At 63.6% G+C, this 55,449-nt stretch carries 56 protein-coding genes and 1 pseudogene (2 of these 57 running past the window's edge); 26 read left to right on the top strand and 31 right to left on the bottom strand.

What is annotated here, in order from left to right; all coding sequences use genetic code 11:
* Nucleotides 1-798 carry the 5' portion of a deoxyribose-phosphate aldolase gene (deoC, locus tag QCE58_RS20730; protein WP_250436587.1) on the bottom strand. 210 nt of this gene lie to the left of the window's left edge, so only the first 798 of its 1,008 coding nucleotides appear in the window; it begins with the start codon at nt 796-798; its stop codon lies beyond the left edge, outside the window.
* A gap of 290 nt (nt 799-1,088) precedes the next feature.
* Here deoC and QCE58_RS20735 point away from each other — a divergent pair, with 290 nt between their 5' ends.
* The 11 genes from QCE58_RS20735 (at nt 1,089) to QCE58_RS20785 (ending at nt 11,081) form a co-directional block, all read left to right on the top strand.
* A complete protein-coding gene (locus QCE58_RS20735) occupies nt 1,089-2,306 on the top strand; it encodes an ABC transporter substrate-binding protein (RefSeq protein WP_175980990.1) in 1,218 nt (405 codons plus the stop codon).
* An 83-nt stretch (nt 2,307-2,389) separates the two neighbouring features.
* On the top strand, nt 2,390-3,262 hold the full coding sequence (locus QCE58_RS20740; RefSeq protein WP_250521951.1) for a branched-chain amino acid ABC transporter permease: 873 nt from the start codon (nt 2,390-2,392) through the stop codon (nt 3,260-3,262).
* Nucleotides 3,263-3,280: 18 nt separating this feature from the next.
* The gene (locus tag QCE58_RS20745) at nt 3,281-5,065 is read left to right on the top strand and encodes a branched-chain amino acid ABC transporter ATP-binding protein/permease (RefSeq protein ID WP_250521952.1); all 1,785 of its coding nucleotides are present in this window, start codon (nt 3,281-3,283) and stop codon (nt 5,063-5,065) included.
* Complete coding sequence (locus QCE58_RS20750; RefSeq protein WP_008348196.1) at nt 5,049-5,753, top strand: ABC transporter ATP-binding protein; 705 nt, start codon at nt 5,049-5,051, stop codon at nt 5,751-5,753. The genes QCE58_RS20745 and QCE58_RS20750 overlap by 17 nt, the downstream gene beginning before the upstream one ends.
* A gap of 48 nt (nt 5,754-5,801) precedes the next feature.
* The gene (locus QCE58_RS20755) at nt 5,802-6,338 is read left to right on the top strand and encodes a 2,4'-dihydroxyacetophenone dioxygenase family protein (RefSeq protein WP_008348198.1); all 537 of its coding nucleotides are present in this window, start codon (nt 5,802-5,804) and stop codon (nt 6,336-6,338) included.
* Nucleotides 6,335-7,354, top strand: a complete 1,020-nt coding sequence (locus tag QCE58_RS20760; RefSeq protein ID WP_175980994.1) for an NAD(P)H-quinone oxidoreductase — start codon at nt 6,335-6,337, stop codon at nt 7,352-7,354. The genes QCE58_RS20755 and QCE58_RS20760 overlap by 4 nt, the downstream gene beginning before the upstream one ends.
* 1 nt (nt 7,355) lies before the next feature.
* Nucleotides 7,356-8,117 (top strand): SDR family NAD(P)-dependent oxidoreductase, encoded by a 762-nt coding sequence (locus QCE58_RS20765; RefSeq protein WP_239294834.1) that lies wholly within the window; start codon nt 7,356-7,358, stop codon nt 8,115-8,117.
* On the top strand, nt 8,114-9,217 hold the full coding sequence (locus tag QCE58_RS20770; RefSeq protein WP_250521953.1) for a glycerol dehydrogenase: 1,104 nt from the start codon (nt 8,114-8,116) through the stop codon (nt 9,215-9,217). Before QCE58_RS20765 ends, QCE58_RS20770 begins: the two co-directional genes overlap by 4 nt.
* Entirely contained in the window at nt 9,214-10,230 is a 1,017-nt protein-coding gene (locus QCE58_RS20775; RefSeq protein ID WP_033536211.1) for a LacI family DNA-binding transcriptional regulator, read from the top strand. Before QCE58_RS20770 ends, QCE58_RS20775 begins: the two co-directional genes overlap by 4 nt.
* Nucleotides 10,231-10,329: 99 nt before the next feature.
* Nucleotides 10,330-10,872 carry a hemerythrin domain-containing protein gene (locus QCE58_RS20780; RefSeq protein WP_250521954.1) on the top strand — a complete coding sequence of 181 codons (543 nt, stop codon included), beginning with the start codon at nt 10,330-10,332 and terminating at the stop codon, nt 10,870-10,872.
* A 29-nt stretch (nt 10,873-10,901) separates the two neighbouring features.
* A complete protein-coding gene (locus tag QCE58_RS20785; protein WP_250457387.1) occupies nt 10,902-11,081 on the top strand; it encodes a hypothetical protein in 180 nt (59 codons plus the stop codon).
* A 21-nt stretch (nt 11,082-11,102) separates the two neighbouring features.
* Here QCE58_RS20785 and QCE58_RS20790 read toward each other — a convergent pair whose 3' ends face one another.
* From QCE58_RS20790 to QCE58_RS20805, 4 genes are all read right to left on the bottom strand, one after another.
* Nucleotides 11,103-11,408 carry a hypothetical protein gene (locus QCE58_RS20790; protein WP_008348212.1) on the bottom strand — a complete coding sequence of 102 codons (306 nt, stop codon included), beginning with the start codon at nt 11,406-11,408 and terminating at the stop codon, nt 11,103-11,105.
* On the bottom strand, nt 11,405-11,779 hold the full coding sequence (locus QCE58_RS20795) for a phage holin family protein (protein ID WP_008348214.1): 375 nt from the start codon (nt 11,777-11,779) through the stop codon (nt 11,405-11,407). Before QCE58_RS20795 ends, QCE58_RS20790 begins: the two co-directional genes overlap by 4 nt.
* 81 nt (nt 11,780-11,860) lie before the next feature.
* Nucleotides 11,861-12,406: a low affinity iron permease family protein gene (locus tag QCE58_RS20800; protein WP_008348216.1), complete on the bottom strand. Its 546-nt coding sequence runs from the start codon at nt 12,404-12,406 to the stop codon at nt 11,861-11,863.
* A gap of 181 nt (nt 12,407-12,587) precedes the next feature.
* Nucleotides 12,588-13,028 (bottom strand): DUF3597 domain-containing protein, encoded by a 441-nt coding sequence (locus QCE58_RS20805; protein ID WP_034470889.1) that lies wholly within the window; start codon nt 13,026-13,028, stop codon nt 12,588-12,590.
* Nucleotides 13,029-13,202: 174 nt separating this feature from the next.
* On the opposite strand from QCE58_RS20805, the gene QCE58_RS20810 reads away from it, so the two are divergent.
* Nucleotides 13,203-13,787, top strand: coding sequence for a hemerythrin domain-containing protein (locus QCE58_RS20810; RefSeq protein WP_250441004.1), 585 nt, complete (start codon nt 13,203-13,205; stop codon nt 13,785-13,787).
* Between the two features lies 1 nt (nt 13,788).
* Here the strand turns inward: QCE58_RS20810 and QCE58_RS20815 are convergent, their stop codons facing one another.
* The 4 genes and pseudogenes from QCE58_RS20815 to QCE58_RS20830 all read right to left on the bottom strand — a co-directional run bounded on the left by QCE58_RS20815 (nt 13,789) and on the right by QCE58_RS20830 (nt 20,135).
* Nucleotides 13,789-16,107, bottom strand: a complete 2,319-nt coding sequence (locus QCE58_RS20815; RefSeq protein WP_250521955.1) for an FdhF/YdeP family oxidoreductase — start codon at nt 16,105-16,107, stop codon at nt 13,789-13,791.
* A 107-nt stretch (nt 16,108-16,214) separates the two neighbouring features.
* Nucleotides 16,215-17,447 (bottom strand): annotated as a pseudogene (locus QCE58_RS20820) (phosphatidylserine decarboxylase family protein).
* Between the two features lie 55 nt (nt 17,448-17,502).
* Entirely contained in the window at nt 17,503-18,819 is a 1,317-nt protein-coding gene (locus tag QCE58_RS20825; RefSeq protein WP_250436614.1) for an MFS transporter, read from the bottom strand.
* Nucleotides 18,820-18,860: 41 nt separating this feature from the next.
* Nucleotides 18,861-20,135, bottom strand: coding sequence for a glucarate dehydratase family protein (locus QCE58_RS20830; protein ID WP_008348230.1), 1,275 nt, complete (start codon nt 20,133-20,135; stop codon nt 18,861-18,863).
* Nucleotides 20,136-20,290: 155 nt separating this feature from the next.
* Between QCE58_RS20830 and QCE58_RS20835 the strand changes: the two genes are divergently transcribed.
* On the top strand, nt 20,291-20,986 hold the full coding sequence (locus QCE58_RS20835) for a GntR family transcriptional regulator (protein ID WP_033536277.1): 696 nt from the start codon (nt 20,291-20,293) through the stop codon (nt 20,984-20,986).
* Nucleotides 20,987-20,989: 3 nt separating this feature from the next.
* On the opposite strand, the gene QCE58_RS20840 is transcribed toward QCE58_RS20835, so the two are convergent.
* From QCE58_RS20840 to QCE58_RS20890, 11 genes are all read right to left on the bottom strand, one after another.
* Nucleotides 20,990-22,246 carry an SRPBCC family protein gene (locus QCE58_RS20840; RefSeq protein ID WP_008348234.1) on the bottom strand — a complete coding sequence of 419 codons (1,257 nt, stop codon included), beginning with the start codon at nt 22,244-22,246 and terminating at the stop codon, nt 20,990-20,992.
* Nucleotides 22,247-22,363: 117 nt separating this feature from the next.
* Nucleotides 22,364-23,290: a LysR substrate-binding domain-containing protein gene (locus tag QCE58_RS20845; RefSeq protein ID WP_250521956.1), complete on the bottom strand. Its 927-nt coding sequence runs from the start codon at nt 23,288-23,290 to the stop codon at nt 22,364-22,366.
* A 7-nt stretch (nt 23,291-23,297) separates the two neighbouring features.
* The gene (locus QCE58_RS20850; RefSeq protein ID WP_008348237.1) at nt 23,298-24,299 is read right to left on the bottom strand and encodes a LysR family transcriptional regulator; all 1,002 of its coding nucleotides are present in this window, start codon (nt 24,297-24,299) and stop codon (nt 23,298-23,300) included.
* Between the two features lie 45 nt (nt 24,300-24,344).
* The gene (locus QCE58_RS20855; protein ID WP_250521957.1) at nt 24,345-25,115 is read right to left on the bottom strand and encodes a pyrroline-5-carboxylate reductase; all 771 of its coding nucleotides are present in this window, start codon (nt 25,113-25,115) and stop codon (nt 24,345-24,347) included.
* A gap of 17 nt (nt 25,116-25,132) precedes the next feature.
* Nucleotides 25,133-26,626: an aldehyde dehydrogenase gene (locus QCE58_RS20860; protein ID WP_250457374.1), complete on the bottom strand. Its 1,494-nt coding sequence runs from the start codon at nt 26,624-26,626 to the stop codon at nt 25,133-25,135.
* Nucleotides 26,627-26,643: 17 nt separating this feature from the next.
* The gene (locus QCE58_RS20865; protein WP_250521958.1) at nt 26,644-27,975 is read right to left on the bottom strand and encodes an FAD-binding oxidoreductase; all 1,332 of its coding nucleotides are present in this window, start codon (nt 27,973-27,975) and stop codon (nt 26,644-26,646) included.
* A gap of 12 nt (nt 27,976-27,987) precedes the next feature.
* Nucleotides 27,988-28,875, bottom strand: coding sequence for a dihydrodipicolinate synthase family protein (locus tag QCE58_RS20870; RefSeq protein WP_250521959.1), 888 nt, complete (start codon nt 28,873-28,875; stop codon nt 27,988-27,990).
* A gap of 85 nt (nt 28,876-28,960) precedes the next feature.
* Entirely contained in the window at nt 28,961-29,842 is an 882-nt protein-coding gene (locus QCE58_RS20875; RefSeq protein WP_008348248.1) for a glycine betaine ABC transporter substrate-binding protein, read from the bottom strand.
* A 55-nt stretch (nt 29,843-29,897) separates the two neighbouring features.
* Nucleotides 29,898-30,785, bottom strand: coding sequence for a proline/glycine betaine ABC transporter permease (locus tag QCE58_RS20880; protein WP_250457370.1), 888 nt, complete (start codon nt 30,783-30,785; stop codon nt 29,898-29,900).
* Nucleotides 30,782-32,068, bottom strand: coding sequence for a glycine betaine/L-proline ABC transporter ATP-binding protein (locus QCE58_RS20885; protein WP_008348251.1), 1,287 nt, complete (start codon nt 32,066-32,068; stop codon nt 30,782-30,784). Before QCE58_RS20885 ends, QCE58_RS20880 begins: the two co-directional genes overlap by 4 nt.
* Nucleotides 32,069-32,422: 354 nt before the next feature.
* Nucleotides 32,423-33,715: an NRAMP family divalent metal transporter gene (locus tag QCE58_RS20890; protein ID WP_250521960.1), complete on the bottom strand. Its 1,293-nt coding sequence runs from the start codon at nt 33,713-33,715 to the stop codon at nt 32,423-32,425.
* Nucleotides 33,716-33,948: 233 nt separating this feature from the next.
* Between QCE58_RS20890 and QCE58_RS20895 the strand changes: the two genes are divergently transcribed.
* Nucleotides 33,949-34,152: a cold-shock protein gene (locus QCE58_RS20895; protein ID WP_008348254.1), complete on the top strand. Its 204-nt coding sequence runs from the start codon at nt 33,949-33,951 to the stop codon at nt 34,150-34,152.
* 194 nt (nt 34,153-34,346) lie between these two features.
* Nucleotides 34,347-34,565: a hypothetical protein gene (locus QCE58_RS20900; protein ID WP_008348256.1), complete on the top strand. Its 219-nt coding sequence runs from the start codon at nt 34,347-34,349 to the stop codon at nt 34,563-34,565.
* 91 nt (nt 34,566-34,656) lie between these two features.
* Here the strand turns inward: QCE58_RS20900 and QCE58_RS20905 are convergent, their stop codons facing one another.
* From QCE58_RS20905 to QCE58_RS20920, 4 genes are all read right to left on the bottom strand, one after another.
* Nucleotides 34,657-35,073 carry an organic hydroperoxide resistance protein gene (locus QCE58_RS20905; protein WP_008348258.1) on the bottom strand — a complete coding sequence of 139 codons (417 nt, stop codon included), beginning with the start codon at nt 35,071-35,073 and terminating at the stop codon, nt 34,657-34,659.
* 36 nt (nt 35,074-35,109) lie between these two features.
* Nucleotides 35,110-35,382, bottom strand: a complete 273-nt coding sequence (locus QCE58_RS20910) for a hypothetical protein (protein WP_250441014.1) — start codon at nt 35,380-35,382, stop codon at nt 35,110-35,112.
* A gap of 35 nt (nt 35,383-35,417) precedes the next feature.
* Nucleotides 35,418-35,636 carry a DUF4148 domain-containing protein gene (locus QCE58_RS20915; protein WP_008348262.1) on the bottom strand — a complete coding sequence of 73 codons (219 nt, stop codon included), beginning with the start codon at nt 35,634-35,636 and terminating at the stop codon, nt 35,418-35,420.
* Between the two features lie 207 nt (nt 35,637-35,843).
* Nucleotides 35,844-36,383, bottom strand: coding sequence for a thioredoxin family protein (locus tag QCE58_RS20920; protein WP_008348264.1), 540 nt, complete (start codon nt 36,381-36,383; stop codon nt 35,844-35,846).
* A 250-nt stretch (nt 36,384-36,633) separates the two neighbouring features.
* Between QCE58_RS20920 and QCE58_RS20925 the strand changes: the two genes are divergently transcribed.
* The 4 genes from QCE58_RS20925 (at nt 36,634) to QCE58_RS20940 (ending at nt 40,977) form a co-directional block, all read left to right on the top strand.
* Nucleotides 36,634-36,777 (top strand): hypothetical protein, encoded by a 144-nt coding sequence (locus QCE58_RS20925; RefSeq protein WP_167561844.1) that lies wholly within the window; start codon nt 36,634-36,636, stop codon nt 36,775-36,777.
* Nucleotides 36,764-37,507 carry a response regulator gene (locus QCE58_RS20930; protein WP_250521961.1) on the top strand — a complete coding sequence of 248 codons (744 nt, stop codon included), beginning with the start codon at nt 36,764-36,766 and terminating at the stop codon, nt 37,505-37,507. Before QCE58_RS20925 ends, QCE58_RS20930 begins: the two co-directional genes overlap by 14 nt.
* Nucleotides 37,504-38,835, top strand: a complete 1,332-nt coding sequence (locus tag QCE58_RS20935; RefSeq protein WP_250457365.1) for an ATP-binding protein — start codon at nt 37,504-37,506, stop codon at nt 38,833-38,835. Before QCE58_RS20930 ends, QCE58_RS20935 begins: the two co-directional genes overlap by 4 nt.
* Nucleotides 38,836-38,982: 147 nt before the next feature.
* Nucleotides 38,983-40,977 (top strand): glycoside hydrolase family 28 protein, encoded by a 1,995-nt coding sequence (locus QCE58_RS20940; RefSeq protein ID WP_250436645.1) that lies wholly within the window; start codon nt 38,983-38,985, stop codon nt 40,975-40,977.
* Here QCE58_RS20940 and QCE58_RS20945 read toward each other — a convergent pair.
* The 5 genes from QCE58_RS20945 to QCE58_RS20965 are packed head-to-tail and all read right to left on the bottom strand — an operon-like array spanning nt 40,961 to nt 44,953.
* The gene (locus QCE58_RS20945) at nt 40,961-41,731 is read right to left on the bottom strand and encodes a glycosyltransferase family 2 protein (protein WP_250521962.1); all 771 of its coding nucleotides are present in this window, start codon (nt 41,729-41,731) and stop codon (nt 40,961-40,963) included. The genes QCE58_RS20940 and QCE58_RS20945 overlap by 17 nt on opposite strands.
* A gap of 58 nt (nt 41,732-41,789) precedes the next feature.
* A complete protein-coding gene (locus QCE58_RS20950; RefSeq protein ID WP_250521963.1) occupies nt 41,790-42,599 on the bottom strand; it encodes a 1-acyl-sn-glycerol-3-phosphate acyltransferase in 810 nt (269 codons plus the stop codon).
* Between the two features lie 22 nt (nt 42,600-42,621).
* Complete coding sequence (locus tag QCE58_RS20955) at nt 42,622-43,950, bottom strand: NAD(P)/FAD-dependent oxidoreductase (RefSeq protein ID WP_250521964.1); 1,329 nt, start codon at nt 43,948-43,950, stop codon at nt 42,622-42,624.
* Between the two features lie 21 nt (nt 43,951-43,971).
* Nucleotides 43,972-44,688, bottom strand: a complete 717-nt coding sequence (gene fabG, locus QCE58_RS20960) for a 3-oxoacyl-ACP reductase FabG (RefSeq protein ID WP_175981033.1) — start codon at nt 44,686-44,688, stop codon at nt 43,972-43,974.
* 4 nt (nt 44,689-44,692) lie between these two features.
* On the bottom strand, nt 44,693-44,953 hold the full coding sequence (locus QCE58_RS20965; protein WP_008348277.1) for a phosphopantetheine-binding protein: 261 nt from the start codon (nt 44,951-44,953) through the stop codon (nt 44,693-44,695).
* Between the two features lie 454 nt (nt 44,954-45,407).
* On the opposite strand from QCE58_RS20965, the gene QCE58_RS20970 reads away from it, so the two are divergent.
* From QCE58_RS20970 to QCE58_RS21000, 7 genes are all read left to right on the top strand, one after another.
* A complete protein-coding gene (locus QCE58_RS20970) occupies nt 45,408-46,061 on the top strand; it encodes a hypothetical protein (RefSeq protein ID WP_250521965.1) in 654 nt (217 codons plus the stop codon).
* Between the two features lie 20 nt (nt 46,062-46,081).
* Nucleotides 46,082-47,764, top strand: coding sequence for an AMP-binding protein (locus tag QCE58_RS20975; RefSeq protein WP_250522020.1), 1,683 nt, complete (start codon nt 46,082-46,084; stop codon nt 47,762-47,764).
* Between the two features lie 68 nt (nt 47,765-47,832).
* Nucleotides 47,833-48,735, top strand: coding sequence for an acyl-CoA synthetase (locus QCE58_RS20980; protein WP_250522021.1), 903 nt, complete (start codon nt 47,833-47,835; stop codon nt 48,733-48,735).
* A gap of 4 nt (nt 48,736-48,739) precedes the next feature.
* A complete protein-coding gene (locus QCE58_RS20985) occupies nt 48,740-49,324 on the top strand; it encodes an outer membrane lipoprotein carrier protein LolA (RefSeq protein ID WP_250441020.1) in 585 nt (194 codons plus the stop codon).
* 7 nt (nt 49,325-49,331) lie between these two features.
* Entirely contained in the window at nt 49,332-51,704 is a 2,373-nt protein-coding gene (locus QCE58_RS20990) for an MMPL family transporter (protein ID WP_250521966.1), read from the top strand.
* Entirely contained in the window at nt 51,701-52,513 is an 813-nt protein-coding gene (locus tag QCE58_RS20995) for a polysaccharide deacetylase family protein (protein ID WP_250521967.1), read from the top strand. The genes QCE58_RS20990 and QCE58_RS20995 overlap by 4 nt, the downstream gene beginning before the upstream one ends.
* 183 nt (nt 52,514-52,696) lie before the next feature.
* Entirely contained in the window at nt 52,697-53,383 is a 687-nt protein-coding gene (locus QCE58_RS21000) for a GntR family transcriptional regulator (protein ID WP_175981043.1), read from the top strand.
* A gap of 19 nt (nt 53,384-53,402) precedes the next feature.
* Here QCE58_RS21000 and QCE58_RS21005 read toward each other — a convergent pair whose 3' ends face one another.
* A complete protein-coding gene (locus QCE58_RS21005; protein ID WP_309780215.1) occupies nt 53,403-54,548 on the bottom strand; it encodes a mandelate racemase/muconate lactonizing enzyme family protein in 1,146 nt (381 codons plus the stop codon).
* Between the two features lie 103 nt (nt 54,549-54,651).
* A protein-coding gene (locus QCE58_RS21010; RefSeq protein ID WP_008348295.1) for an MFS transporter crosses the window boundary here: on the bottom strand, nt 54,652-55,449 show its 3' portion. The gene runs 474 nt beyond the window's last position; 798 of the gene's 1,272 nt are visible here — the last part of the coding sequence; its start codon lies off the right edge, out of view — the gene reads right to left on this strand; the stop codon is at nt 54,652-54,654.

A 55,449-nucleotide genomic window follows, 5' to 3' on the forward strand; every position in this document is an offset into this window, starting at 1 on the left:
GACGCCCGTGCGCGCGAGATAGTCGCGGATCATCCGCACCATCACGAGCGACACGTCGAGCGTCGCGTTGACGCTTTCCTTGCCCGTCGATGTCTTGATGAAATCGGCGCCGGCCATCATGCAGATCATCGATGCCTTCGCGACATTCGACAGCGTGCGGATATCGCCGGTCGCGAGAATCGCCTTGACGTGCGCGTCGCCGCATGCCGCGCGGAAATCGCGCATCTCGTCGTAGAGCGCTTTCCAGTTACCCGTCAGCACATGCTCGCGCGTGACGACGATATCGATCTCGGACGCGCCATCTCTCACCGATGCCTCGATCTCGCGCAACTTCAGTTCGTGCGGATTGAGGCCAGCGGGAAAGCCCGTCGATACGGCCGCGACCGGAATGCCGCTGCCCTCGAGCGCGTTCACTGCCGTCCTGACGTAACGGTGATAGACGCACACCGCGCCGGTCTTGATCGACAGAGGCGGCATGCCGAGCGCGTCGAGCAGATCGTCGCGCAATGGACGGCGCGCCTTCGCACAGAGACGTTCGACGCGGCCATGCGTGTCGTCGCCGGAAAGCGTCGTGAGATCGATGCAGGTGATGGCCTTGAGCAGCCACGCCGCCTGCGCGTCTTTCTTGACCGCGCGGCGCGTGCCGAGCGTCGACGCGCGGCGCGTCACCGCCGACTGATTCACGCGCAGGCCGTCGAGCCAGGCGAGATCGAACGGCACGCCGGGATTGCGCGCGCTGGCGTGAACCTGGGCCTTGCCGGGCCACGCGACGATGGACTTCGATGCAGTTTCCAGCATGAGATCGGTATGCCGGCGTCTTGTGCGACGCACAACAGTTTTTGATAGATTGATCTCAGTTTATAGCATTCTTGTTAGGATCGTGACATAGGGAAAGTTCGGAGACGACCGCGCCGAGTCTCACTCTTCCGTGCAAACCCTCGGTTGACGTCTTTGCGTTCATCGACGCAAACTTGAAGCGCTTCAAATCCAATCGATCAACCCAAACAGAGCAAATTCGGCAACGCGACCGAACTTTCTTGCTTTCGATTTGAAGCGCTTCAATTTCGAACGATACAAGGAGACACCGCATGTCCTCGCACTTTCCCCGCACTGTCCTGCGCGCGCTCGCCGCCGCGTGCGTCGCAGCATCGAGTCTCACTGCCGCGCACGCCGCCGACATCAAGATCGGCGCGCTCTTCCCCTTCAGCGGCGGACTCGCGCTGCTCGGCGACGAAAGCTATCGCGGCGTGCAACTCGCCGTCGACGAGCGCAACGCGGCGGGCGGCATCAACGGCGAGAAAGTGGTGCTCGTCAAGGCCGATGCCGTCGATGCCAATCAGGCCGTCGGCGAAGCGCGGCGTCTGACGTCGGTGGAAAACGTGTCGGCGGTGTTCGGAAGTTATTCGTCGGCGGTGTCGTCGGCGGCGACGCAAGTGACCGAGCTCGCGGGCGTGCCGTTCTTCGAACTCGGCGCGACGGCGGACACCATCACGAGCCGCGGCTTCAAGTATCTGTATCGCAGCAACTCGACCACGAAGACCTTCGCGGACGGCACGCTCGAAGCGCTGACCAAGGTCGTCGCGCCGCAACTCAAGGCGGATCCGAAGACGCTGAAGATCGCGATCATCGCGGAAGACGGGCCGTACGGCACGCTCGTCTCCGGCTTTCAGAAGGAAGGCGCGAAGAAGCTCGGTCTGAACGTCGTGCAGGTGCTGCCGTATTCGGCGAAGAGCGTCGATCTGTCGTCGCTGATTCTGCGTCTGAAGGGCGCGGACGTCGATATCGTGCTGCAGACCTCGTATCAGAACGACTCGATCCTGTTCTTCCGCCAGGCCGCGCAGGCCGGCTTCAAGCCGAAGGCGGTCATCGGCGCGGGCGGCGGCTACTCGCTGTCGGATACGGCCAAGGCCGTCGGCGCGCAAATGAACGGCGTGTACGACATCGACTTCCCGCAAGTCGCGATGAACGAGAAAGGCGCACCCGGCCTCGAAACATTCACCGCCGAATATCAGAAGCACTTCGGCATGGCGCCGCGATCGGGCCATAGCCTCGTGAACTATGTCGGCGCGAAAGCGTTCCTCGATGTGCTCGCCAACGCGAAATCCACCGACAAGGACAAGATCCGCGCCGCCGTGCTCGCCTACAAGAAGCCGACGGGCACGACCGCCGCTGGCTGGGGCTTCCAGTTCGCCGACAACGGCCAGAACCAGCTCGCGACCACCAACGTGATGCAGTGGCAAGGCGGCAAGCTCGTCACCGTCTATCCGGAAGCGGTCGCGATCGCGAAGCCCGTCGCGGCGCAGTAAAACCGCCGCTGTCGACCCGCATTTCTCTTTCACTCGAACCGTGCGGCGCGTGACACGCGCTGCGCGGTGTCCAGGAAACGAGCATGTCCATTCTTCTGCAACTTCTGGTCAACGGCCTGTTGCTGGGCGGCGCGTACGCGATCATCAGCATCGGCCTCACGCTGATCTTCGGCGTCGTGCGCGTGGTCAACTTCGCGCACGGCGAGCTGCTGATGGTCGGCATGTACGCCGTCTGGCTGCTCGCCGCGAAGCTCGGCTGGCATCCGTATGTGTCGGCGGTGCCGGTCGCGCTGCTGCTCTTCGCATTCGGCGTGCTGATCCAGCGCTTCATCATCCAGCCGCTGCTTTCCGCCGACGCGCACATTCAGATTTTCGCGACCGTCGGCGTGTCGACCGCGCTCGTGAATCTCGCGCTGATGATCTTCGGCGCGGACGTGCATCCCGTCGATGTGAGCTTCGGCACCGAGCATCTGCAGTTCGGCGACATCAACATCGTGAGCGGGCAAGTGATCACGTTTGCCGCCGCGCTCGCGGTCGCGGGCGGGCTGCATCTGTTCCTGCAACGCACCTACACCGGTCGCGCGTTTCGCGCGGTGGCGCAACATCGCTACGCGGCCTCGCTGATGGGCGTCAACGTGAAGACGACGTACGTGCTCGCGTTCGGCATCGGCGCGGCGCTGGTCGGGCTCGCGTCGGGCTTGCTGGTCGCGCAGTATCCGGTGTTCCCGACCGTCGGCCAGTACTTCGTGCTGACCGCGTTCGTCATCGTCGTGCTGGGCGGTCTCGGCAGCTTGCCGGGCGCGCTCGTCGGCTCGATCGTGATCGGGCTCATCGACAGTCTCGCGGGCTACTACATCTCGCCCGACATGAAGGAAGTCGTCTACTTCGCGATCTTCCTCGTGATTCTCGTGGTGCGCCCGACCGGTCTCTTCGGTCTCGGACGCGGCTCCGAATAACGTTCAGCGAGGCATTCGATGTTTCCCAATCTCCTGCATCCGCGCGGCTACATGGGCGCGCTGGCGCTCGTCGCGCTGCTCGCCGTGCCGTTCGCGCTGCAATCGCCGTTCGCGTTTCACCTGGCCGTGCTCGTGTGCATCTTCGGCGCGCTCGCGACGGCGTGGAATATCGTCGGCGGATTCGCCGGACAGTTGTCGCTCGGACACGCGGTGTTCTACGGCATCGGCTCGTACGCGGCGACGCTGCTCGTCATCAACTTCGGCATCACGCCGTGGCTCGGCATGTTCGCGGGCGCGGTGAGCTCGGCGATGGCGGCGATCGTCATCGCGTATCCGACGCTGCGTCTGCGCGGACCGTTCTTCGCGCTCGCCACGATCGCGTTCCTCGAAGTGTGCCGCCTGCTCACGGTGCACGAGGAAAGCTGGACGGGCGGCTCGGCGGGCCTGAACGTGCCGCTCAACATCGGCCTGCAATGGATGGTGTTCCGCGAAAAGTGGGCGTATCTGCTGATCGCGTTCGGCTTTCTTCTGGTGACGTTGTGGGCCGCGTGGCTCATCCGCCGCTCGCGCTTCGGCTTCTATCTGATCGCCGTGCGCGAACGTGAAGATGCGGCGCGCGCGGTCGGCGTGAACGCGGTGAAGGTGAAGATCGGCGCGGCGGTGATCTCGGCGGTGCTGACGAGTCTCATCGGCTCTTTCCACGCGATGTATCTCACCTTCATCGATCCGTCCGCGGCGTTCTCGCTGGAACTGTCGGTGCAGATCGCGATGTTCGCGCTGATCGGCGGACTCGGCAGCGTCGCCGGGCCGCTCGCGGGCACCGTCCTCGTGCTGCCGATCGCCGAGCTTGCGCGCGGCTGGCTCAGCTCGTTCGGCAGCGGCACGCACGGCTTCGTCTACGGTGTCGTGTTGGTGCTCGTCGTGCTGTTCATTCCGCGCGGACTCGTCGGGCATCTGGGCGGCTTCGTGCTGCGCTTCATCGACCGTCTGCCCGGCGCGCGCACGCCGCCGCCCGCACCGGCGAAGTCGATCGCGCCCGCCGATGCGTTGCCGCTCGGCACGCCGCTGCTCGTCGCGGAGCATCTGAAGAAGCGCTTCGGCGGACTCGTCGCGACCGACGATGTTTCCCTCACGCTGCACGCCGGCGAGATTCTCGGTGTGATCGGCCCGAACGGCGCGGGCAAGACGACGGTCTTCAATCAGCTTTCGGGCTTCATCCGGCCGAACGAAGGCATCGTGAAGATTCGCCTCGCCGATGGCACCTGGGCCGAACCGCGCACGCCCGATGCGTTCGCGAAGGACGGCGTCGGCCGTACTTTCCAGATCGCGCAGCCGTTCGCGGGTCTCTCGGTGCTGGAGAACATCATGCTCGGCGCGTTCATGCATACGCGGGTCCGCGTCGAAGCGGAATCGATCGCACGCGAAGTCGCGGAGATCACCGATCTCACGTCCTTGCTCGATACCGAAGCGCGCAGTCTCACGGTCGGCGGCATGAAGCGTCTCGAAGTGGCGCGCGCGCTCGCCACGCGCCCGCGCGCGCTTCTGCTCGACGAAGTGATGGCCGGTCTCAATCCCGCCGACATCGCGCGCGCGATCAACATGGTGCGGCGCATCCGCGATTCAGGAATCGCCGTGCTGATGATCGAGCACATGATGCAGGCGACGATGGCGCTGTCGGACCGCATCATCGTCATCAATGCCGGGCGCATGCTGAAGGAAGGCAAGCCGTCCGATGTCGTCAACGATCCTGAGGTGATTCAGGCCTATCTCGGCAAGGGGTATCTCGATGCTCAAGCTGCATAACGTCTCGGCCGGCTACGGCAAGAGCGAAGTTCTGCGCGGCGTCTCGCTCGATGTGCAGGAAGGCGAGATCGTCACGCTCGTCGGCGCGAACGGCGCGGGCAAGACCACGACGCTGAAGACGCTATGCGGAATCGTCGCGGCGCGCGGCGGCAGCATCACGTTTCAGGGACAGGAACTCGTCGGCAAGTCCTCGCACGACATCGTCGCGATGGGCGTCACGATGATTCCCGAAGGCCGTCAGCTCTTCCCGTTCCTGAGCGTCGAAGAGAACCTGCTGATGGGCGCGTTTCGTCACGCCGCACGAAGCGCGCGGCGCGAACGCATGGACGAAGTGCTCGAACTCTTTCCGCGCGTGCGCGAGCGTCTCACGCAACTTGCCGGATCGCTATCGGGCGGCGAGCAGCAGATGGTCGCCATCGCGCGCGGCATGATGTCCGCGCCGAAGCTCCTGATCTTCGACGAACCGTCGCTCGGTCTTTCGCCCTTGCTCGTCGAGCAGATGTTCGAAGTCGTCGGCACGGTCGCGGCGCGCGGCGTGACGGTGCTGCTCGTCGAACAGAACGTGTTCCACACGCTCAAGCTCGCGAACCGCGGATACGTGCTCGAAAACGGCGCCATCGCGCTTTCCGGAACGGGCGCAGAATTACTCGATAGTCCCCACGTGCGGCGCGCCTATCTCGGTCATTGATTCAGCGAACCGGCGCATCGCATCCAGAAACCACGGAGATTAAAACTCATGCAAACCGAAGTGAAACCCGACGAACAAGTCATCGCCTATCAGTTGCCGCAAGTGCCGTACATGTCGAAGGATCTCGTGCACGGCGGCGTCATGACCGACTGGCTCGAAGACGACAACCTGTGGGTGCCCGCGACCGAAACCGTGTCGTTCAAGCCGCTCATTCTCAACGCGAGCCAGGGCTATTACGTGAATCTGCTGCGCGTGCGCCGCAGCGGCGTGATCTCGCGGCATCGTCATAGCGGCGCCGTTCATGCGATGGTGCTCAAGGGCCGCTGGTACTACCTCGAACACGACTGGGTCGCGGAGCAAGGCGGCTATGCGTTCGAGCCCGCGGGCGAAACGCACACGCTCTTCGTGCCCGAAGACGTGCCCGAGATGATTACCTGGTTCCATGTCACGGGCGGCTATACCTATGTCGATCCGCAAGGCGTCGCGCAGGGTTACGAAGACGTCTTCACGAAGATCGAGGCGGCGCGCCGGCACTATGCGTCGATCGGTCTGCCCGCCGATTACATCGAATCCATCATCCGATGAACGCCATGACATCCACTCTTCCCGCATCGATGCAATACGTCGACCACGGCGCGGGCGGCGCGCCCGACTGCATGCGGCTCGCGCAGGGACCCCTGCCCTCGCCCGGCCCGAACGACGTGCTGATCGAAGTCGCCTACGCAGGCGTGAACCGACCCGACGTGCTGCAACGCTCGGGTTCGTATCCGCCGCCGCCGGGCGCATCGCCGCATCTGGGACTCGAGGTGTCGGGGCGCATCGTCGCGACGGGCGCGGAGGTCACGCAATGGCGCGCCGGCGATGAAGTCTGCGCGCTCGTGCCCGGCGGCGGCTACGCGCAATACTGCATCACGGATGCATCGCATTGTCTGCCGCTGCCCAAAGGTTTCACGCTGCTGCAGGCCGCGGCCTTGCCCGAAACGTACTTCACCGTCTGGACCAACGTGTTCGAGCGCGGCCGCCTGCAGGCGGGCGAAACGTTTCTCGTGCACGGCGGATCGAGCGGCATCGGACTGACGGCGATCCAGCTCGCGCACGCATTCGGCGCGCGCGTCGTCACGACCGTCGGCAATGCGGAAAAAGCGCAGGCCTGTCGCGAAGCGGGCGCGGATCATACGATCAACTATCGCGACGAAGATTTCGTCGATGCCATCGCGAAGCTCACCGATGGAAAAGGCGTCGACATCATCCTCGACATGGTCGGCGGCGACTACATCGCGCGCAATATCCGCGCGCTCGCGCTCGAAGGCCGGCTCGTGCAGATCGCGTTTCTCGAAGGCAGCCGCATCGAACTGGATGCCATGCCGATCATGCTGCGCCGTCTCACCTTTACCGGATCGACTCTGCGCGCGCGCAGCATCGAACAGAAAGCGGCGATCGCGAAAGCGCTGCACGCGCACGTCTGGCCGCTGCTCGAAGCGGGCCGCGCGCTGCCCGTGATTCATCGCGTGCTGCCGCTCGCCGACGTCGCGGCCGCGCACGCGCTGATGGAATCGAGCAGGCATATCGGCAAAATCATGCTAAAAGTGGGAGACCAATAACGTGCGGCACGACAAGCGTGTGGTCCTGGTGACGGGTGGCAGCGGCGGCATCGGCGAGGCGCTCGTCGAGCGCTATGCGCGCGATGGCGCGGCCGTCGGCATCGTCGATGTCAACGAAGAAACAGGCGCGGCGCTCGCAAGACGTCTCGCCGATGCGGGCCTGCGCGTGCATTTCGCCCATGCCGACGTCGGCGATTTCGCCGCGTGCGAAGCCGCGTGCCGTGCGATCGAGGCCGCGCTCGGTCCGGTCGATACGCTCGTCAACAACGCGGGCATTTCGCCGAAACACGCGGGCAAGCCGATGCCCGTCTGGCAGATGTCGCCCGACGAATGGCGCCGCGTGATGGACGTGAACGTGAACAGCGTCTTCAACTTCTGCCGCATTCTTGCGCCGGGCATGGTGGAGCGGCGCTTCGGACGCATCGTGTCGATGTCGTCGGTGGCGGGCAAGGCGTACCTCGACATCGTCGCCGCGCATTACAGCACGACGAAAGCCGCGCTGATCGGCATGACGCGGCATCTCGCGGGGGAGCTCGGGCCGCACGGCATCACGGTGAACGCGATCGCGCCGGGGCGCATCGATACGCCGCTCGTTCGCGGCGTCGCGCGGGAGGCCAACGAAAAGGTCGCGCAAGAAACGCCGTTGCGGCGGCTGGGCGCGCCCGACGAAGTGGCATCGACGTGCCTGTTCCTCACATCCGATGAAGCCGCGTTCGTCACCGGCCAGGTGATCGACGTGGCCGGCGGATGGCTGATGACATGACGACGCACGCGCCGTTGAGAACCATCGGCTTTCCGGGGCGATACACGCAAGGGCCGGGCGCGTTGTCCGCGCTCGGATCGACGCTCGCGGAACTCGGCGCGCGACGCGCGTTCGTGCTCGTCGATGGCGCGGTCATCGATCGCGTGTCGGCGCAAGTCACGCGATCGATCGAAGACGCGCACATCGTCACGTTTCCCGGCGAATGCACGGCCGCGGTCATCGCGAAGCTGAGCAACGATGCGCGCGAACTCAACGCGGATGCCGTCGTGGTTATCGGCGGCGGCAAGACGATCGACTCGGCGAAAGGCGTCGCCCGGGCGCTGAACGTGCCGATCGTGATCGCGCCGTCCGCCGCTTCGAGCGATGCGCCGACGAGCCGCCTCATCATCCTGTACGACGACGCGCATCGCGTCGCGGGCATCGACATGTTGCCGCGCAATCCGGACGCGGTGATCGTCGATACCGCGCTGATCGCCGCCGCGCCCGCGCGTCTCTTCGCGGCCGGCATCGGCGATGCGCTCAGCAAGAAGTACGAAGCCGCGCAATGCCAACGCGCCGATGGCCTGAACTCGTACGGCACGCCGCCGCTGCCGGGCGCGCTGCTGCTCACGCGCGCGACGCTCGCGATCCTGCTCGAAGACGGCGCGCGCGCCTACGCCGACATCCGGCGCGGCGAACTCACCGATGCCGTCGAACGCGTGATCGAAGCGACCGTGCTGTTGAGCGGCGTCGGCTTCGAGAGCGGCGGCCTGTCGCTCGCGCATGCGCTGATCCGCGGACTCACGGCGATTCCCGCGATGGCCTCGATGATGCACGGCGAACTGGTCGCCTTCGGCACGCTTGTACAATTGTTCGTCGAAGATACATCGCCCGAAGAGATCGAACCGTTGGCCACGCTCATGACCGCAACCGGATTGCCGCTCACGCTCGCAGAACTGGGGCAGCACGCCCCGCTTACATCGGCACAGCAAACGCTCATCGCAAACGCCACGCTCGCCACGCGCTATAGCCGGCACATGTCGCCGCCGCTGACGGCTGCGCGGCTGATCGAAGGCATCGCCCGCGCCGATGCCTATGGACGCGCGCGCAGCCCATCATGAAACCCACGCGCGCTACGCTCGCGGATGTCGCGCGGCTGGCGGGCGTCTCGCTCGGCAGCGCGTCGCGCGCCTTGTCCGTGCCGGATCAGGTCAAGCCGCAAACGCTCGCCAATGTGCAGCGCGCGGTCGAACAGCTCGGCTACGTGCGCAACGGCGCGGCGCAGGCGCTTGCCTCGCGCAAGACGCGCACGGTCGCGGCCATCTATCCCACGCTCAACAATCCCATTTACGCCGATTCGATTCAGGCGCTTCAGCAGACGTTATGGGGTTATGGGTATCAGTTGCTGATCGCGAGTCACGAATACAAACCGGCGCGCGAACTCGAATTGCTCCGTGCGATTCTGGAACGCGGCGTCGACGGGCTCGTGCTCGTCGGCACCGATCATCCGCCTGAAGTTTTCGAACTCACGCGCCTGTACGCGTTGCCTTATGTTCTGACGTGGTCGGTGGATGAAACGCAGTATCCGCATTGCGTGGGTTTTTCCAATTTCGACGCGGCTTACCGGCTGGCGAAACGCATCGTCGGATTCGGGCATCGGCATGTCGCGATGTGCGGCGGCTCGACCTTCGGCAACGAACGCGTGCGCGCACGGCAGGCCGGCACGCGCGCCGCGCTCAGGGAAGCGGGATTGGATCTGAGACCCGAATGGATCGTCGAAGCGCCGTTCACCTTTGAAGGCGGCAGGCAGGCGCTGCGCGAACTGTGGGACGGCGAAGCGCGGCCCAGCGTGGTCATCTGCGGCACCGATCTACAGGCAATCGGTCTGCTGGACGAATGCCGCGCGAAGGGCATTCGGGTTCCCGACGATCTTTCGGTAACGGGCTTCGACGATATCGAACAGGCGCGGCTCACCCAGCCGCCGCTCACGACGGTACGCGTTCCGTCGCTGGAGATCGGCACGCGCGCCGCGCGGCATCTCATGGCGCTGATCGACGGCAAGGACGGCGACAACGAGCTCGTGCTCGATGCGCCCGTCGTGGAACGCGGCACGCTGGCCAAACCCGCGGCCTGAACGCATCGTTCCGATTTTTGGTTTCATCGCCCGCGATGCGTCGTAGGCCCGCTCTTTGCTCGTCATCGTGACACCCCACATTCCGAAAAGGAGTTCACGATGCCGCGCCAACCCTCCACCCAGCCGACGACCACCGCCCCGTCCGGCACCGCCCGCAGCCAGGACGCGATTCAGGTGCTGACCGACGATCATCGCGCCGTGCAAAAGCTGTTCGACGCGTTCGAGAAAGCGGAGAAAGACGATCTCGACGCGAAAGCCACGCTCGTGCGCCGCGCCTGCGAAGAACTGACGGTTCACGCGATGATCGAAGAAGAGTTGTTGTACCCGGCCGCGCAGGAAGCGCTGGACGAAGACGACCGGCCCGATGTCGAAGAGGCTTACGTCGAGCACTATCTCGTCAAGGTGCTGATCGAGAAGTTCACGCAGCTGAAGCCGTCCGACAAGGGTTTCGACGCCACGTTCAAGGTGCTGTCCGAAATGGTGAATCACCATATCGAAGAAGAAGAATCGGAACTGTTTCCGAAATTGCGCAAGTCCGGAGCCGATCTGGAGGCGCTCGGCAGCAAGCTGATGCAGCGCAAGGAACAGCTCGAAGCGAAAATCCCGAAGGACGCAGGCGATAACACGATGCGCCTGCATTGACGCTCTTGAGCGCGCACCGGAGCCGAATCATGAAAAACCCCTGGGCGAAGAAGAACCCTTTCCTCAGCATGTGGCTTTCCGGTGCGAACGCGGTCATCGGGGCGACGCGCGGCCGCGCGACTGCGCAAGCGAAACGGCAAGCGTCGACTCTCTTGACGGCCGCGCTCACGCCGCCGCGCAAGCCGAAGAAGCGGCGCGCGCGGCGTTGAACACCATTCATCCGCGAACGATCATTCGCGCAGCGCGTTGAGCAGATCGCCGAACGCCCGGTGAGTCGACGCGCTCAATCCCGCGCCGACCGCCGTCTGCACCGTGCGACGCAAGCCAAGAATCGCGACACCCACCAGCGCGAGCGCGATGAGTTCCGCATTGGGCGTGCGCAGAAACCATGGCGCGGGACGGGCACTCGCCGGCAGTGCGCGGCGCGGCGCACGCGCGATTCGCATCGGTTCGTCGGCCATATGCGCGGCGATCAGCTCCGCGCGCGATTCCGCCATGCGCGCGAGCACGACGCTCTGAGCTTCGGCGTGCTTCATTGCGTCGCCTCCTTGATGGCATCGACGTCGCGGCGCAACTCGCTGCGCAGCAACTGGAACGGCTCGGCCGGCTTGCGCGACATCATCACGATGACCGCGATCACCGCAACCGCGAGCCACGCAGCCGCGACGCACCACGCCGTCAGCACGAGATGCGGCGTGCCGACAGCCGTCACGATCACCGCGATCGATACGAACGACAGCGTGAACAGCGCGCCGATCGCGAGCGCGACGAGCGCGACGACTTCATGCAGCACGCGCTTCTTGGTTTCAGCGAGTTCGATCGGAATCAACTCGCCGTAGTCGACGAGGCGTCTCGTGCAGAAATGGCCGACCCTGCGCCAGTTGGCGATTTTTCTCTGAATTGTCATCGTTACTTCTCCGGCGAGTTTTTGTCGAAACGGAGTGTTACCGATGACCAACAGCAGTGTGCATGCCAGCGCAACGCAACTTCATCGTGTCCGCTTGGCCGCGGTCTTGGCGTGAGCGCGCGCGAGACGCCGCGCGATGTCGGCGGCCGCGCCGTCGTCGGTCCGCGCCGGAGCTTCGCCGCCCTGCTTTTCCGATGCGAGTTGCAAATAAGCGGCGGCCAGCTTGCGCAGTTCTTCCTCCGTTGCATCTTCGATACCGATCAGCTGATTGCTCGCCGTGCGATGCGACGCGAGCAACTCGTTGAGCTTCAGATGCATCGCCACGCTGTCCTTGTTCGCGCTCTGCTGGATCAGGAACACCATCAGAAACGTGATGATGGTCGTGCCCGTGTTGATGACGAGTTGCCACCCGTCCGAAAACTTGAATAGCGGTCCGGATATCAGCCAGACCACGATGCAAATGACCGCCAGCCCGAACGCGACCGGCGAGCCGGCCCATCTCGTGACTGCGCTTGCGAAAGCATCGAACGCGCGAGTGACGGGATGTGCGTTCGCATAGGCCGGGCTGGACGTGTTGGGCACCGTGTCCAGCGGCGCCGCGTCGGAAATCTGGTCTCTGTCGTTCATGTTTCTCCCCTGCATACTGCAAAAGAAAGGTTCGAGCTACCGTGCCTTTCGATGGACGCGTCGTGCCTTCCCGGAAATGCGTCGTCCGTATCGTTTTTTTCTTGTTGTTTCGACCGTCTGGCGGACGACGCACGCTTCGACCTGCCATCGCGCGCGTCTTCCGTCTGATGAAAAGCGTCGCTTACTTGAGTTCGTCGGGCACCTTGCCGCCGTTTTCCGCGAGCTTCTGCATGACCTGCTTATGAAGCCAGATATTCATTGCAGCGGAATCTTCCGTGTTGCCCGAGTAGTGCAGTTCCGCAGCCAGTTCCTTGCGCGCGGACAGGCTGCTGTCCAGACCGAGCAGCTTCATCAGATCGACGATCGACGTGCGCCAGTTGAGCTGCTCGCCGTGATTCGCCTGCATCTTCGTCAGCACGGCCTCGACGTCCACTTCCTGCATCGGCGCGGCGGCTTGTGCGGCCGGTTGTGCGGGCGTGGACGCGGCGGTGGACGTCGTCGGCGCGGCGGCAGCGCCTCCGGCCGGCGCTGCGGCCTGACCCGCAGCCGTGCCCGTGCCGGTGCTCGCCGGTGCGCTGTCGTGGTGGAAGATCTTGTTCAGGATATTGGAAAAAATACTCATGGCCCCTCCTTCAGAAGTGAGTTCACGAACGATGCAAGTCCCGTGCCGCTACCGCCGCGCATGCGATGCGGAATAACGCTTGCTGATCGCATGTCGTGCCGGAGCGAGCACGATAACGCGTCTTTCCCCACCACCACAGCAGAGCTGCAAAGCCGCCAAGGAGTCACCGTGGATATGCCTTCCTGTTCCCCTTCCATCACGACGATGATCCGCATGGATCACACGCATGTCATGGCGGCGTTTCATCGCTATCACGCGGAGACATCGTGGTGGAGAAAGCGCGCGATCGTCGAGCTTGCGTGTACTGCACTTGAAATTCACGCGCAACTGGAGGAAGAAATCTTTTATCCCGCGTTGAGCGAGGCAATGGCAGGCGACGAGCATCTCGCCAAAAGCAAGCCCGAGCACGACCAGATGCGCGAAGACATCGCGAAGCTGCGCGCGATGGGTCCGCAGGACGCCGCCTACGACGCGCGTTTCATGCAGCTCATGCGTGAAGTGATGCATCACGTCGCCGATGAGGAAACCGTCTTGCTGCCCACTGCCGAACGCGCGCTCGCTTCGCAGTTGTCGGAACTTGGTGCGCGCATGACAAAGCGCCGCATGCAACTCGTCGCACAGAGTCGTCCGTCTGCGATTGCGGCGAATACGTTCGGAACGTTTCCGCTCGCATCACTCGCCGTGATGTCCCTTGGCGCGCTTGCGATCGCGCATTGCTTGCGGCCCGCTTCCGCGCGCCGCATCCGTCGATCTGCATGATTCAGTGTTCGCGCGGCGCGCCGTTGACTTCGACGATGAACACCGGAATCGACTTCGCGCCGGGCACCTTGCTTTCCTTCGCGCAATGCCATAGCGGGAGCAACGGATTGCACTCGGGGTAATAACCCGCGATGCATCCTTCCGGTATGTCATACGGATGTATGCGCAGACCCGCCACACGCCGATCGAAACCATCATCGGCAATGGTGCGCAGCGTGATGCGGTCATCTTTCTTGAGGCCGTGTCGCGCCATGTCGGCTTCGCACATGAAGATCACCATGCGATCGCCCTTGACGCCGCGAAAGCGATCGTCGTGGCTATAGATCGTCGTGTTGAACTGACTGTCGCTGCGCAGCGTCATGAGGCGCAGCGAATCGGGTTCGCGTTCGGGCATGTCCGGGTCTTCGCCGAGCGTTTCCGGCACGAAGAATTCCGCCTTGCCGCTCTTCGTCTGCCACTTGCGTTCGCGCGCGGGCAGAGCGCGAGGAAAACCGCCGGGCGTCCACATTCTTTCGTTGAAGTCGTGAAAGCTCTCGGGATACGTCTTCGCGATTTCATCGCGTACCAGCGCATAGTCGTTGCGCCAGCGATCCCAGTCGATGGTCGATCGCTCGCCGAGCGTATGCTTCGCCAGTTCCGCGACGATATACGGCTCCGAGCGCGCATCCGGCGACGCGGGCTCCGCGACGCCGCGCGAACCGTGAATGCAGCCGGTGCTGTCTTCCATCGTGACAGCCTGCGCGCCGCTCGCTTGCGTATCGATCTCAATGCGGCTCAGACACGGCAGAATGTACGACTTCTCGCCATGCACGAGATGACTGCGATTGAGCTTTGTCGCGACATTGACGGTGAGCTTCAGACCGCGCCACGCCGGTTCGATGCGCATGCGGTCGGGCACCGAACGCACGAGGTTGCCGCCAAGATTGATGATCGCGCTGACCTTGCCATCGAGCATGGCTTCGAACGCTTCGACGATATTCATGCCCTTCTCGCGCGGCGGCTCGAAACCGAACTGGCTCGCGAGCTTGTCGAGCGGCGCGAGCTCCGGCTTCTCGGTGATGCCGACCGTGCGCTGCCCCTGCACGTTCGAATGCCCGCGCACCGGCGACGGTCCCGCGCCCGGCTTGCCGACATTGCCGCGCAGAAAGAGCAGATTGCACAGCATGCGTACGTTCTGCACGCCCTGCCTGTGCTGCGTGATGCCCATGCCGTAGTGGGCCATCACTGCGTTCGCGCGCATGTATTCGTCGGCGGCGGCTTCCATGTCAGCGCGCGGCAGTCCCGCCACGCGCTCGATATCGTCCCACGATGCAGCGCGCACGTAATTCGCGAAGGCTTCGAAGCCCACGGTATGCGTTTCGATGAAATCGACATCGAGCACGCGCGGTTCGTTCGCTTCCTTCGCGCGGTCGTCGGCGTGAATGACGGCCTTGCAGATGCCGAGCAACGCAGCGGTATCGCCGCCCGTTTTCAGCTGATGATATTGCGTGCTGATGAGCGTATGCGCGGGCGTCATCATCTCGACGGGCGACTGCGGGTTGGCGAACTTCAGCAGTCCCGGCTCGCGCAGCGGATTGAACGTGATGATCGGCACGCCGCGCTTTCTTGCTTCCTGCAGCTGATGCAGCATGCGCGGGCTGTTGGTCCCGACGTTCTGTCCGAGGAAGAACATGAGGTCGGTCTTCTCGAAGTCCTCGAGCCTGACGGTGCCGACGCCCACGCCGATCGCTTCCTTCAGTCCGACGCTCGTGCTTTCATGGCACATGTTCGAACTGTCGGGCAGATTGTTGGTGCCGTACATGCGCGCGAAAAGCTGATACATGTACGACGTTTCCAGCGATGCTCTGCCCGATGCATAGAACACGACGCTTTTCGGATCGAGCGCGCGCAGTTCGCGGCCGATGTCCTCGAAGGCTTCCTGCCACGAGACGCTCACGTACTTGTCGGTGGCCGCGTCGTAACGCAGCGGCGCGGTGAGACGACCCGCGTCCTCGAGATCGTGGTCATGCCACGCGCATAGCTGCGTCACCGTATGAAGCTCGAAGAACTGCGGCGTCATGCGCTTCGCCGTCAGATCCCATGCGGTTGCTTTCGCGCCGCTTTCACAGAACTCGAAGGTGTGCGGATCGGCGGGCTTGGCCCACGAACAGCTCACGCACGCGAAGCCTTCGGGCTTGTTCTGCTTCATGAGCACGGTGCTCGCCTTGAGCGGCACCTTCTCGTGAACGAGCGCGCCGGTGACGGCTTTGAGCGAACCCCATCCGCCCGACGAATAGGGATAAGCGTCGTTCTTGCGAACGGCATTGTCTGATTCGGCCATGTCTTTGCCTCGCGCGTTGTGCGTTTATTTGCATGTATTTGCCTGATGCGCGAGCAATTGCCGTTCCTTTCTGATTGCTTAAGCGAACGCAGTTCCCTGGCCGCAATTCAGCGCGCCGTGCAAAGATGCGCGTTGACCTGCACGGGCGGCGCATCGTCATCGAATGGCTTCTGCCGCTCGAAGCTTTCGATCACGCCGGGCCTGAAGACGAGGCAATACGTGGAACCTCCGTATTGGAAGTAGCCGAGCTCTTCGCCCTTGCGCACGCGCTGGCCCGGCAACGCCTCGATCATGCATGACGACACTTCCGCCATGCCGACGAACACGCACGCAACCTCGCCGATGTCCGGATCGTCGCAATCGATGACGATGACCGCGCGCGCCGCGACCGCAGTGATATAGCCTTGCGAATCGTTGAGGCTGCCGGGATCTTCGCCTTCCGAGTCGGCATCCGAGAAGTAGGTGCCGTCGACGAGATATGCCTTCACGATCGTGCCGCTCACCGGCGCATGCCAGCGATGATAGAAAAACGCGCTTAGAAAGGCCTGATACACCGTGCCACCGACGAATCGCTTCGCGAGTTCCGCTTCTTTCGCCGTGAACATGTCCATCAGCGAATAAGGCTGCGACTTGATCCAGAACGAGTCTTCCAGTTGCACATCGTCCTGGACGTTATAGGGCGAAGCCTCGCACGCACTGACGATGATCTTGGCGTTATCCGGCTCTGCAACAGGCCGCGCGCCAGGCTTGAATTCGCGCGTGAAGAAATGATTCCACGACGCGAAGCCCCAATACGGCTTATGCGGATCGCAGAGAAACTGGTGCAGTCCGATCTTGCTATCGGCCTCTTTGCTGAACCAGCCATCGGGCGCGTCGGTGTTCAGATGCGTGCGCGAATACGGTCCGCTGAGAAAGCCGGACCACACGTTCAGCACGCGCTTCAGATACGCGTTGAATGCGGGATCGCGAAAGAGCGCATAGCCCGACGGCATGACCATCGGCCAGTCGAGCAATGCGTTGATGGGGCAATGGATCAGGCTCGATTCGCTGAACGGCGGCGCGTACGTCAGCATCGCATCGAGCAATACGATGAATTCGTCGATGCTCGCATAACCGAGCTTGAATCCGGCTTCATGCGCCTGACGGATCGCGCGCGTGAAGTCCATGCGCACGACCGGATCGTCGTGGATGAAAGCCGCCATCTCTTCGATGACGCTGTTGCGTTTCGTTCTGCCCGCGCGCTGCCGGGCTTACTCGGCGAATGTCTCGCGAAAGCGCGCGATCGCCTGCTCTTCACGCGGGAGCCATTCGCCCAGTCTGTGGCGCTGATTCGTCGCCATTGTCGTCTCCGATCGATGTACCGATCGAAGACGGCCAGCAGTTTGTATGCCTCCCTTACTTCTGCACGCCCGGCCGCAGCGCCGCGACGTCGCGCCCTTCGCGAGGCGTCATGCGAGCGAGGAACACGACGCCCGCAGCGAGAATCGACATCACGGCGAGGCCTGTCAGGCCGCCCTGAATCGAACCCGTCTTTTGCTCGAGAAAGCCGAAGGTGGCCGGCGCGACGAAGCCGCCCAGATTGCCGATCGAATTGATCAGCGCAAGCACGGGCGCGGCGATGCGCGCATCGAGATAGCCTTGCGGAATCGGCCAGAACAGCGACGATGCAGCCTTGAACCCGATAGCGGCAAAGCAGATTGCAACGAACGAGAACACCGGACTGCCCTGGCCCGCTGCGTACATGCCGGCGGCCGCGATGAGCAACACGCACGCGACCCATGCCTGCTGAAACTTAAAGCGCGCCGCGAGCGCCGCGAACAGATACATCGCGACGATGGAAATGAGCCACGGAATCGAGTTGAACAATCCGACCTGGAAATCGTTCAGGTGCCCCATCTTGCGGATGATGCTCGGCAGCCAGAACGTCGCGCCATAGATCGTCAGCGACACCGAGAAATAGATCAGGCAGAAGATCAGGATCTGCGGATCGCGCATCAGGCTCCACGACGACGGCGTCTTCACATGCGCGGCGTCGCGGCGGCGCTGCTCGTCTTCGATCTCCGTGACGATCGCGTCCTGCTCGGCGCGCGTGAGCCACTTTGCATCGCGCGGCTTCGAATCGAGCCAGAACCAGACGAAGCCGGCGAGCACGACCGACGCCATGCCTTCGATGATGAACATCCACTGCCAGCCGCGCAGGCCCGCGCCTTCGATCAGCATCAGACCGCCCGAGATCGGGCCGGAGAACACGGAAGCGAGCGCGGAACCGCTCAGGAAGACGGCCATCGCCTTGCCGCGTTCATCGCGCGGCAGCCATTGCGTGAAATAGAACACGACGCCCGGAAAGAAGCCCGCTTCGGCCGCGCCGAGCAAGAGACGCATCGCATAGAACGAGGTCTCGCCCTGCACGAAGGCCATGCCCACGGCCGCGAGTCCCCACGTAATCATGATGCGCGTGAGCCACGCTTTCGCGCCGAAGCGCTGCATCAGCATGTTCGACGGCACTTCGAACACGGCATAGCTCACGAAGAACAGGCCCGCGCCGAGGCCATAAGCGGCCGCGCCGATGCCGAGGTCCGCGCTCAAATGCTGACGCACGAATCCGATGTTCACCCGGTCGATGTAATTGACGATGAACATCACGACGAAAAGCGGCAGCACATGCCACTTGATCTTGCGAACGGCGCTCGACAGCGCGCTGGAACTGCTCATGAGGGTGTCTCCTTGAATGCCTTGTGTTGTTGTTCTATGGCTCAGAAGCGCGGATTCTTGCCCGAGAATTCCGGCTGATATTTGCGCATCTGCGAAAGGTCGTCGCGATTGCGCACGCCGCACGTCTTGTACTGCTCGTGCAATTCGGCGAGCTTCTCGCGATCGAGCTCGACACCGAGACCGGGCGTCGTCGGCACGCGCACCGCGCCGTTATCGAACTTCACGCGGCCGCCCTTGATGACTTCCTCTTCCTGCCACGGGTAATGCGTGTCGCATGCGTAGGTGAGGTTCGGCACACTCGCGGCGACATGCGTCATCGCCATCAGGCTGATGCCGAGGTGCGAGTTCGAATGCATCGACATGCCGAAGCCCCAGAGCTTCGCCATGCGCGCGAGTGTCTGCGTGGCGCGCAGGCCGCCCCAGTAGTGATGATCCGAAAGCAGCACCTTGATCGAGCCCATGTTGCAGCCGCGGCGGAAGTCGTCCATCGTCGTGATGACCATGTTGGTCGCGAGCGGCAGTTTCGTGTGCTTCTGCAGTTCGGCCATGCCTTCGAGGCCGGGGCACGGATCCTCGTAGTATTCGAGAATTTCATCGAGCTGCGGCGCGGCCTCGATGCTGGTTTCGAGCGTCCAGTTCGCGTTCGGATCGAGACGCAGCGGCATGCCCGGGAACGCCTTCGCGAGCGCCTGCATGCACGCAATTTCATGCGCCGGCTCGAACACGCCGCCCTTCAGCTTGATGCTCTGGAAACCGTAGAGGTCGATCATGCGCTGCGCCTGCGCGACGATCTGCTCCGGGCTGATGCCCTCGCCCCACGCATCGGGCGCATACGGCTTGTCGATGTGCTCGGCGTACTTGAAAAACAGATACGCGCTGTAGGGCACGGCGTCGCGCACCTTGCCGCCGAGCAAGTCCACGACCGGCGCGCCGACGATTTGGCCTTGCAGATCGAGCATCGCCACTTCGAGCGTGCTGATGACCTTGGGCGCGTTTTTCGCGGCGTGCGAGCCGGGCGCGAGTTCGAATTCGACCGCGCCGGGCGTCGCGGTGATCGTCGCGCGCACGCGTTCTTCCATCACATTCAGATCGAAAGGAGACAGGCCGATGACGAGCTCCTTCGCCTGATCGAGCACCCGCAGCATCGGCTCGTCGCCGTAAGTCTCCGAGATGCCGACGCGTCCGTCGCTCGTCTCCAGTTCGACGATCGCGCGCAACGCCCACGGTTCGTGGATGCCCGCGGCGTTGAGCAACGGACCATCGCGGAATGCGATCGGCGTGATTCGAATCTGGGTGATGGCTATATCGCGGGTCATGTCGGGCGTTCCGAAAATTAATGGAATGGCCGAATGGTAAAGCACTAATATATTAATGTGTCAGTCGGGTAAACGCCGACCCGCCAACGGCTTACTCATCGGGCATGGGCGCGGCTATAGTACTAATGTTTCAGTCGCCTTCCTTTCAATCCGAAATGAATAATTCCGCTTCCGTGCATCGCCTGGACCGTTCTCGTCATGCCGCGCCGCAGGTGTTCGAGCGGCTGCGCGACATGATCCTGTCGCTCGAACTGGAACCGGGCACGGTGCTGTCGCGCACCGAACTCGCGACGCGCTACGGCCTGAGCCAGACGCCGGTGCGCGACGCGCTGATGAAGCTCGGCGAAGAAGGACTGGTCGATATTTTTCCGCAGCACGCGACGGTCGTAAGCCAGATCAGCGTGGCATCGGCGATGCAGGCGCACTTTCTGCGTCGCTCGATCGAACTGGAAATCGTGCGCACGCTCGCGCGGGAGCATAAGGCGTCGCTGATCGCGCGGCTGCGCGCGACGATCGCGGAACAGATGGAATGGATGGAGCCGCAGGACGTCGAGCAGTTCTCAGCGCTCGATCAGGCGTTTCATCGGCAGATGTATGAAGCCGCGGGCGTGCCGCAGTTGTGGGATCTCGTGCGCAGACTCAGCGGGCATATCGACCGGTTGCGGCGGCTGCATCTGCCGGTCGAGGGCAAGACGATGGCCGTGGTGCGCGACCACACGGAAATCGTCGATGCCATCGAAAAAGGCGATGCCGATGCCGCCGATGCCGCGTTGCGCAAGCATCTTTCCGGCACGCTCAGTCAGGTGGACGAGATCCGCACGCGCCACCCGACCTTCGTCACGGATCACTGATGTTCAAACGCCGTGCGCGCTCAGGCGCGCCGAATACCAGCGCGAAAACTGCTCCACGTAGCTTTCCGTGAACGGCGAGAACACCGCTGGCCGATACGCCGGATCCTGCGTGCCTTCGTGCGTGATTTCGACGAGATGCTTGTCCTGCGCGTTCGTCGCGACCCACACTTCCGTCAGATCCTGAAGCTGATAATCGACGCCTTCGACGGCATCCGCGTGCACGAGCCATTTCGAACGCACGAGCGTTTTATCCGGCGCGAGCGGGATGATGTACGAAATCACCGCATGATCGCTCATGACGTGCGTCCATGAGTTGTGCGTCCAGAGATGCGTGTCGCCGAGATCGCGGCGCTGCAGATTGCCGAGCAGCTTCTGGCTCGCGACCTTCGTGCTGATCGTCTGCGACTCGCCGTAGCCCGCGATCACGAGTTGTTGCGTCCGGAATTGCGTGACCGCATCTTCGTCCAGCCATTCGACGGTCGCGCTCGTGAAGCCGTCGTTCTCCCAGCTCGCCTGACACGCCGCGTTCCGTTTCTTATAGGCTTCGATTTCGAGCAGCGATTCTTCGCTGAGATTCTCCGGACAGAAACCGAAATCTTCCGGCAAAAACGAGGCAGTGAGTTCCGGATGCGTCGCGGCGCAGTGATAGCACTCGCGATTGTTCTCGATCACGAGCTTCCAGTTGCCGTTTTCGATGATCTCCGATTCGAACGCGATCTTCGTGTTCGTGAGGTCGTAGGGCGCGAAGCGCGGCGCCATCGTGTCTTCGAGCTTCGCGATGTCCGCCGGCGGCTCGTCGGCGAGGCACACGAAAATATGTGTCCCGACGATCCGCGTATGCACCGGCAACAAACTGCGGCACTTCGCGTCGAAATCCTTGCCCATGTGCGCGGCGTGGCGCAGGCTGCCGTCGAGATCGTAAGTCCATTGGTGATACGGGCAGACCAGCATGCCGACGGTCGATTTCCCCGGTTCCTTCAGGCGCGCGCCGCGATGCCGGCAGACGTTCCGATAAGTGCGAATGTTCTCGTCGTCATCCCGAACGATGATGATCGAAGCCCGGCCGATATCGACGGTCGACACATCGCCCGGCTCGGGCACGTCCGCCGTCACGCCGACCAGAATCCAGTGCTTCTGGAAGAAGACCTCGACGTCCGTCTCGAACACGTCCTGCCGTCCGAACAGCTCGCCGGGCAAGCCATGCCCGGGCTCGCGGCTGCGGATCAGTTCGCCATGCGTCTTCATTTGCACTTCGGACATCGTCGCTCTCCAACGTTCAGGGTATCGGGACTTCGAATGGTCCCGCCATATTTCGAGTATTGGATCGCTGAAAAATAGCGTCAATGCGCTTTATTTTCGGTGTCGCATGACTTTGGTTTATGCGAGCGCGCCGTCGCGCAGCCATTCGATGAGACCGCCGATGGCAGGCGTGAAAGCGCGGCCATGCGGCACCACGGCGAAGTACGAATCGGTCGGCCTGAACGATGCCACTTCCAGCCTGACGAGATCCCCGCTCTCGATAAAATCCTGAACGAGCCGGCCCCATCCGAGCGCGACGCCCTGGCCGTAGCGCGCGGCCTGAATCGCATCGGTATAGAGGCTGCAACGCAGCGCGAAGTTCAGGCGCATCGGCCGGCATCCGAGCGCGTGGAACCACTCTTCCCAGCCCATCCAGCCTTCGGTCGTCGAATCCGACTCGACGAGCACCGCGCCAGCCAGTTCGTCGAGCGTCGCGGGCGCGGGCTGCTTTTCGAGCCATGAAGGCGCGCAGACCGGAAACACCTCCTCGTCGAACAGCAAAGTCGCCGTGCCGTCCGGCCACAGCCCGTTGCCGAAGCGCACGGCGACGTCGATTTCCTTGTGCCGCAAGTCGGCCGTGAACATCTGCGTCGACAGCCGCAGCTGCAGGTCGGGCTGCAACGCCTTGAGCGACGCAAGCCGCGGCAGCAGTCGAAAATGCGAAAACGCGGATGTCGCCGCGAGCACGAGTTCCTGCTGAACGGGCCCGCGCGCGAGGCGATCGAACACGCTCGCGATCTTCTGCATCGATTCCGCGACGACGCGATACAGCGCCTCGCCTTCGTCGGTCAGTTCTATCGCGCGATGCAGACGGCGAAATAGCCGCGTGCCGAGCGTCTCTTCGAGAAAGCGCACCTGCCGGCTCACGGCGGCCTGCGTAACGCCCAGTTCATGCGCCGCGAGCGTGAAGCTGCCGAGCCGCGCGACGGCCTCGAACTCCACCAGCGCCGTCACCGACGGAATGAGCCGCCGATAACCCTTCGTTTTTTCGGTTGCCGGTTTCATGCGGCGCTCATAGAACGGCCTTCGATTCGGCGGCGGGCCATCCCTGCATCATCGTGCCGATTTCCTCGTCGAGCCATTGGCGAAACTGAATGTATTCCGGGCGTGCTTTCGCGTTGCGATGCGTGATGATGTAGTGATGACGATCGTGGAACACCAGCGCATCGTCGACGGGACGCACCAGCTTTTTCTGCTCCACCTGACGATGCACGAGGTGATGCCAGCCGAGCAAGGTGCCCTCGCCCGCTTCGGCCTGAGCCACAAGCAGGCGATAGTCGTTGCTTTCGAAATCGTCGTGCTGATCGAGCCGCTCGGAACCGTCGCCTTGCTGATACCAGTTTTTCCACACGCGCCAGTCGACGTGCTCGCACACCTGCGCGCGCCCGAGCAGCGACAGGCTCAGCGTCGGATGCGCGAGCAGATCGAGCGGCTTTAGCGCACGGCCATGAAAATAGCGCTCGAAAAACGGAACGCTACATACCGGATAAACGATGTCGTGAAAAAGCGGCTCGACTTCGTACTCCGCTTCGCGCGGCGGATTCTTCGTGATGATGACATCCGGCTCCATCAGATCGTCGAGCTCCATGAAGTGCTCGGTCACCATCACATGCAGGCGGATGTTCGGAAAACGCTGGCGAAACGCGGGTAATCGGAACGAGAGCCAGAGCGCCGAAAACGTATGAGAGATGCAGAGCGTGAGCGCATGCCGGTCGACGCGCCGCACCGCCTGCGCCGCCTCCGCGATGTTCATGATCGACAGATACGACGCGTTGTAGAGAATGCGGCCGGCATCGGTCAGCGCGATGTGCCTGCCGGTGCGCTCGAAGAGCGCGACCTCCAGCGTGTCCTCCAGCTCCTTGATCTGCCGGCTGACGGCCGCCTGCGTGACGCACAGCACTTCGGCGGCTTGCGTGAAGCTCTCGTAACGCGCCGCGGTGACGAAGCACCGAAGCGCGCGCAGCGACGGCATCTGGGCGAGAAGCCTGTCCGCGAACTGCTGTTTCTTCTGCATGTGACTCACCTTCGAGGGCTCGCGATCAGCGCTTGTTCTTCGTGTTCACTCGCGCCCTTGCACGCGGCGCATGATCGCGTCGAGCGCCTTCGAGTAGTGCGCGTAGGTGCCCCGCTCCGACAGTTCGCGATTGAGCTGCTCGTTGAGGCCGCCTGGCGTGCTGACACGCCCGATCATCGACGAGAAGGGTTGCGTATCGAGCGTCGTTTCATGAGCGAGGCCCACATGATAGCCCGACAAAAACGAACGCGCGGACGCATACGGCACGCCTTGCCGCGCGAGCCACGACGCCTGCTCTTCGAGCAACGCGAAAAACGCCGCCATCGTCGCGGTGGCGGCCGATAACGCATTGAACTGGTGTTCGTCGTCCACTTCGACCGCTTCGCCGAGCGGCGCGAAGAGCGCGCGTGCGATGTCATCGCGCGGACAGAGCGCCGTGCTGCCCTTGCCCGACGCAACAGCGGGTAGCGGAATCGCGCGCACGACCTTGGCCGCGCGGCGCACGAGGGCGCGCATCTCATCGAGCGACTTGGCCGCGATGAAGCTGATGACGTGATGCCGCGCATCGAACGTGAGTTCGCCCAGCACGTCTGCCGCGATTTGCGGCAAGACCGCGAGACACACGACATCCGATGCATCGAGCACGCCCTGATTGCTGGCGCAAACCTCGATGCGCGCGTCGAGTTTCGCAAGACGCGCGGCGGTCTGCGCGTTGCGCGGAGACAGCGCGACCCGCTCGAAGGGAACATCGAAACGAATCATGCCGGTCACGACCGCCTCCGTGATCGTGCCCGTGCCGATAAAGCCAATACGCATGTTGCCTCGTCCGATAATCAGTCGAGCTTCAGCCAGGTCGTCTTCAGCTCGCAATATTGGTCGTGCGCGTAGACCGACTTGTCGCGTCCGCCGAAACCGGACTGCTTGAAGCCGCCGAACGGCGTCGACAGATCGCCCTCGCCGAAGCAGTTGACGGTCACGGTGCCCGCGCGGATGCGCGCCGCCACTTTGTGCGCCTGGTTCACGTTGTCGGTCCACAGCGAAGCCGCGAGTCCGTAGCACGTATCGTTTGCGATCCGCACGGCCTCGTCGACGTCAGCATATTCGATAAAGCACACGACCGGGCCGAAGACCTCGTCGCGCGCGATGCTCATGTCCGGCGTGACGTTATCGAAGATGGTCGGCTCGACGAACCAGCCGCCCGTTTCCGCGAGCGTCGCGTTGCCGCCGCAAGCGACGCGCGCGCCTTCTGCCTTCGCCTTTTCGATGTGGCCGAGCACCTTGCGGTAATGCGCTTCCTCGATGAGCGAGCCGAGCTTGACATCGGGATCGAGCGGATCGCCCGTCTTCCAGCCTTCGAGCACGGCCTGCATCTTTTGCAGCAGTTCGGCCTTGTGGCTCGAATGCACCAGAATGCGCGATCCCGCGCTGCAGTTCTCGCCCATGTTCCAGAACGCGGCGGCGACGGCCTGCTCCGCGACGGCATCGAGATTGGCGACATCGGGCAACACGACTTGCGGATTCTTGCCGCCGCATTCGAGCACGACGCGCTTCATGTTGGTTTCGGCGGAATAGCGCAGGAAGCGCTTGCCCGTTTCAGTGGAACCCGTGAACGCGATGAGATCGACATCGGCGTGCGTGCCGAGCGCCTGCCCCGCGCTTTCGCCGAAGCCCGTCACCACGCTGAACACGCCGGGCGGGACGCCGGCTTCGAGCGCGAGATCGGCAATACGCAGCGTCGATAGCGACGTCTGCTCCGCGGGCTTCACGATGACGCTATTGCCCACGGACAGCGCCGGCCCGATCTTCCACGCGAGCATCAGCGCGGGGAAATTCCACGGCAGCACCGCACCGACGACGCCAATCGGCTCGCGCGTGATCATGCTCACGACGCTCGCCCCCGATGGCGACAGCGCGTCGTAACGCTTGTCCGTGACCTCGGCATGCCAGCGAATGCACGCCGCCGATTCCGGAATGTCGAGACCCATGCATTCGCTGATCGGCTTGCCTGCTTCGAGCGCTTCGAGCAGCGCGAGTTCTTCGGCGTTGTCGTCGATGAGTTGCGCGAGACGCTGCAAGACGGCCTTTCTCTGCGATGGCCCGGCCTTCGACCACACGCCCGATTCGAACGCCTCGCGCGCCGCGACGACCGCGCGATCGACGTCCTTCGCTTCGCACCTGGCGATCTGCGCGAGCACCTTGCCCGTCGACGGATTCAACGTATCGAACGTTTCATTCGATGCCGCGTTGCAGCGTGCGCCCGCGATGAACGCGCGGCCATCGAGCGACAGATGTTCGGCCTGACGTTTCCATTCCTGATGCGTCGTCATGTCATGTCCTCAAAGATTCAAAGCTCGGCGCCCGCCGAGAATTCCTTCATCCAGATTGCCGCCGATACCGCCACGTCCGCGATGGGCCGCATCGGCAGAGAACGCGGATGCGGTTGTTTCAGCAGTTGATCGATCAGCTCGTTCGAGCGCCCGAGCACATGTTCGGCGATGAGCTTGCCCGCCGCCGATCCGCGGCTCAAACCAAGTCCGTTGCAGCCGACTGCTTCGTACACGCCGTCGTCGCGCTGGCCGAAGAGCGCGCCATTGTTCGCCGAGAGGCACAACGCGCCGCCCCACGTGTATTGCAGCTCGACATCCTCGAGCATCGGAAAACGTCGATCGAACGAACGTCGATGCAGATGCTTCGCCTTCGTCAGATCATGTTCCGAGACCGACAGATTCGGCCGGAACGCGAAATGGTTGCGTACGCAAATACGGTTGGTCGCGAGACGTCGCACGGTCGTGCCCATCGGGTCCGCGGGAATGAGCGCCCATGAATCCGTTCCGCCGAGCCGCGCGATTTCATCGTCGGTCATCACGCGCGACATCGACGCGAACGTGTAGACCGGCAGCAAGCCATTCGGATGGCCGCCAAACGTCGCCGCATACGCGTTGGTGCAGAGCACGACGCGCTTCGCTTCGATGCTGCCGTTCGCGAACGTCAGCAGCTTCGTCTGGCCGCGCGCTTCCATGTTCTTCACCGCGCTCAGTTCGAAGACCGTCACGTTCGACGGCTGCGTGGCCGCGAGACCGCGCATGAGTGCCGCCGGCTGGACCGTGCTGCATCCCGGCGTGAAGAGCGCGCTTTGATAGAAGCGCGTGCCCGTCACCTTCGCGATCGCGGCTTCGTCGAGCCATTCGCACGGCTCGTCGATACGCGCGAGTCCGTCCGCGAAATGCGTCAGCGCCGTGTGGCCTTTCTTGTTGACCGACGCGTGATACTTGCCATCATCGCGCCAGTCGCAAGCGATGCCGTGCCGCTTCACCGTATCGCGCACATAGCCGATGCCGTGCCGTTGCAAGCGCACGTCCGCCTTGTCTGCCTCGACACTGCGCGAATAGCTTTCGCTGCTGATGTCGTGCGGCAGATCGACGAAGAAGCCGGAATTGCGGCCCGCCGTCGAGCGCCCGATGCGATCGGCCTCGACGAGCGCGATCGATGCATCCGGCGCAAGCTCGGCGAGCCGCCGCGCCGCGCACAAACCGGTGATGCCGCCGCCCACCACTACGTAGTCGAAGCGCAGCTCGCCCGTCACGCGGTTCGCGGGCGCGGCGGGCGGCAGGCTTTCCCACCATCCGTTGACGCCATCAGGTGCGGGAAGCCGCATGAAATCCAGTTTCGAGGCCATTCACGTATCGCGTTACTGAGCGTTGCGCAGCAAGGGTTGAACGAGCCTCGCGAAGGCGCTGCGTTCTTTGTCGCTCAACGTGCCGAGCGGCGCACGCGCGATGCCGACTTTCGTGCCCGCGAGCTCGCAGCCATAGCGCACGTACTGGATGAACTTGCCGCTGCGCTCCAGCAATTCGAGCACCGGAAGCAACTGCGTCATCAGCTTGCGGCCGGTGCTGAAATCCCCGCGTTTAACGCACGCTTCGAGCAAATCCGTATGCGCTTCCGGCAAAAAGTTCGACGCGCCCGCGACCCAGCTACGCGCGCCCCATGCGAAGAATTCGAGCGCCTGATCGTCCATGCCGCAACTGAGAACGAAGCGCTCCGGCAGTTGCGTGGCCAGATGATGCAGATGCGCGATGTCGCCCGTGCTCTCTTTCATCGCGGCGAAGGTCGGGCGCTGCAGCAGCTTGTCGAGCACTTCATCGCCGATGGCCGTGCCGGTGCGCGCCGGAAAGTTGTAGAGCATGATCGGCATGTCGAGCGCGTCGTCGACCTTCAGCAAGTGATCGAGCAGCTCGTCTTGCGTCGGCTGCACGTAGTAAGGCGCCGCGACCAGCAATGCGTCGTAGCCCGCGCGCTTCGCTTCGTTACCGAGACGCACGACTTCCTTCGTCGTCGTCGCGTTGATGCCGGCGGTGAGATAGGTCTTGCCGCCGACCGCCGACGCTACCGTCTCGAGCGTCTTCACACGCTCTTCGAAACTGAGCGCATAGTATTCGCCGGTCGTGCCGCCGACGCCCATGCCCGTAACGCGGCCAACGAGACTCTGAGCATGCTTGCCGAGCATGTCGTGATCGATTTCGCCGTCGGCCTTGAACGGGGTGACGAGCGGTGTATGTACGCCTTCGAAGCTCATGTTTGTCTCTCTGATGGATGGATCGTGCGAAGTCATGCGCGGCGCACGTCGAACGTGCGCTTTGCAAGCGTCCTGCAGTACGCCTTCACTGTGTCAGCCACGCCTTGACCTTGTCCGGATGCGCGTCGACGAATTTCTTCGCGGCCGTCGCGTAGTCGTTGGTCGAATTGCCTTCGAATTCGATCGATTCCACGTCCGCGAGCGTCAGCTTGAAATGCTTGAAGAACACGTCTGCGCGGGGGAACTTGCCCGCGAACTGCTTCGAGGCGAATGCATGGACCTGCTCTTCGCCGCCGAGCGTGCCCTTCGGGTCCTTCAGATAGCGCATCTGCCACTTCTGGAACAACCAGTGCGGGCTCCAAACGGTCGCGACGATCCATTGCTTCGATCCGTATGCGCGCTGGATTGCCGCGAGCATGCCGGCCTCGCTCGCCGATTGCAGCTTGTAGCCCGACAGGTCATACGCCTTGATGGTTTTCTCCGACGCCTGCATGAGACCGCCACCCGGCTCGATGCCCTGGATCACGCCGTTGAGCTGCTTCTGCACTTCAGGCTTCTTCAGATCCTCGATCGAAGAAACCTGCGACTCGGGCACATACGCGGGCACCGCCCAGCCGTTCTTGCCGCCCGTATAGATGATGCCGACGTCGTCGAGCGTGTCCTTGTAGCGCGCGACATACTGACCGTGCGTCACCGGCAGCCAGCCGCCGACCATGATGTCGAGATCGCCGCGCGATACGCCCTGATACTGGATGCCGATATCCGCCTGAACGAATTGCACCGGCTGCTGAAGCTTCGTCTCCAGCACGTACTTCGCGACATTGGCGACCGCGAGCACGTCGGCCCAGTTCGTGACCGCCACTTTGATCGGCTCGGCGGACATCGCCGGGCTCGCGCCGACCCCGAACGCCACAATGGCCGGCGTCACTATCTTGACGATCAAGGATTTGATCAGGTTGTTTTTCATTACGGACTCCGTATCTTTCATAGCATTGTGGTTGAGTAATCGATGCTCGTATCGCTCAGGTCTGCGCGTTCGCTTGCGCCGCGGCGGGCTTTGCCGGCGTGGAGATGACCTTCTTCTTTTTCTTCGCTTTCACGCCGAAGCTTTCCGTCAGGCGATCGAGAATGATCGCAAGCAGCACCACGCCGAGACCGCCCTCGAAACCGATGCCGATATCGAGCCGCTGAATGCCGCTCAGCACGTACTCGCCAAGGCCGCCCGCGCCGATCATCGAAGCGACCACCACCATCGACAGCGCCATCATGATGGTCTGGTTCACGCCCGCCATGATCGAAGGCAGCGCGTTGGGCAACTGAATTTTCCAGAGCAGTTGCGCATCGGTGCTGCCGAACGAGCGGCCGGCTTCGAGCAATTCCTCGCGCACCTGGCGGATGCCGAGCGTCGTCAATCGAACGACGGGCGGCATCGCGAACACGATCGTGGCGATCACCGCGGGCACGCGGCCGAGGCCGAAGAGAATGACCGCGGGAATGAGATACACGAACGCGGGCATCGTCTGCATGAAGTCCAGCAGCGAACGCAGCACGACTTCGACACGCCTGTTGCGCGCGCCCCAGATGCCGAGCGGCACGCCGATCACGAGACTGAAGAACGTCGCCGCGACAACGAGCGCGAGCGTCGATACCGTCTGCGCCCACAGGCCCATGTAGTTGATGACATAGAGCGCCGCGCCGACGAACACCGCGAACACGACGCCCTTTCTCCACAGCGCGAGCGCCATGAGGATCGCGAGCATCGCGATGAACGGCACCGCGCCGAGACCGTCTTCGAGGAGCTTGATGACCGCGCCAAGCGCAGCCGAGAAGGCATCGAAGCCGCCGCGAAAGTGCGAGAAAAGGAAGTTGACCGCGTCTTCGGCGAATCGTCCAAAAATCGAGGAATTCATGCTGCTCTCCGCTCCATGACCTGCTTGAGAATCGTGCGGCAGGACACCACGCCCGCGAGCCTGCCTTGTTCATCCGTGACCGGCACGTCGTGCTCCTGCCCCAGTGCAATGGATGCGAGCTGATGCAGATCGGCTGTCAGCGGAACCGCCGCGACATCGCGAAGCAATGCATCGCTGATCGGCCGGTTGCCGCTCTTGTGCAGCGATGCAGGCGTCACGCAACCCTGATAGCGCCCTGCTTCATCGCAGACGTATCCGCACTCCGCGCCGCTGTCGATGAGGCTGTTCAGATAGCGCTCGGAAGGCGCGCTGGTATTGCACGCGATGAGACCGCGCTCGACCTTCGTCATCAGGCTCGATGCTTCGAGGAAGCGCGACACGTCGACGTTGCGGAAGAAATCGCGCACGTAGGCGTCGGCGGGTGACTGGATGAGTTCTGCCGGCGTGCCCACCTGAATCAGACGGCCGTCCTTCATGATGCCGATGCGCCCGCCGATCTTCACCGCTTCCTCGATGTCGTGCGAAATGAAGACGATCGTGCGCCGCTCTTCCTTCTGCAAACGCAACAACTCGTTCTGCATTTCGAAGCGGATGAGCGGATCGAGCGCGGAAAACGCTTCGTCCATCAAGAGCACCGAGGGATTCACCGCCAGCGCGCGCGCGAGACCCACGCGCTGCTGCATGCCGCCCGACAACTCGCTCGGCAGCAGCTTCTCGTAAGAAGCGAGGCCGACGCGCGTCAATGCGGCGCGTGCGATGTCATAACGTTCCGATTTTTTCTTGCCCGCGACTTCGAGCCCGTAAGCAATGTTGTCGATGACCGAGCGGTTCGGCAGCAGCGCGAAAGACTGGAACACCATCGCCATTTTTTCGCGGCGCACGGCGCGCAGTTCGGGCGTGCTCATCGGCGCGATGTCGCGCCCTTCGAGAATCACTTGCCCCGAAGTCGGCTCGATCAGGCGATTGAGCAGACGCACGAGCGTCGATTTTCCGGAACCGGAGAGGCCCATGATGACGAAGATCTCGCCCGCGTTGACGGCAAGGCTGACATCGTCGACGGCGACCATATTGCCTGTCTGCGCGAAGATTTCGTTTCGGCCGAGGCCTTGTTTCAAGAGCTCCTGGGCGCGCTCGGGCTTCGCGCCGAAAATCTTCGAAAGGTTCTTGACCGTGAGAATCTCGGTCGTGGATGCCGCGACAGGACGCGCCGGCGATACGGTGCCGGACTGCGCGGAAGCCGTGCTCGTGACTTCGTTCGGTGCGAGCGTCAGGTTGGGAATCATCGGGTCATTCCACCTAGCAGGTTCAAAAAGGAGTTTGTCGCTGCCGGAAACAACCCGGCGTTCTTTGCGTTGAATGAAGCGTACATGGCCAATTTCGATCATCCACCGACATTTTCTGAGCCCTTTTCGATACTTCTGGTAATGCATGTGTCCGTCGCATTCGATGCCTGAAAAAAACGGAACGCAGCGTGAATGCCGTAGAGCCAGCACGGGCGCGGCTTTGCAGGCGACGGGCGCGCGCGTGGCCGCCGTTTGCCGCGAGACCGCTCGAAAGCGACGCTAGGGAATGCCCCTAAGCGACGCCCTTCGCATGACTTTTTCGGATGGTAGGGGCGGAGATTTACGCGAATGCCGTCACTGCACTTCGAGTATGAAGTGGGCGATCACAGCCGCCGCGGTCGCTATCGTGGCGAGCCAACTCAGCGCGCGAAGCGCCCAATGCGCGGCGAGGTCGCCCACGGCTTCGCGCTTCGAACTGAGCAGCACGAGCAGCACGAGGACCGGCGTCACGGTCATGCCGTTGACCACCGCGCTCCAGTAGAGCGCGCGCACCGGGTCGACGTGATAGTGCGTGAGGACCACTGCTGCGATCGTGCCGAGCGCGATCGTGGCGACGAGCACATACGCGATCCGCCGGTCTCGCCGTTCGCCGCGTTTCCAGCGGAACGAACTGGCTACGGCCTGAGCCGCCGAGCCCGCGAGCGGCGGCAGCGCCAGCAAGGCCGATCCGAGAAGCGCAAGTGCGAGAACCTGCCGCGCGTAACCGTGCGCGAGCGGCTCGAGTACACGCGACATCGAGACCGTATCGCCGACGGATGCATGGACGAGCAGATGGAGCGTCGCGGCCGCGGCGATCATCACGCAGATCGCAATCGCGTTCGAGCACGCCGTTCGCCAGAGCGTGTCGCGACGCACGCCGCGCATCGTCCGCTCCAACGCTTCTCCACGATCGCCGCTCTCTCGTGCGTCGCGGACCTCCTGCTCCGCTTGCGCAAACAGCAAGTAAGGGCTGACGGTCGTGCCGAGCACCGCGATCAGCATCGACATGTAGCCCTCCGTCCACTCCACGCGTGGAATCACCGAGCGGATGGCAACCAGTCGCCACGGCACGTCGACGAGCAGGATCACGCCGACGTACGCGAACATCGCGAGCGTCAGCCACTTGAGGACGCGCGCGTATCGCGCATAAGCGACGCTCCATTGCAACACGAGCGAAGCGCATCCCGAAGCAAGCGTGAGCCACAGGAGCGAACCGCCGACGAGCGAACTGAGCGCGATGCCCATGGCGAGAACATCGACCGCGATATTGAACGTGTTGGCGATCACGAAACGCGCGACCGCAAAGTAGAAGAACAGCCGCGAATAATGTTCGCGCATGTTCGTCGTCAGGCCTTGTCGCGTGATGGCGGCGACGCGAGCGGCGATCAATTGAAGCGCGACGGTCGACGGGTACGAGAGCACGCACACCCACAATAGGTCGAATCCGTACCACGCGCCGGCGAGCGTATAGGTGGCGAGGCCGCCCGGATCGTTATCTGATGCAATCGTGACGAGGCCCGGTCCGACGTCCGCCGCCCATGAGTGCGCGGGCCGCGCGGCGCCGGACATGCGGCCGTCGAGCGCTGTCTTCTTCTGACGAAAACGCATGTGCCAACTCGATGACGAGATGCACACGCGATGCACGAATCGTTCCGCTCGCCTTCGCTTCGAAACGAATAGTTGACCATTTCTCTTGGAATTGGCATAATGGTCGTTGAAGTACAAGAAGTCGATTGCTGCTCATCAATAGTCCGATTTTCCCCGGTATTCGTTGTCCATTCCCCTCCTTGCCGCTTCATCCCGCTCGATCGAGCAACTTATCTATTCATTTCAGGATTTTTATGGACACCGGTACGGTTAAATGGTTTAACGACACCAAGGGTTTTGGCTTCATCAGCCCGGATAATGGCGGCGACGATCTTTTCGCGCACTTCTCGGAAATTCGTTCGGACGGTTTCAAGACGCTGGCCGAAGGTCAGAAGGTCAGCTTCGAAACGAAGCGCGGCCCGAAGGGCATGCAGGCTTCGAACATCAAGCCGCTGTAAATCTGCCGCTGTAGCGCTGTAGATCCGCATCACGCCGGGAACCGCAACGCCGGTTTCCGCGCTCTTGTTGTCCGCCTCCGTTTCCCGCCTTTTCTCTCCCAGGCTCTGACAGCCTTTCGACGATCGCGTTATCAGCGCGCATCGCTCCTGCGCTTTCGGCATCTGGCCGCAAAGCATTTACATCTAAAACTAAAATGACATCACTCAATCACTACCGTGGTTATACGGTGCACGCGTCCGCGCATCGGCTCCGCGACAAGACGTTTTCAGCCAATCTGATGCTCGAGCGTTCGAGCGAACATCCGACGGATGCGCAGTATCGCTTCTACTCGCTCGACTATTTCGCGAAGGAAAGTGAGGCGGTCGAATTCTCGCGCCGATGGGCGCGCGAATGGATCGACACGCGAGGCTGACAGCCGCAACGATTCGGCCCGTGTCGGCCCAGTGCTTTCGATTGATCGATCAAGCACCGGTCGACCGGACCGCATCGCGTGGATGAACGCGTCAGACCACCGTGATCGTCACATCGATATTGCTCTTCAGCGCCTTCGAGTACGGACACGTTTGATGCGCCATCTGCGCGATCTCTTGCGCCACCGCGCGCTCGATTCCCGGCAGGCTCACGTTCAGGCGCGCACGCAGCAGATACGCATCGCCGTTCATGCCGAGGTCCACTTCCGCATCGACGGCGGTGTCGGCCGGCAGACGCGTCTTCAGCTTCGCCGCGGCCTTGCCCATCGCGCCGATGAAACACGCCGACCAGCCCGCCGCGAGCATCTGCTCGGGATTGGTGCCCGCGCCGGCCGATCCGGGCGGCGAGAGTTTGACGTCGAGACGGCCGTCGGTGCTCTTCGCATGGCCTTCGCGGCCTCCGACGACGCGCGTTTTGCCCGTGTACAGGACGGTGTCGATCTGGGTCATGATGCGTTCCTCTTTGGATTCGAAAAGTTGACTGGCTTAGTGATGCGCGAAGAGCCGGGCGACGTCGTTCGTGGCCACGCCGCGCGCGCCCGATTGCGAAACCGTGTCGCTCATGCCGCCGTATGCCTGCATCGGCGCGGCGGCGCTTTCGCTGGCGATGGTCTGCGCGCTCACGCCGCGCTGCGACGAAGGCGCGCCGGCAAGCGGATCGTAGTGCGGCGCGGGGCCGTAGCCGCTGCTGGCGAAGGCGGAACCGGCGGCGACGGCGCTGACGGCGAAGACTGCGGCGGTGACGAATTGCTTGATCATGATTCGAACCTCGTTTGCGTGATTCAGGAAATGGATTAGCTGCCTTGATAGAGACTGCGCAACGCCGCGATCTCGCCATCGCGTTGTGCCTGTGCCAGCTCGGCCTTCACTTCGGCGCGCGTCTTGCCGGCATACGCGTGGTTCGCGACGGCCTGTTGGGACTGCACGTTCAGCGGCACGTTCTTCACGGCGGCGTGAGCAACACCGGTCATGGCGCCGGCGACGAGAGCGAAAGCAACGATCGTGGATTTCATGGTGTTTCTCCTTGAATGCTGATGATTCGGTCGGTTGAGTGAGTTACGGCGATCGGGCATCGCGGGTGTCGGTCTTGGGTGTCACTCGTGAGCCGTCGTTGTGTGTATTTGAAGGCCCGCACGTATCTGGCTTGTGTCGGCGATGCGGGTCTTGTGCAATGTTTTGTATCGCGCACGTTGCAGATACATTGCGATACAGAACCCCGCCTAGCGCTCGGCCAGCAGCTTGCCGATCGCGGCTTCGGTCTGCGCGTAATCGCCTTCGCCGAAATGCGTGTAGGCCACGCGCCCGTGCTTGTCGATCAGATAGAACGCCGGCCAGTACTGATTGCCGTACGCGGCCCACGTCGCGTAGCGGTTATCCAGCGCGACGGGATACGTGATCCCGTTGCGTTCGATCGCGCGCTTGACGTTGTTCGTATCGCGCTCGAACGGAAACTCGGGCGTATGCACGCCGACGACCACGAGCCCTTTGTCCTTGTACTTCTGATTCCACGATTTCACGGCCGGCAGCGTGTTGAGGCAATTGCCGCACGCGAAGGTCCAGAAATCGACGAGCACGACCTTGCCGCGCAATTGCGCGAGCGAGAGCGGCTCGCTGTTGATCCACTTGTCGATGCCGGCGAACTCCGGCGCGACGTTGTCGCTCGTGTGAGCGCTTGCGGGTGCGGCGGCCTGCGCGGGCGCGATGGCCGCACACGCGGCGATTCCGGCGCACACGGCGGCGTTTCTGATGGCGTCGAGCATGACGAAGTCCTCTTGAATGCGGTGAATATCGGAGCGGCGTGAGATGGCTGGTGAGATCGCCACATCGCTCCGGCAGGCCGACGTTCGCATCGGCATGAGCGCATTGGACTGCGCGCGCGTATCCCGCTTGTGTCGGATAAAGGCGCGCTGCGCAATGTTATGTATCGCACGACATGCGGGATACACTGCGATACAAAACGTCCGCCGAAGCGCGCTATAACGCAGTCATCGCAATCGGCGGGAGCTTCGGATGAAACGCATGCTGGCGGTCTTCGCCTTTCTCATCGGCGGGATCGCGACGGAAATGGCCCATCCGGTTCAGTGTCTGCTGGTCAGCCCGAGCCGGATGCAACTCAAGCGTCAACGACAACGATCCATCGATGGAAACCACTGATCACGTTTTGATCGTCGACGACGATCGCGGCATCCGCGAACTGCTCGCCGAATACCTCGAAAAAAACGGAATGCGTGTATCGCTCGCCGCGAACGGCCGGCAGATGCGCGCCGTGCTGGAGCAGCAAGGCGCGCCGGATCTGATCGTGCTCGATCTGATGCTGCCCGGCGAGGATGGCCTCGTGCTGTGCCGCGAGCTGCGCGCGGGCAAGTTCCGCCATGTGCCGGTGCTGATGCTCACCGCGCGCAGCGAGGAAGCCGACCGCATTCTCGGCCTCGAAATGGGCGCCGACGATTACCTTCCCAAGCCCTTCGCCGTGCGCGAATTGCTCGCGCGCATCAAATCCGTATTGCGCCGCACGCGCATGCTGCCGCCGGGCATGGAAGTCACCGAAACCTCGCAGATGCTGGGATTCGGCGACTGGCGTCTCGACACGACCGCGCGCCATCTCCTCGACGCGGAAGGCACGATGGTCGCGCTCTCGGGCGCGGAATACCGCCTGCTGCGCGTGTTTCTCGACAACGCCCAGCGCGTGCTCACGCGCGATCAATTGCTGAACCTGACGCAAGGCCGCCAGGCCGATGCATTCGACCGCTCCATCGATCTGCTCGTCTCGCGCTTGCGTCAACGGCTGCGCGACACCGCGCGCGAGCCGCGTTACATCAAGACCTTGCGCAGCGAAGGCTACGTCTTCTCCGCCGAAGTCAAACCGGTCGAGTCTTCTCAATGAGCACCGTTTCCTCCAGTTCACCGCTGCACTGGCCGCGCACGCTGTTCGCGCGCCTCGCGCTGATACTCGTCGTCGGGCTCGCGCTCGCCCAGACATTCTCGTTTCTTCTGACCATGCGCGAGCGCGACGAATCGATGACCAACATGATGGTCGGTTACGTCGAGCGCGAGGTCGCGAGCTCGGTCGCGCTGCTCGATCATCTGCCGCCGGAGGAGCGTGCGCAGTGGCTGCCGCGTCTCGCGCGTCGCAGCTACGAGTTCATCCTCGGACCGGGTGATCAGACCGGCGCGAAGCCGGATGCGGAGTTGTCGGAACGCTTCGCGAACTCGATCGGCGCGGGCATCGCCAATCGTTATCCGATGACGGTCAACGCCGTTCCCGGTCCCAGGGAGCGTTTTCAGGTGCATCTGAAGCTGTCGGATGGCTCGCCGCTCACCATCGACATGCGTCCGGTCGCCGGCATGCCGATGTCCGGCTGGCTCCCGCTCGTGCTGACGTTGCAGTTGATCGTGCTCGGCGCGTGCTGCTGGCTCGCGGTGCGCCTCGCAACCGGCCCGCTCAAGCGCCTCGCCAAAGCCGCCGATACGCTCGGCCCGGATCTCAAGGCCGAGCGTCTGCCGGAATCGGGACCGGAGGAAGTCGCGCGCGCCGCCAAAGCGTTCAACGCGATGCAGGACCGCGTTTCGATGTACATGGCCCAACGCATGCAGATCCTCGCGGCGATCACGCACGATTTGCAGACGCCGATCACGCGTATGCGGCTGCGCGTCGACGTGATGGACGACGAATCGACCGGCGCGAAGCTGCAGCAGGATCTGAAGGAGATGGAATCGCTCGTGAAGGAAGGCGTGACCTACGCGCGCACGCTGCACGGCACGAACGAAGCGCCGCGCCGCATCGATGCTGACGCGCTCATCGAAACCATGGTCGACGATTATCTCGATGCAGGACAATCGGTGAGGTTGTCGGGCAACATCGGCGGTGCACTGATGGCGCCGCCGCAGGCCTTGAAGCGCGTTATCGGCAATCTCGTCGATAACGCGATCAAGTATGCCGGCGAGGCGGAAATCGAAGTCTCGACGCGCGACGACGGACGCGCCGTCATCTCCGTGCTCGATCGCGGGCCGGGCATTCCGGAAGAATCGCTGGACGCGGTGTTCGAGCCCTTCGTGCGGCTCGAAGATTCGCGCAACCGGCAAACGGGCGGCACCGGACTGGGGCTCGCGATCGCGCGCCAGCTCACGCTCGCGATGGATGCGTCGCTCACGCTGCATCATCGGGAAGGCGGCGGGCTCGAAGCGCGGCTCGCGCTCAAGAAGACCGATTGAGACATTTTTTCCGATCCATCACATACGACGTCTTATATTTCCTTACGCGTTTGCACCGAGTTGACGTGTCTCCTGCGTCTTGGATAACGTTTGCCTTGTACGCAAACTGATACGACATCCGATAAATAAACGATCAGGAGACGATCGATGAAGCACCCACAAAACCGCGCGCGCCGCGCGTTCGTGAAGTTCGCGGGGCTGTCGGCGGGCGCCCCGCTGCTCGGCGCGATGAGCACATTTGGCGCGCTCGCCGGTTGCGGCGGCCACGACGACTCCGATTCCGCCTCCGGCTCGCCGACGCCGCCCGCCGCGCAAGACCCGATCTGGGGCCCGTCCGGCTCCGCGACGCAGATCGTCAACGCGCTGCAGAGCGTCTCGACGTCGATGTTTCCGAGCCGCCAGTTCCTCGTCACCGATTACGGCGCGAAAACGTGCGCGGTCGTCGCGGCGGCGAATCCATACACCGATCCGGCGAAGTCGCCATTGAGCACCGGCGCGGACCAGACCCACGCGCCCGGCTCCTTCGATTCGCGCCCCGCGTTTCTCGCGGCCATCGCGGCCTGCAACGCGGCGGGCGGCGGACACGTCGTCGTGCCGTCGGGAACGTGGTATTGCGCGGGACCGATCGTGCTGCTGTCGAACGTCGACTTTCATCTGTCCGCGAACTGCACGATCTACTTCAGCCCGAATCCCGCCGACTACGCGAAGGATGGCCCGGTCGATTGCGGCGCGAACGGCAAGCTCTACTACAGCCGCTGGCAGGCGAACGACTGCCTCAACTACGGCCCGCCGGTCTACGCGCGCAATCAGACGAACATCGCGGTGACGGGCGAAGGCGACAGCTCCGTGCTCAACGGCCAGGCGATGACGCCATTCGCCGGCAGCGGCAACACCGCGACGTGCTGGTGGACGTGGAAGGGCAATAGCGGCGTCTACGGCTGCGTGAATTCGTCGACGCCATCGCAGGCATCGGTCAATGCGAACAACGTCGACCTGAAGACCGCCGTGCCCGGCATCGCCGATGCGCTCTACACCAAGCTCACCGATCCGGCCACGCCGTGGCAGCAGGACCAGAACTATCTGCCGGCGCTATCGGAAGCGGGCGTCGCCATCGAAAAGCGCATCTTCGGCATCGGCCATTATCTGCGGCCGTGCATGGTGGAATTCATCGGCTGCACGAACGTGCTGATGGAAAGCTATCGCACGAACAACACGCCGTTCTGGCAGCATCATCCGACCGATTGCCGCAACGTCGTGATGCGCAGCGTGACGGTGGACAGCATCGGCCCGAACAATGACGGCTTCGATCCCGACGCCTGCGACACGGTCCTCTGCGAGAACGTGACGTTCAACACCGGCGACGACTGCATCGCGATCAAGTCGGGCAAGGATCTCGACACGCAGTACGGCCCGGCGCAGAACCACGTCATCCAGAACTGCACGATGAACAGCGGCCACGGCGGCATCACGCTCGGCAGCGAAATGGGCGGCGGCGTGCAGAAAATTTACGCGCGCAACCTGCAGATGCTCAACAAGTTCTGGGCGACGAATTCGCTGAACATCGCGATCCGCATCAAGACGAACATGAATCGCGGCGGCTTCGTGAAGGACTTTTACGTCGACAACGTGACGCTGCCCAACGGCGTGAGCCTCACGCCTTCCGGTTACGGCAGCAGTCTGCTCGCGGGCAGCCCGATCAACGCGACGGTGCCGCTCGGCGTGGCGACGGCGACGGCGGCGAATCCATCGGCGGCGCAGGGCGGCATCATCACGTTCGATTGCGACTATCAGCCGTCGAAAGACGCGATCCGCACGCGGCCCGCGCTCGTGCAGAACGTGAACATCTCGAACCTGAAGGCGAGCAACGTGTCGCTGAACGGCGTGAGCGGATCGTGTTTTCAGGCAATCGTCGCGCAAGGCCCGGTCGCGTTCGATTACAACGGCCCCGCGCCGACGCCCGCGATTCCGGCGATCACCGGCGTCACGATCACGGATTGCGATTTCGGCACGCCGGTCGCGGCCGGACCCGCAACGGCGACGACGCCCGGCCCGATCTACGCGTACAACGTTCACGACATCGTGCTTGCGAACACGCTGATCGCGGGCGTCGCGATGAACTCGACGGTCAGCGACGCGCGCTGAAACGACGCCACGCAAGCCAGGGCAGGCGCGCGAGGAAGCCGAGGAAAAGCCGCATGTGCATCCACGTCAGCAGCGCGTTGTCGCGGCCGTAGTGGAAGTGCGAGACGCCGCCTTCCTCGGCCGTGAAGTAGCGCACGGGCGCGTCGACGTTGATCGGGCGCACGCCGCGCCAGCACAGGCGCACGACCGCTTCCGGATCGAAGTCGAAGCGGCGCATGAAAGTCTGCGCATGCATGAGCGCGGCGAGCGGCGCGATCGGATAGACGCGAAAGCCGTAGAGCGAATCGCCGATGCCCATCCACAGCGTTTCGAGATTCGCCCAGCCGTTCGAGATGCGCCGTCCCTGCACGCGCAGTTGCGGCGCGCTCGCATCGAATTTCGGGCGGCCGAGGATCATCGCATCGGGCGCCTTCATCGACGTTTCCATGAACGTGCGGATCAGCGCGGCGGGATGTTGTCCGTCCGAGTCCATCGTGAGGACGTGCGTGAAGCCGAGCTTCGCCGCTTCGTCGATGCCCGCGAGAATTGCCGCGCCCTTGCCGCGATTTTCTGGCAGCACGATCACGCGCAGCCCGTCGTCGGCTTCGGCCATTTTGACGAGGCGTTCGGCGCTGCCGTCGGTACTGCCGTCAACGACCACCCACACCGGATTCCACTGCTCGCGCGCCCCGCGCACGGTTTCATCGACTTTCTCGCCGGGGTTGTAGCTCGGAATGAGGAGGAAGTGCGTGGACGATGCGCGTGTGGAAGGCATTGCAAAAAAAAGCGGAATGAGTTGCGACGAATTTTAAAGTCTGCCGACGCCGATGCTTTCAGTCGCGGATGCGATGCGCGTCGAGTTCGCCCGCATAAAAGCGCTGCAATTCGGCGATGAACGCCTGCAGCGCAGCGTGATCGCGTCCCGGCGGCGCGAAGCGGCGGCCGAGCGTCACGCGATAGGTGATCGGCAGCGCGGGCTTCCTGAAGATCTGCCAGCCCTTGCCGAGAAAACCGGAATTCGTTTCGATAATCAACGTCTGGACCGGCGTCTGCGCGCGCGCCGCGATCAGCGCGATGCCGCCCTTCAGCGGATTCACCGCCGCGCTTTCGGTGCGCGTGCCTTCGGGAAAGAGCAACAGCGGACTGCCACGCTGCAGTTCGGCGACGGCGGCGCGAATCAGCCCGACGGACGTATCGTTGACGATATAACCCGCGAGCAGCGCGCCCGGCCCGAGAAACACGTTGCCGGCGACATCGCCCTTCATGACGCAGCAGGTGTCGGGCACGCGCGACGCGATCAGCAGCGCATCGAGCAGGCACGGATGATTCGGCGCGAGGATCATCGCGGGCTGGCCCGCGAGCGCGTCGAGTCCGGAGAGATCGAAGCGGCATACGCCGAGCGTGCGCAGCAGCACGAAATAGCCGTGCCACACGCGCTGCACGACGGCTCGTCCGACGCGCCGGCCCGCATCGACGCTCAATACGCGGCGCAGAATCCACGCGAACGGAAACCACGCGAGACAGACGAGCGCGAGCACGACGAGCGCGAAATAGAACGCCACGCATTGCCATGCGGATTCGAGCGCGCCGGCAAGCGAACCCTTGCCGTCCGCCGCGCCGAATTTCCGATGAGCGTCACTCATCGCGCCACCCGATCGAGCATCATCAATTGGCCGATAGCTCCGCGCGTTGCGCATCGCGCAGATTGCGGCGGCGCTGACGATACGCGCGCAGCGAATTGCGCCAGTCGAGCGCGGCCGAGATGTAATAGATGCCCTTGAATGCGCGCAGCGAAGGCCAGATCGGCGTCGAGCCGAAGATATCGCCCGCGAGCAGCGACAGCAGCGCTTCCTTCATGCGCAGCGGATTTCTCGGGCCCATGAAGAGATTGCGCATCGTCGGCGAGGTCATGCGATAGATGAACCACGAAAACTCGCGCGGACCGTGACGCACGTCGCGGTCGAACTTCGCGAGCGCGGCTTGCGCGTTCGCGGGATTCCTCAGCGCGGCGTCGATCGCATCCGCGCCCGCGAACGCGCTCTGCATCGCAAGCATCACGCCGGACGAGAACACCGGATCGATGAACGCGAACGCATCGCCGAGCAAGAGGAAGTTGCGTCCGTGCGTCATGTCGCCGGTGTACGAGTAGTTGCCGGTCGCGTGGACTTCGCTGATCAGTTCGGCATCCTTCAGGCGCGCGGCGAGCGGCGGGCACATCGCGATGGTCTCGCGAAAGAACGTCTCGACCGACGTGCCCTTCGGACGCTGCTTCAGATACGCAGGCCACACGACCGCGCCGACGCTCGTCGCGCCGTCCGCGAGCGGAATGAACCAGAACCAGCCGTGCTCGAACCAGAACACGGTGATGTTGCCTTCGTTTTCGCCTTCGTTGCGGCGCGCGTTGCGGAAATGGCCGTACAGCGCCGACGAGTTGTGCCGTTCGTTGCGGCGCTTCGTCTTGAAGTGATTCGCGAGCAGCGTGTCGCGCCCCGAAGCATCGACGACGAAACGCGCCCGCACGTGCTCGATGCGGCCATCGTCGTGTTCGGCGTCGATCGTCGCGCTCGAACCATCCGGCGCGAACGCGACATCGCGCGCGCGGCAGCCTTCGCTCACCTGCGCGCCGTGCTTCGCGGCGTTGCGCAAGAGGATGTCGTCGAGCTCGGAGCGGCGCACCTGATACGCGCTCGGCATCGACTTGTCCCACGCATCGGCGAAAAGGAAACGCTGCATGCGATTGTCGTGCTGCGGCGATACGAACTCGGCCGCGAGCTTGACCATGCCGATCGCGCGCACTTCATCCGCGATGCCGAGCTTTTCGAACAGCCGCAAGTTCGCCGGCAACAGCGATTCGCCGATATGAAAACGCGGATGCCGCGCCTTCTCCAGCACGCGCACGCGATAGCCGCGGTCCGCGAGCAGAGTCGCGGCGGTCGATCCGGCCGGTCCGCCGCCGATCACGACGACATCCCAGGTTTGCGTCGTTTCACTCATCTGCGTCCCTCGGTGTGCTGTTCAGGCGATCCCGCCGTTGATCGACAGGACCTGCCCGGTGACATAAGCCGCCGCATCCGACACCAGATACGCGACCATGCCCGCGATTTCTTCCGCCGTGCCCGCGCGCTGCGCCGGCACCAGTTGCTTGATGCGCTCGGGCGGAAAGGCGCTGCCGAGCATCGGCGAATCGATGACGCCGGGCGCCACCGCGTTCACGGTGATGCCGCGCGACGCGAGTTCCTGCGCCAGCGCACGCGTCGCGCCGATCAGCCCGGCCTTCGCGGCGGCATAGTTCACCTGCCCGCGATTGCCCATTAAACCCGACAGCGACGACATGTTGACGATGCGTCCCCAGCGCGTGCGGATCATCGGCATCAGAAGCGGCTGCGTGACGTTGAAAAAACCGTCGAGCGTGACGTCGAGCACGCGTTTCCATTGCTCACGCGTCATGCCGGCCATCGGCGCGTCGTCGTGGATGCCCGCGTTGTTCACGAGAATCTGCACCGGGCCGTCCGCGAGGATGCGCGCGAGCGCGGCGTCGGTGGCGTCGGGATCGGTCACGTCGAAACCGATGGCATGCGCCGTGCCGCCCGCCGCGCGAATGGCTTGCACGCAGCTTTCAGCACGCTCGATGCCGCCGTTCGCGTGAATCCAGACTTCGTGTCCGGCCGCGCCGAGCGACCGGCCGATGGCTTGTCCGATTGCGCCGCTGCCGCCTGTCACGAGCGCGCGCATGGCCTTATCGCGTGCGATGCGCGGCGACGTGCGCCGCGAGCGCGCCGAGGCTCGCGAAAATCTTCTGATTGTCCGGATTGTCCGAGCGCAGTTCGAAGCCGTACTTCTTCGAGATCAGGAGCGCGATCTCCAGAATATCGATGGAATCGAGCCCGAAACCTTCTTCATACAACCGCGTATCGGCCGAGACGGCCTTGGGATCGACGTCCTCGAGATTCAGTTCGGCGACGATCAGCTCGGCGAGCTCTCTTTCCAGTTCATTCATCGTGTGTACAGGCCAGCGCAGGGAGGCGCCAAGGGCGGCTCGGAAAACGTGCGCCCCGCTTATCCGCACGTCGTCGGCTGCCTGTTATCGAGATAATTGCAGTGGCGAAATTCTAGACGATGCCCCTTGGGACGCCTAGTAGGAAAGGTAACTGGCCGCATGGCATCCGGCACCGGTGTAATTTTGAGAAAAATCAGGGAGTTCGCCGCGTGACGGGACCCCTGCGTCGGTAGGGTAAAATTCGCGCGTCTGACGAATGTAAGATCATCGAACAATCGGTTACAGACCGCCCGCGCACCGGCGCGGGAAAATGATCGTCAGGCGGGCGACTGCCGAGTTTTCTTCAACAACCGAGCGTTCACTAAAGAGCGCCGCAGCCGCATCCCATGTTGCGTACCTTTTTTCATCGACCAGCGGTTTTCGAGCGCCCGTCGCCTCCCGCGGGAGCGCGCCGATGAACGCCACCCGCTTTCTGCGCGCGGCGGGCGTCGTTGCCGCGATCGTCGCGTATCAGCTTGGCGCGCACCATGCCGCGTCCGCGCCCGGCGCGCACGGACTCGGCCTCGCGCTCGTGCTCGCACCCCTTTTGTTGATCGCGCTGAACGCCGCCGTGCGCTCGAGCGCGCGCGCGTGGCTCTTGCCGCTCTGGGCGCTCGGCTGCATGGCGCTTTGGCTCGCGCGTGCGCCGCTCACCGCGCATTTCGGCTGGGGGCTGTGGATCGAACACACGAGCTTCAATCTCGCGCTCGCGTGGATGTTCGGCCGCACGCTGGGACCGGGCCGCGAGCCGCTCTGCACGCAGTTCGCGACGATGGTCCACGGCAAGCTGGAGCCGCGCGTCGCGGGCTACACGCGGCGTGTCACCTTGGCATGGACGCTCTTCTTCGTCGCGACGGCGTTCGTATCGACGATGCTGTTCGCGTTCGCATCGATCGTCACGTGGTCCACGTTCGCCAACTATCTCGCGCTGCCGCTCGTCGGGCTCATGTTCGTCGCCGAATACGCGTGCCGGCGCATCGCGCTGCCGGACATGGAGCCGTCGAGCATCATGGACGCCGTTCGCGCCTACGCCCATTCGATGCAGATGCGTCGCAGCGGAGCGCAGTGATGCCGTCGAATTCATCGCACATGCAGACTTTTCCGCTGGTTTTCCACACATCGCCGGATCAGACCATCGCCTGGCGCGACGGCGCGAGCGTCTCCGTGCGCGACTTTCTCGCCGATGTCCGCGCGCTCGCCGATGCGCTTCCCGAAGGCGGGCATGTGTTCAACGTGTGTACGGACCGGTATCGCTTCACGGTGAGCCTGTGCGCGACGCTCGTCGCGGGCAAGACGAGCCTGCTGCCTTCGACACACACGCCGGAAATGGTGCGCGCCCTCGCCTCGTTCGCGCCCGACGCGTTTTGCCTGCACGACAGCGACGATTGCGCGATCGATCTGCCGCGCTTTCGCTATCCGGAGGTTGCGCACGTGGACGTTTCCGGCGAAGCGCAGGTTCCGCATATCGACGGGGCGCGCGTCGTCGCGTACGTGTTCACGTCCGGCTCGACCGGTGTGCCGGTGCCGCATCGCAAGACGTGGGGCTTTCTCGTGAAGAACGTGCGCGCCGCCGCCGACCGGCTCGGCCTGCTCGGGCAAGCCCGCGCGACGCTCATCGGCACGGTGCCGCCGCAGCACATGTACGGCTTCGAATCGACGGTGCTGCTCGCGCTCATCGGCGGCCTCGCGTTCAGCAACCGTCAGCCGTTCTATCCTGTCGATATCCGCGCGGAACTCGACGCCGTGCCGGAACCGCGCGTGCTCGTCAGCTCGCCGATCCATCTGCGCGCGCTCTTTGCCAACGACGAAGCGTTGCCGCGCGCATCGCTCGTGCTGTCGGCGACCGCGCCGCTTTCGGAAAAGCTCGCGCTCGACGCCGAAGCGCGCCTCGACGCGCCGCTGATGGAAATCTACGGCAGCACCGAAACGGGCCAGATCGCGACGCGCCGCACTGCGCGCACCGCCGCGTGGGAATTGTTTCCCGACATCGCGCTGACGCCACGCGCCGACGATGCCGACGATCCCGGCGAACCGACGATGTGGGCGTCGGGCGGACACGTCGAAACGCCGGTGCCGATGGGCGACGCGCTCGAACTCATCGACGAGACGCATTTTCTGCTGCACGGGCGCAAGGCGGATCTCATCAACATCGCGGGCAAGCGCACGTCGCTCGCGTATTTGAATCATCAGCTGAACGCGGTGCCGGGCGTGGTCGACGGCGTCTTCTACATGCCCGACGAAACCGAAGCCGACAGCGAACCCGTGCGCCGTCTGATGGCGCTCGTCGTCGCGCCGAGGCTTGCCGTGGCGGATTTGCAGCGGGCGTTGCGCGAGCGCATCGACGCCGCGTTCATGCCGCGTCCGCTGCTGTTCGTCGAAACGCTGCCGCGCAACGCGACCGGCAAGCTGCCGCGCGACGTGCTCACGCAACTGATCGAGCAGGAACGCAAGCGGCGCGCGGCGTTGAGCTTCACCGTGCCGCCGGATCATCCCGCGCTCGCCGGACATTTCCCCGGCCATCCGATCGTGCCGGGCGTCGTCCTGCTCGATCACGCGCTCGACGCGATCGGCGCCGCGCTCGGCACGAGCGTTGACGCGTGCAGGATCGAATCGGCGAAATTCCTGAGTCCGGCGAAACCGGGCGAGGCGCTCGATATCGCCTACGAAACGGCGGCGAGCGGCGCGATCCGCTTCACGATTCGCGCGGGCGCACGCGCGGTGGCGAGCGGCGCGCTCGCGGCGCCGTCCGCCGGGGACGCTCGGGCATCGTGAACAAGCCACGCAACCGCGACGACTGGGCCGACCGCCAGGAACGCAGCAACCTCGCGTTGCTGCGCTTCATGACGTGGATATCGCTGCGCTTCGGACGGCGCATCGGGCGCGTGCTGCTGCGGATCATCACCGCGTATTTCGTCGTGTTCGCGCCGCGCGCGCGGCGTGCGTCGCGCGGCTATCTGAATCGCGCGCTCGGGCGGCATGCGGGCTGGCGCGACGGGTATCGGCATGTGTTTTCGTTCGCATCGACGATTCACGACCGCATCTATCTGCTCAACGAGCGCTTCGATCTGTTCGATATCCGCACGCACGGCGTCGAGGATGTCGAAGCGGCGCTCGCCGGCGGACACGGCGCGTTCTTGATGGGCGCGCATCTCGGCAGCTTCGAAGTGGTGCGCGCGATCGGGCGGGCGCAGCCGCATATCCGCATCGCGATCACGATGTATGAAGAGAACGCGCGCAAGATCAACGCGATTCTCGCCGCCGTGAATCCGGCCGCGCATCACGATGTGATCGGTCTCGGCAAAGTCGATGCGATGCTCAAGGTGCGCGAGCGGCTCGATGCGGGCAGCCTCGTCGGCATTCTCGCGGACCGCACGCTGCCCCAGGCCGGCGACGCGCTCAGGGAACGCGACTTTCTCGGCGCGCCCGCCGCGTTTCCGCTCGGGCCGCTGCATATGGCGGCGGTGCTGCGCCGTCCGGTCGTCTTCATGACGGGGCTGTATCTCGGCGGCAATCGCTACGACATCCATTTCGAAACGCTCGCCGATTTCTCGACGATCGAGCGCGGCGAGCGCGCCGCCGCCGTCGATGTCGCGCTCACGCGCTATGTCGCGCTGCTCGACAAGTATTGCCGCGCCGCGCCGTACAACTGGTTCAACTATTTCGATTTCTGGCAGACGAGCGCCGCGCAGGACCACGCGCCCGCGAACGCGGCGCCGCTGCGGGAAGCGACGAGGGATTCCTGAACTCATGCGAATTTTCGCCGCCGTTCTGACGGCCGCCTTGCTGTCGGCTGCATCGACGATCAGTGTCGCCGCCGACGCCCCTTGGACGCTCGATCGCCTGATGAACACGCTCGGCGCGAAGAAATCGGGCCGCGCGCATTTCACCGAGACGCGTTATCTGAAGATCGCGCAGGCGCCGCTCGAATCGTCGGGCGAGCTCGTGTTCGTCGCGCCCGATCATCTGGAAAAGCACACGACGAGTCCGAAGCCGGAGAATCTTGTCGTCGATGGCGACATGCTCACCGTCGACCGCAACGGCCGCAAAATCACGATCCCGCTGCGCAACTATCCGGAACTGGGCGCGTTCATCGAAAGCATTCGCGCGACGCTCGCGGGCAACCGCTTCGCGCTCGAAAACGCGTACAAGGTTTCGATCGACGGCAAAGGCAACGACTGGACGATGACGCTCGTGCCGATCGATTCGCGCATGCAGCAGAAGGTCAGCTCGATCACGCTCGCAGGCACGGGCGCGGCGCTCGCGCGCGTCGAGATTCGCCAGGCCGACGGCGACCGCTCGCTGATGCGCCTGCAAGACGCGTCGGCGCACTGACCGCGGCATGCGCGCGGTCTCGCGGTCCTTGCGTCAGCCGGCGGTCATCGTCTGGCTGTGCTTTCTCGCGGCGTGCGCGGCGATCATCGCGCGCGCGAGCTTTTCCGCCGATCTCTCCGCTTTCCTTCCGCGCACGCCGAGCGAGCAGCAGCGCGTGCTCGTCGAGCAGTTGCGCGACGGGCTCGTGTCGCGGCTGATTCTCGTGGGCATCGAGGGCGGCGATGCGAACGCGCGCGCCGGCCTGTCGCGCAAAATCGCGGCGACGCTGCGCGAGGACAAGCGCTTTTCGGCGATCAACAACGGCGAGCCGGTCGGACAGGCGCGCGACGAGCGCTTCGTGTTCGAGCATCGCTATCGACTGAGTCCATCGGTTACGCCCGAGCGCTTCAGCGAATCCGGCCTGAAGGACGCGCTCGCCGACAGTCTCGACCTGCTCGCCTCGTCCGCGGGCATGATGACGAAGGACTTGCTGCCGCACGATCCGACCGGCGAAGTCACCGCGCTCGTCAGCCGTCTCGACAGCGGCGCGCAGCCCGCGATGCACGGCGGCGTGTGGGCATCGCGCGACGGCCAGCGCGCCGTGTTGCTGGCGCAGACCGCGGGCCCCGGTTCCGACACCGACGCGCAAGCGAGCGCGATGGCCGCGATCCGCGCCGCGTTCGACAAGGCCGCGCCGGGCGCGACGCCTTTTCGCCTGCTGCTGACGGGGCCGGGCGTCATCGCCGTCGAATCGCGCGACACGATCATGCGCGACGTGCGCTGGCTGTCGGCGGCGAGCATCGTGCTGATCGTCGTGCTGCTGCTCGCGGTGTATCGGTCGGTGCCGACGCTCTTGCTCGGCCTGATGCCGGTGCTTTCCGGCGTCGCGGCGGGCGTGGCCGCCGTGAGCCTCGCGTTCGGCACGGTCCACGGTCTGACGCTCGGTTTCGGCACGACGCTCATCGGCGAGGCGGTCGACTATTCGATCTATCTCTTCGTGCAATCGGCGGGCGTTCAACGGCGCGAATCGCTGAAGGACTGGGTCGCGGGCTTCTGGCCGACGATCCGTCTCGGCGTGCTGACGTCGATCTGCGGCTTCGCCTCGATGCTCTTCTCCGGCTTTCCGGGCCTCGTGCAGCTTGGGCTGTATTCGATCGTCGGTTTGTCGACGGCGGGCATCGTCACGCGCTTCGTGCTGCCGCATCTGCTGCCGCAAGGCTTCGCGATTCGCGATGTCTCGCGCCTCGGCAATGTGCTCGCGCGTTTCGCCGCGCGCGCGTCGCACTTGCGCGTGGCGCTCGCGGTGCTGCTTTTCGCCGCGCTCGCGACGCTGCTCATGCAGCGGCACGGCTTGTGGAGCCAGGAGTTGTCGTCGCTCAGCCCGGTTCCGAAGGCGAGCCAGGATCTCGACGAACGCCTGCGCGCGGATGTCGGCGCGCCGGACGTGCGCTATCTCGTCGTGGTGTCGGCGGCGAGCGAGCAGGCCGCGCTCGAGCGCGCCGAAGCCGTCGCCCGGCAATTGCAGCCGCTCGTCGATGCCCGCGTGATCGCCGGTTTCGAAAGCCCGGCGACGTATCTGCCGAGCGACGCCGCGCAGCGCGCGCGCATCGCGAGCCTGCCGGATGCCGATACCTTGCGCGCGCGTCTCGCGCCCGCTTTGCGCAATCAGACGATCCAGGTAAAGCCCGAGGTTTTCGAGCCTTTCATCGCCGATGTCGAAGCCGCGCGCGCGCAGCCGCTCTTGCGACGCGCCGATCTGCGCGGCACGTCGATGGCGCTCGCCGTGGATTCGCTTCTCACCGAACGCGACGGCCGCTGGACCGCGATGCTGCCTTTGCGCGCGGCCGAAGGCTCGGACGTGCAGGTGCACCAAATTCGCGCGGCGGTCGCGGCGGCGCGCGTGCCGGACGCGCTTTTCGTCGACATGAAAGCGGAAGCCGATCGCCTCTACCGGAACTACGTGCACGAGGACATTCGCCTGTCGCTCGGCGGATTCGCCGCGATCGTCGTGCTGCTGGTGCTCGCGCTGCGCTCACCGGTGCGCGCGGCGCGCACGCTGGCGCCGCTCGTCGCGGCGGTGATCGTCGTGATCGCGAGCCTCGCGCTCGCGGGCAAGTCGCTGACGATCCTGCATCTGATCGGCATGCTGCTGATTGTCGCGGTCGGCTCGAATTACGCGCTCTTCTTCAACTATCGCGCGCACGCCGAAAACGACGCGGTTTCGCCGCAGACGCTCGTCTCGCTCGTGATCGCGAATCTCGCGACCGTGCTCGGCTTCGGCCTGCTCGCGCTGTCGAACGTGCCGATGCTCAAGACCTTCGGGTTGACGGTCGGTCCCGGCGCGATTCTGGCGCTGCTGTTCTCGGCGATTCTCGCGCCGCGCTCGGGATTGTCGCGATGAACGCGCCCGGCGAGCCGCGCCGCTGGACGCCGACGCCCTTGATCGGCGGCGCGGCGGCCGTGCACGCGGGCGCGCTGGCATCGCTGATCCTCGCGCCCGCGACCTGGCCGTGGGCGGCGGGCGGCGTGATCGCGTCGCATCTCGCGCTGACGGCGGCGGGACTCTGGCCGCGAAGCGCCCTGCTCGGCCACAACTGGACGACGCTCCCCGAATCGGCGGGTGCGTGCATCGCCATCACCATCGACGATGGCCCCGATCCCGACGTGACGCCGCGCGTGCTCGATCTGCTCGACGCGCATCGCGCACGGGCGACGTTCTTCTGCATCGGCGAGCGGGCGCGCGCCTATCCGAACATCGTTCGGGAGATCGTCGCGCGCGGACATGCCGTCGAGAATCACAGCCAGCGGCATCGGCATGATTTTTCGCTGATGGGACCGGGCGCGTTGCGGCGCGAGATCGACGCTGCGCAAGCCACGTTCGAGGAAATCGTAGGCACGCGGCCCCTTTTCTTTCGCGCGCCAGCGGGCTTGCGCAATCCGTTTCTCGAACCGGTGCTGTGCGCGCTCGGCCTGCAGCTCGCCAGTTGGACGCGGCGCGGTTTCGATACGCGCACCGGCGACGCATCGCTCGTTTCGCGACGTTTGCTGAACGGATTCGCTGCGCGCGACATTCTGCTCGTCCACGATGGCCACGCCGCGAGGGACGCAAACGGCGCGCCCATCGTGCTCGCCGCGCTCGACACCGTGTTGCGCGCGGCGGCGGATCGCGGGCTTGTCACCGTCACATTGCGCGAGGCGATCGTCGGATAGACGGCGCGGCCCCTCCGCTCGATTCTGGTGAGCACCCCATTCACTCCGCGCACACTATTGTTTCGGATTGCAAATAAGAATCTTCCGGAAGAGAAAAGCCACAGTCGCAAAGTATGCTTGGATCCGAAGCGATGTGTCTTTTTCCGTAAACAATATGTCGGATGACGAAGATAAGGGGTGACTGTGAGAGGGCTTGAACGAATTGCTTTTGATGCACCGAAGTCACTGGCGGAGATCACCGAGGAGCGGCTACGACAGTTGATCGTCAATGGAGAACTGGAGTTTGGGGAACAAGTCACGGAATCCAGGCTGTCCGACCTTTTTGGCTTGAGCAAAACGCCCGTCCGTGAAGCGCTCCTTCGATTGAGCATTGCCGGCCTCGTCGAGATAAAAGCGCGATCGGGAACCTATGTGTTCTCGCTGACGGACAAGAACATCTGCGACATCAGTACGCTACGCATTACGCTCGAACAGGCCGCCATTCGCTCCGCCATGCGCGAGAACGCTGCCCGCCTCATGGAAGAACTGAACCGGAACCTCGACGCTGCACGCGCCTTGCACGCAACGTTCGAGCTCGCAACGTATCGCGCGCTCGATCATGAGTTTCATCAGATTCTCGTCAGGCATTCGGACAACCCTTATCTGATCGATTGCTACTCGACGATAAGCACGAAGGTATTGGCGATGCGCAATCGCCTGACGTTCTCGCGCGAGTACATCAATAAATCGATTGACGAGCATCGTGCAGTCACCCGCGCGCTGGTCGAAAACGATGTCGACGGAGCCTGCATCATTCTTGCAGAACACATCAACTGTGGCTTCACGGAGCGCACGCGACGTCTGTTGACAGACATCGCGCGAATGCAGTAAGGCCGGGCGCGTGGTGCGCTTATTCGATCGTGAAGGCGTGATACCGCTTCACGACGTCATCGTTCAGTTCTTGCCCAAGCCCCGGCAAATCCGGGACTGAGAAGTCGCCGCGCTCGGGTTGATAGTCGTGAATGCACAACTCGCGCACGCAATCCTTCAGGCTGTGCGTGTGATGCTCGTGAATGATGAAGTTCGGTACCGCGGCTTCGAGGTGGAGCGCTGCCGCAGTCGAGACCGGCCCGCCGCAGATATGCGCCTGCATCGTCGCGTCGTACAGGTTTGCATAGTCACAGATTTTCTTCGCCTCCGTCAGTCCGCCGCAAAGGCAAATATCCGGCTGTATCACGGCCACGGCCTGTTTTTCGAACAGATCGCGATAACCCCAACGCGTATAGCAGCGTTCGCCGGTCGCGATCGGGATCGACGTATTGCGCGCGACCATCGCCATGTTGTCCATGTTGAGCGGATGAACCGGCTCTTCATAGAACAGGATGTTGTACGGCTCGACAGTTCGCGCGAACTGGATTGCTGCGTTGACCCCAAGCAGCGCGTGGGCTTCGATGATGATGTCGACGTCCGGCCCGACAGCTTCGCGCATGGCCGCGATCCGTTCCTCACCCATGCGCAACTGGTCCGCTCGTAACAGCCCGAAGTAGTTCTGGTTGACTTCCCAATCGAGCGGCGGGCCGCCGTTGCGGTCGACTTGCAACGGGTCGACCTTGATCGCCGTATAACCCTGCGAGACGGCTTTGCGTGCTGCGTCGGCGTACTGCTCGGGGCGTGTAAGCATTTGATGCGTGTCGCTCCAACCGAACTGAAGTTGACTGGCATAGGCGCGCAACCGCTCGTTTGTCTTGCCGCCGAGCAACTGATAGACCGGCGCGCGCAGGGCTTTGCCGCGGATGTCCCACAGCGCGATATCGATCGCGCTCATGCCCGCGTAGAAGACGTTTCCGCCGCCCATGCCCCAAAACGTTGCGCGGAACAGGTTTTCCCAGATCGCTTCGACCTTCATCGGATCTTTGCCGAGGATGCGCGGGGCCAGGTCGCGCACGATGCCGACGCCCGCCTTTGCGCCCGCGCCATAGGCCAGGCCGACTTCGCCGATGCCGCTGATTCCCTCATCGGTATTGATACGGATAAGGACCGGATTGAAGCGCGCCATGCGCGGATCGGTTCGGCTGACTTCACAATCGAATATTTCGACGTTCGTTATTTTCATTGATCAATATTCCAGAGAGACTTCGATGGAGCCCGATGCGACGATGTCAAGCGTTCGCGGTTTGCGCCGACGGACCGACCTTCGGTGTCTGGCGAGGAATGCTCATCGTGACCAGCACACAGAACGCGGCGACGCACAAAGCCGCCTCGACCATGAACACGCCATATGATCCGTAAGCCTGAGAGACATGTCCGAGCGCCTGGTTCGCGAGAAAGCCGCCGAGACTGGAGCACGAGTTGATAAAAGCGATGCTCAACGCGAGACCGGCCGGGGACAGCATTGCAGGGGGAATGGCCCAATACGGGCCGTAGAAGCTCAGAATGCCAACGCCAAACAACGCCATGCCAGCCATGCGAAGCGACATGGACGGAACGCTCGCGATGACGAAGAAGCCGACACCCGCAAGCAGCATCGGTAGCGCGGCGTGCCATTTGCGCTCGCCCGTGCGGTCCGAGTGCGCGCCCCAAAGCGGCATCGATATCATCGCGCAGACATACGGCAGCGCCATGATGAGCCCGGTTTGCGTATCGGTCAGGGACGCCGCGAATCCCTTCACCTGCCCCGGAAGCCAGTAATTCGATGCTTGCGAGGCCGCTTGAATCAGCATGTATGAGAGCGCCAGTTTCCAGATCGTCGAATTGCCCAACACCATCTTCAGCGTCGGCTGTTCGTCGGCGCCCTGCGCGCTTCTTTCCCGCTGCAACTCCGCTACGAGCCACGCTCTTTGATCCTTGTTCAGCCATTTGGCATCCGCAGGCGCGTCGACCAGAATGAAGAAAGCCAGACCGCCCAGCAGAATGGTCGGCACGCCTTCGATCGCGAATAGCCAGCGCCAGCCGCCATA

This window comes from Caballeronia sp. LZ028, assembly GCF_031451415.1.
GTDB lineage: Bacteria > Pseudomonadota > Gammaproteobacteria > Burkholderiales > Burkholderiaceae > Caballeronia > Caballeronia zhejiangensis.

What these genes read in the sequence shown, in the direction of transcription:
- QCE58_RS20930 (WP_250521961.1), top strand. Translation starts at nt 36,764, where the DNA reads ATGGAAACCACTGATCACGTTTTGATCGTCGACGACGATCGCGGCATC.
- QCE58_RS20855 (WP_250521957.1), bottom strand. Translation starts at nt 25,115, where the DNA reads ATGCGTATTGGCTTTATCGGCACGGGCACGATCACGGAGGCGGTCGTG.
- fabG (WP_175981033.1), bottom strand. Translation starts at nt 44,688, where the DNA reads ATGCGCGCGCTCGTGACAGGCGGCAGCGGCGCAATCGGACAAGCCATC.
- QCE58_RS20935 (WP_250457365.1), top strand. Translation starts at nt 37,504, where the DNA reads ATGAGCACCGTTTCCTCCAGTTCACCGCTGCACTGGCCGCGCACGCTG.
- QCE58_RS20745 (WP_250521952.1), top strand. Translation starts at nt 3,281, where the DNA reads ATGTTTCCCAATCTCCTGCATCCGCGCGGCTACATGGGCGCGCTGGCG.
- QCE58_RS20830 (WP_008348230.1), bottom strand. Translation starts at nt 20,135, where the DNA reads ATGACCCGCGATATAGCCATCACCCAGATTCGAATCACGCCGATCGCA.
- QCE58_RS20990 (WP_250521966.1), top strand. Translation starts at nt 49,332, where the DNA reads ATGCGCGCGGTCTCGCGGTCCTTGCGTCAGCCGGCGGTCATCGTCTGG.
- QCE58_RS20785 (WP_250457387.1), top strand. Translation starts at nt 10,902, where the DNA reads ATGAAAAACCCCTGGGCGAAGAAGAACCCTTTCCTCAGCATGTGGCTT.
- QCE58_RS20810 (WP_250441004.1), top strand. Translation starts at nt 13,203, where the DNA reads ATGCCTTCCTGTTCCCCTTCCATCACGACGATGATCCGCATGGATCAC.
- QCE58_RS20920 (WP_008348264.1), bottom strand. Translation starts at nt 36,383, where the DNA reads ATGCTCGACGCCATCAGAAACGCCGCCGTGTGCGCCGGAATCGCCGCG.
- QCE58_RS20865 (WP_250521958.1), bottom strand. Translation starts at nt 27,975, where the DNA reads ATGGCCTCGAAACTGGATTTCATGCGGCTTCCCGCACCTGATGGCGTC.
- QCE58_RS20875 (WP_008348248.1), bottom strand. Translation starts at nt 29,842, where the DNA reads ATGAAAAACAACCTGATCAAATCCTTGATCGTCAAGATAGTGACGCCG.
- QCE58_RS20735 (WP_175980990.1), top strand. Translation starts at nt 1,089, where the DNA reads ATGTCCTCGCACTTTCCCCGCACTGTCCTGCGCGCGCTCGCCGCCGCG.
- QCE58_RS20800 (WP_008348216.1), bottom strand. Translation starts at nt 12,406, where the DNA reads ATGAACGACAGAGACCAGATTTCCGACGCGGCGCCGCTGGACACGGTG.
- QCE58_RS20965 (WP_008348277.1), bottom strand. Translation starts at nt 44,953, where the DNA reads ATGAATGAACTGGAAAGAGAGCTCGCCGAGCTGATCGTCGCCGAACTG.
- QCE58_RS20860 (WP_250457374.1), bottom strand. Translation starts at nt 26,626, where the DNA reads ATGACGACGCATCAGGAATGGAAACGTCAGGCCGAACATCTGTCGCTC.
- QCE58_RS20955 (WP_250521964.1), bottom strand. Translation starts at nt 43,950, where the DNA reads ATGAGTGAAACGACGCAAACCTGGGATGTCGTCGTGATCGGCGGCGGA.
- QCE58_RS20980 (WP_250522021.1), top strand. Translation starts at nt 47,833, where the DNA reads ATGACGTGGATATCGCTGCGCTTCGGACGGCGCATCGGGCGCGTGCTG.
- QCE58_RS20760 (WP_175980994.1), top strand. Translation starts at nt 6,335, where the DNA reads ATGAACGCCATGACATCCACTCTTCCCGCATCGATGCAATACGTCGAC.
- QCE58_RS20940 (WP_250436645.1), top strand. Translation starts at nt 38,983, where the DNA reads ATGAAGCACCCACAAAACCGCGCGCGCCGCGCGTTCGTGAAGTTCGCG.
- QCE58_RS20905 (WP_008348258.1), bottom strand. Translation starts at nt 35,073, where the DNA reads ATGACCCAGATCGACACCGTCCTGTACACGGGCAAAACGCGCGTCGTC.
- QCE58_RS20845 (WP_250521956.1), bottom strand. Translation starts at nt 23,290, where the DNA reads ATGAAACCGGCAACCGAAAAAACGAAGGGTTATCGGCGGCTCATTCCG.
- QCE58_RS20870 (WP_250521959.1), bottom strand. Translation starts at nt 28,875, where the DNA reads ATGAGCTTCGAAGGCGTACATACACCGCTCGTCACCCCGTTCAAGGCC.
- QCE58_RS20895 (WP_008348254.1), top strand. Translation starts at nt 33,949, where the DNA reads ATGGACACCGGTACGGTTAAATGGTTTAACGACACCAAGGGTTTTGGC.
- QCE58_RS20780 (WP_250521954.1), top strand. Translation starts at nt 10,330, where the DNA reads ATGCCGCGCCAACCCTCCACCCAGCCGACGACCACCGCCCCGTCCGGC.
- QCE58_RS20900 (WP_008348256.1), top strand. Translation starts at nt 34,347, where the DNA reads ATGACATCACTCAATCACTACCGTGGTTATACGGTGCACGCGTCCGCG.
- QCE58_RS20915 (WP_008348262.1), bottom strand. Translation starts at nt 35,636, where the DNA reads ATGAAATCCACGATCGTTGCTTTCGCTCTCGTCGCCGGCGCCATGACC.
- QCE58_RS20825 (WP_250436614.1), bottom strand. Translation starts at nt 18,819, where the DNA reads ATGAGCAGTTCCAGCGCGCTGTCGAGCGCCGTTCGCAAGATCAAGTGG.
- QCE58_RS20755 (WP_008348198.1), top strand. Translation starts at nt 5,802, where the DNA reads ATGCAAACCGAAGTGAAACCCGACGAACAAGTCATCGCCTATCAGTTG.
- QCE58_RS20770 (WP_250521953.1), top strand. Translation starts at nt 8,114, where the DNA reads ATGACGACGCACGCGCCGTTGAGAACCATCGGCTTTCCGGGGCGATAC.
- QCE58_RS20740 (WP_250521951.1), top strand. Translation starts at nt 2,390, where the DNA reads ATGTCCATTCTTCTGCAACTTCTGGTCAACGGCCTGTTGCTGGGCGGC.
- QCE58_RS20970 (WP_250521965.1), top strand. Translation starts at nt 45,408, where the DNA reads ATGAACGCCACCCGCTTTCTGCGCGCGGCGGGCGTCGTTGCCGCGATC.
- QCE58_RS20840 (WP_008348234.1), bottom strand. Translation starts at nt 22,246, where the DNA reads ATGTCCGAAGTGCAAATGAAGACGCATGGCGAACTGATCCGCAGCCGC.
- QCE58_RS20925 (WP_167561844.1), top strand. Translation starts at nt 36,634, where the DNA reads ATGAAACGCATGCTGGCGGTCTTCGCCTTTCTCATCGGCGGGATCGCG.
- QCE58_RS20805 (WP_034470889.1), bottom strand. Translation starts at nt 13,028, where the DNA reads ATGAGTATTTTTTCCAATATCCTGAACAAGATCTTCCACCACGACAGC.
- QCE58_RS20890 (WP_250521960.1), bottom strand. Translation starts at nt 33,715, where the DNA reads ATGCGTTTTCGTCAGAAGAAGACAGCGCTCGACGGCCGCATGTCCGGC.
- QCE58_RS20995 (WP_250521967.1), top strand. Translation starts at nt 51,701, where the DNA reads ATGAACGCGCCCGGCGAGCCGCGCCGCTGGACGCCGACGCCCTTGATC.
- QCE58_RS20795 (WP_008348214.1), bottom strand. Translation starts at nt 11,779, where the DNA reads ATGACAATTCAGAGAAAAATCGCCAACTGGCGCAGGGTCGGCCATTTC.
- QCE58_RS20975 (WP_250522020.1), top strand. Translation starts at nt 46,082, where the DNA reads ATGCAGACTTTTCCGCTGGTTTTCCACACATCGCCGGATCAGACCATC.
- QCE58_RS20945 (WP_250521962.1), bottom strand. Translation starts at nt 41,731, where the DNA reads ATGCCTTCCACACGCGCATCGTCCACGCACTTCCTCCTCATTCCGAGC.
- QCE58_RS20750 (WP_008348196.1), top strand. Translation starts at nt 5,049, where the DNA reads ATGCTCAAGCTGCATAACGTCTCGGCCGGCTACGGCAAGAGCGAAGTT.
- QCE58_RS20985 (WP_250441020.1), top strand. Translation starts at nt 48,740, where the DNA reads ATGCGAATTTTCGCCGCCGTTCTGACGGCCGCCTTGCTGTCGGCTGCA.
- QCE58_RS20835 (WP_033536277.1), top strand. Translation starts at nt 20,291, where the DNA reads ATGAATAATTCCGCTTCCGTGCATCGCCTGGACCGTTCTCGTCATGCC.
- QCE58_RS20775 (WP_033536211.1), top strand. Translation starts at nt 9,214, where the DNA reads ATGAAACCCACGCGCGCTACGCTCGCGGATGTCGCGCGGCTGGCGGGC.
- QCE58_RS20850 (WP_008348237.1), bottom strand. Translation starts at nt 24,299, where the DNA reads ATGCAGAAGAAACAGCAGTTCGCGGACAGGCTTCTCGCCCAGATGCCG.
- QCE58_RS20790 (WP_008348212.1), bottom strand. Translation starts at nt 11,408, where the DNA reads ATGAAGCACGCCGAAGCTCAGAGCGTCGTGCTCGCGCGCATGGCGGAA.
- QCE58_RS20815 (WP_250521955.1), bottom strand. Translation starts at nt 16,107, where the DNA reads ATGGCCGAATCAGACAATGCCGTTCGCAAGAACGACGCTTATCCCTAT.
- QCE58_RS20880 (WP_250457370.1), bottom strand. Translation starts at nt 30,785, where the DNA reads ATGAATTCCTCGATTTTTGGACGATTCGCCGAAGACGCGGTCAACTTC.
- QCE58_RS20910 (WP_250441014.1), bottom strand. Translation starts at nt 35,382, where the DNA reads ATGATCAAGCAATTCGTCACCGCCGCAGTCTTCGCCGTCAGCGCCGTC.
- QCE58_RS21005 (WP_309780215.1), bottom strand. Translation starts at nt 54,548, where the DNA reads ATGGCGCGCTTCAATCCGGTCCTTATCCGTATCAATACCGATGAGGGA.
- QCE58_RS20950 (WP_250521963.1), bottom strand. Translation starts at nt 42,599, where the DNA reads ATGAGTGACGCTCATCGGAAATTCGGCGCGGCGGACGGCAAGGGTTCG.
- QCE58_RS20885 (WP_008348251.1), bottom strand. Translation starts at nt 32,068, where the DNA reads ATGATTCCCAACCTGACGCTCGCACCGAACGAAGTCACGAGCACGGCT.